46 protein-coding genes are annotated in these 56706 nt (G+C 72.0%); 11 read left to right on the top strand and 35 right to left on the bottom strand.

The annotated features are described in order from the left end of the window. Positions 1-240: 240 nt before the first annotated feature. The 7 genes from AB0D01_RS34590 to AB0D01_RS34560 all read right to left on the bottom strand — a co-directional run bounded on the left by AB0D01_RS34590 (position 241) and on the right by AB0D01_RS34560 (position 10715). Entirely contained in the window at positions 241-828 is a 588-nt protein-coding gene (locus tag AB0D01_RS34590; RefSeq protein WP_363062403.1) for a TetR/AcrR family transcriptional regulator, read from the bottom strand. Between the two features lie 155 nt (positions 829-983). Then, positions 984-2573: a phosphoglycerate dehydrogenase gene (serA, locus tag AB0D01_RS34585; protein ID WP_363062401.1), complete on the bottom strand. Its 1590-nt coding sequence runs from the start codon at positions 2571-2573 to the stop codon at positions 984-986. Between the two features lie 284 nt (positions 2574-2857). Further along, positions 2858-3859, bottom strand: coding sequence for a ketol-acid reductoisomerase (gene ilvC / locus AB0D01_RS34580; RefSeq protein ID WP_363062399.1), 1002 nt, complete (start codon positions 3857-3859; stop codon positions 2858-2860). 91 nt (positions 3860-3950) lie between these two features. After that, positions 3951-4475 (bottom strand): acetolactate synthase small subunit, encoded by a 525-nt coding sequence (ilvN, locus tag AB0D01_RS34575; RefSeq protein ID WP_363062397.1) that lies wholly within the window; start codon positions 4473-4475, stop codon positions 3951-3953. A 32-nt stretch (positions 4476-4507) separates the two neighbouring features. Beyond that, positions 4508-6394, bottom strand: coding sequence for an acetolactate synthase large subunit (locus AB0D01_RS34570; RefSeq protein ID WP_363062395.1), 1887 nt, complete (start codon positions 6392-6394; stop codon positions 4508-4510). A gap of 227 nt (positions 6395-6621) precedes the next feature. Continuing rightward, entirely contained in the window at positions 6622-9495 is a 2874-nt protein-coding gene (locus tag AB0D01_RS34565; protein WP_363062393.1) for an EAL domain-containing protein, read from the bottom strand. A 272-nt stretch (positions 9496-9767) separates the two neighbouring features. Further along, positions 9768-10715: a 2-hydroxyacid dehydrogenase gene (locus tag AB0D01_RS34560; RefSeq protein WP_363062391.1), complete on the bottom strand. Its 948-nt coding sequence runs from the start codon at positions 10713-10715 to the stop codon at positions 9768-9770. 83 nt (positions 10716-10798) lie between these two features. Between AB0D01_RS34560 and AB0D01_RS34555 the strand changes: the two genes are divergently transcribed. The 3 genes from AB0D01_RS34555 to AB0D01_RS34545 all read left to right on the top strand — a co-directional run bounded on the left by AB0D01_RS34555 (position 10799) and on the right by AB0D01_RS34545 (position 13436). After that, complete coding sequence (locus tag AB0D01_RS34555) at positions 10799-11806, top strand: aldo/keto reductase (RefSeq protein ID WP_363062389.1); 1008 nt, start codon at positions 10799-10801, stop codon at positions 11804-11806. 237 nt (positions 11807-12043) lie between these two features. Next, positions 12044-13195 (top strand): PQQ-dependent sugar dehydrogenase, encoded by a 1152-nt coding sequence (locus tag AB0D01_RS34550; RefSeq protein WP_363062407.1) that lies wholly within the window; start codon positions 12044-12046, stop codon positions 13193-13195. Positions 13196-13250: 55 nt separating this feature from the next. Beyond that, entirely contained in the window at positions 13251-13436 is a 186-nt protein-coding gene (locus AB0D01_RS34545) for a DUF6191 domain-containing protein (RefSeq protein ID WP_363062387.1), read from the top strand. On the opposite strand, the gene AB0D01_RS34540 is transcribed toward AB0D01_RS34545, so the two are convergent. The 5 genes from AB0D01_RS34540 to AB0D01_RS34520 all read right to left on the bottom strand — a co-directional run bounded on the left by AB0D01_RS34540 (position 13433) and on the right by AB0D01_RS34520 (position 20532). After that, positions 13433-16534: an AAA family ATPase gene (locus AB0D01_RS34540; protein WP_363062385.1), complete on the bottom strand. Its 3102-nt coding sequence runs from the start codon at positions 16532-16534 to the stop codon at positions 13433-13435. The two genes, AB0D01_RS34545 and AB0D01_RS34540, sit on opposite strands and share 4 nt — an antisense overlap. 80 nt (positions 16535-16614) lie before the next feature. Then, positions 16615-16782, bottom strand: a complete 168-nt coding sequence (locus AB0D01_RS34535; protein WP_363062383.1) for a hypothetical protein — start codon at positions 16780-16782, stop codon at positions 16615-16617. A 167-nt stretch (positions 16783-16949) separates the two neighbouring features. After that, positions 16950-17612, bottom strand: coding sequence for a hypothetical protein (locus AB0D01_RS34530; protein ID WP_363062381.1), 663 nt, complete (start codon positions 17610-17612; stop codon positions 16950-16952). A gap of 103 nt (positions 17613-17715) precedes the next feature. Further along, positions 17716-19947, bottom strand: coding sequence for an MMPL family transporter (locus tag AB0D01_RS34525; protein ID WP_363062379.1), 2232 nt, complete (start codon positions 19945-19947; stop codon positions 17716-17718). A gap of 207 nt (positions 19948-20154) precedes the next feature. Continuing rightward, the gene (locus tag AB0D01_RS34520) at positions 20155-20532 is read right to left on the bottom strand and encodes a signal peptidase I (protein WP_363062377.1); all 378 of its coding nucleotides are present in this window, start codon (positions 20530-20532) and stop codon (positions 20155-20157) included. A gap of 61 nt (positions 20533-20593) precedes the next feature. Here AB0D01_RS34520 and AB0D01_RS34515 point away from each other — a divergent pair, with 61 nt between their 5' ends. Further along, positions 20594-21406, top strand: a complete 813-nt coding sequence (locus AB0D01_RS34515) for a GNAT family N-acetyltransferase (protein WP_363062405.1) — start codon at positions 20594-20596, stop codon at positions 21404-21406. 63 nt (positions 21407-21469) lie between these two features. Further along, on the top strand, positions 21470-21970 hold the full coding sequence (locus AB0D01_RS34510) for a DinB family protein (protein WP_363062375.1): 501 nt from the start codon (positions 21470-21472) through the stop codon (positions 21968-21970). Between the two features lie 84 nt (positions 21971-22054). Here the strand turns inward: AB0D01_RS34510 and AB0D01_RS34505 are convergent, their stop codons facing one another. After that, entirely contained in the window at positions 22055-22789 is a 735-nt protein-coding gene (locus tag AB0D01_RS34505) for a siderophore-interacting protein (protein ID WP_363062373.1), read from the bottom strand. Between the two features lie 65 nt (positions 22790-22854). Here AB0D01_RS34505 and AB0D01_RS34500 point away from each other — a divergent pair, with 65 nt between their 5' ends. Together AB0D01_RS34500 and AB0D01_RS34495 are read left to right on the top strand one after the other, a co-directional pair. Next, positions 22855-24972 carry a penicillin acylase family protein gene (locus AB0D01_RS34500; RefSeq protein ID WP_363062370.1) on the top strand — a complete coding sequence of 706 codons (2118 nt, stop codon included), beginning with the start codon at positions 22855-22857 and terminating at the stop codon, positions 24970-24972. Next, positions 24969-25565, top strand: coding sequence for a GNAT family N-acetyltransferase (locus AB0D01_RS34495; RefSeq protein WP_363062368.1), 597 nt, complete (start codon positions 24969-24971; stop codon positions 25563-25565). The genes AB0D01_RS34500 and AB0D01_RS34495 overlap by 4 nt, the downstream gene beginning before the upstream one ends. A 67-nt stretch (positions 25566-25632) precedes the next feature. Here AB0D01_RS34495 and AB0D01_RS34490 read toward each other — a convergent pair whose 3' ends face one another. From AB0D01_RS34490 to AB0D01_RS34440, 11 genes are all read right to left on the bottom strand, one after another. Next, positions 25633-26154, bottom strand: coding sequence for a hypothetical protein (locus AB0D01_RS34490; protein ID WP_363062367.1), 522 nt, complete (start codon positions 26152-26154; stop codon positions 25633-25635). A gap of 106 nt (positions 26155-26260) precedes the next feature. Then, on the bottom strand, positions 26261-27775 hold the full coding sequence (gene gatB / locus AB0D01_RS34485; RefSeq protein ID WP_363062365.1) for an Asp-tRNA(Asn)/Glu-tRNA(Gln) amidotransferase subunit GatB: 1515 nt from the start codon (positions 27773-27775) through the stop codon (positions 26261-26263). A 16-nt stretch (positions 27776-27791) separates the two neighbouring features. Further along, on the bottom strand, positions 27792-28037 hold the full coding sequence (locus AB0D01_RS34480) for a hypothetical protein (protein WP_363062363.1): 246 nt from the start codon (positions 28035-28037) through the stop codon (positions 27792-27794). Further along, entirely contained in the window at positions 28034-29530 is a 1497-nt protein-coding gene (gene gatA, locus AB0D01_RS34475) for an Asp-tRNA(Asn)/Glu-tRNA(Gln) amidotransferase subunit GatA (protein ID WP_363062361.1), read from the bottom strand. The genes AB0D01_RS34480 and gatA overlap by 4 nt, the downstream gene beginning before the upstream one ends. 5 nt (positions 29531-29535) lie before the next feature. After that, positions 29536-29832 (bottom strand): Asp-tRNA(Asn)/Glu-tRNA(Gln) amidotransferase subunit GatC, encoded by a 297-nt coding sequence (gene gatC, locus AB0D01_RS34470; RefSeq protein ID WP_267012058.1) that lies wholly within the window; start codon positions 29830-29832, stop codon positions 29536-29538. Between the two features lie 260 nt (positions 29833-30092). Further along, a complete protein-coding gene (locus AB0D01_RS34465; RefSeq protein ID WP_363062358.1) occupies positions 30093-32294 on the bottom strand; it encodes a bifunctional diguanylate cyclase/phosphodiesterase in 2202 nt (733 codons plus the stop codon). 388 nt (positions 32295-32682) lie between these two features. Further along, positions 32683-34884, bottom strand: a complete 2202-nt coding sequence (ligA, locus tag AB0D01_RS34460; protein ID WP_363062356.1) for an NAD-dependent DNA ligase LigA — start codon at positions 34882-34884, stop codon at positions 32683-32685. Between the two features lie 32 nt (positions 34885-34916). Then, positions 34917-35900, bottom strand: a complete 984-nt coding sequence (locus AB0D01_RS34455; RefSeq protein ID WP_363062354.1) for a methionine synthase — start codon at positions 35898-35900, stop codon at positions 34917-34919. Next, positions 35897-36586 carry an SDR family oxidoreductase gene (locus tag AB0D01_RS34450; RefSeq protein WP_363062352.1) on the bottom strand — a complete coding sequence of 230 codons (690 nt, stop codon included), beginning with the start codon at positions 36584-36586 and terminating at the stop codon, positions 35897-35899. The genes AB0D01_RS34455 and AB0D01_RS34450 overlap by 4 nt, the downstream gene beginning before the upstream one ends. 102 nt (positions 36587-36688) lie before the next feature. Beyond that, entirely contained in the window at positions 36689-37033 is a 345-nt protein-coding gene (locus AB0D01_RS34445; protein ID WP_363062350.1) for a DUF1330 domain-containing protein, read from the bottom strand. Positions 37034-37123: 90 nt separating this feature from the next. Further along, complete coding sequence (locus AB0D01_RS34440; RefSeq protein ID WP_363062348.1) at positions 37124-38185, bottom strand: helix-turn-helix domain-containing protein; 1062 nt, start codon at positions 38183-38185, stop codon at positions 37124-37126. Between the two features lie 125 nt (positions 38186-38310). Between AB0D01_RS34440 and AB0D01_RS34435 the strand changes: the two genes are divergently transcribed. Then, positions 38311-39234, top strand: a complete 924-nt coding sequence (locus tag AB0D01_RS34435) for an NADP-dependent oxidoreductase (RefSeq protein ID WP_363062346.1) — start codon at positions 38311-38313, stop codon at positions 39232-39234. 18 nt (positions 39235-39252) lie between these two features. Here AB0D01_RS34435 and AB0D01_RS34430 read toward each other — a convergent pair whose 3' ends face one another. The 3 genes from AB0D01_RS34430 to AB0D01_RS34420 form a co-directional block, all read right to left on the bottom strand. Then, on the bottom strand, positions 39253-39987 hold the full coding sequence (locus tag AB0D01_RS34430; protein WP_363062344.1) for a YgjP-like metallopeptidase domain-containing protein: 735 nt from the start codon (positions 39985-39987) through the stop codon (positions 39253-39255). A 53-nt stretch (positions 39988-40040) separates the two neighbouring features. Beyond that, positions 40041-43607, bottom strand: a complete 3567-nt coding sequence (locus AB0D01_RS34425; RefSeq protein WP_363062342.1) for a type I restriction endonuclease — start codon at positions 43605-43607, stop codon at positions 40041-40043. A gap of 109 nt (positions 43608-43716) precedes the next feature. Further along, positions 43717-44235, bottom strand: coding sequence for an ATP-binding protein (locus tag AB0D01_RS34420; RefSeq protein WP_363062340.1), 519 nt, complete (start codon positions 44233-44235; stop codon positions 43717-43719). A 275-nt stretch (positions 44236-44510) separates the two neighbouring features. On the opposite strand from AB0D01_RS34420, the gene AB0D01_RS34415 reads away from it, so the two are divergent. Together AB0D01_RS34415 and AB0D01_RS34410 are read left to right on the top strand one after the other, a co-directional pair. Then, positions 44511-45362, top strand: coding sequence for a helix-turn-helix transcriptional regulator (locus AB0D01_RS34415; RefSeq protein WP_363062338.1), 852 nt, complete (start codon positions 44511-44513; stop codon positions 45360-45362). A gap of 11 nt (positions 45363-45373) precedes the next feature. After that, complete coding sequence (locus tag AB0D01_RS34410; protein ID WP_363062336.1) at positions 45374-45568, top strand: DUF397 domain-containing protein; 195 nt, start codon at positions 45374-45376, stop codon at positions 45566-45568. A 13-nt stretch (positions 45569-45581) separates the two neighbouring features. Here AB0D01_RS34410 and AB0D01_RS34405 read toward each other — a convergent pair whose 3' ends face one another. The 5 genes from AB0D01_RS34405 to mnmA form a co-directional block, all read right to left on the bottom strand. Further along, positions 45582-46772 carry a hypothetical protein gene (locus AB0D01_RS34405; protein WP_363062334.1) on the bottom strand — a complete coding sequence of 397 codons (1191 nt, stop codon included), beginning with the start codon at positions 46770-46772 and terminating at the stop codon, positions 45582-45584. Next, positions 46762-49359, bottom strand: coding sequence for a class I SAM-dependent DNA methyltransferase (locus AB0D01_RS34400; RefSeq protein WP_363062332.1), 2598 nt, complete (start codon positions 49357-49359; stop codon positions 46762-46764). Before AB0D01_RS34400 ends, AB0D01_RS34405 begins: the two co-directional genes overlap by 11 nt. Before the next feature lie 84 nt (positions 49360-49443). Next, the gene (locus AB0D01_RS34395) at positions 49444-50283 is read right to left on the bottom strand and encodes an RloB family protein (protein ID WP_363062330.1); all 840 of its coding nucleotides are present in this window, start codon (positions 50281-50283) and stop codon (positions 49444-49446) included. After that, positions 50280-51611: an ATP-binding protein gene (locus tag AB0D01_RS34390; protein ID WP_363062328.1), complete on the bottom strand. Its 1332-nt coding sequence runs from the start codon at positions 51609-51611 to the stop codon at positions 50280-50282. Before AB0D01_RS34390 ends, AB0D01_RS34395 begins: the two co-directional genes overlap by 4 nt. Before the next feature lie 149 nt (positions 51612-51760). Further along, a complete protein-coding gene (gene mnmA / locus AB0D01_RS34385) occupies positions 51761-52897 on the bottom strand; it encodes a tRNA 2-thiouridine(34) synthase MnmA (protein ID WP_363062326.1) in 1137 nt (378 codons plus the stop codon). Between the two features lie 68 nt (positions 52898-52965). Between mnmA and AB0D01_RS34380 the strand changes: the two genes are divergently transcribed. Continuing rightward, positions 52966-53634 (top strand): N-acetylmuramoyl-L-alanine amidase, encoded by a 669-nt coding sequence (locus tag AB0D01_RS34380; protein WP_363062324.1) that lies wholly within the window; start codon positions 52966-52968, stop codon positions 53632-53634. Here AB0D01_RS34380 and AB0D01_RS34375 read toward each other — a convergent pair. From AB0D01_RS34375 to AB0D01_RS34365, 3 genes are all read right to left on the bottom strand, one after another. Further along, positions 53627-54790, bottom strand: coding sequence for a cysteine desulfurase family protein (locus AB0D01_RS34375; protein WP_363062322.1), 1164 nt, complete (start codon positions 54788-54790; stop codon positions 53627-53629). The genes AB0D01_RS34380 and AB0D01_RS34375 overlap by 8 nt on opposite strands. Positions 54791-54918: 128 nt before the next feature. Continuing rightward, the gene (locus AB0D01_RS34370; RefSeq protein WP_363062320.1) at positions 54919-55770 is read right to left on the bottom strand and encodes a thioesterase family protein; all 852 of its coding nucleotides are present in this window, start codon (positions 55768-55770) and stop codon (positions 54919-54921) included. A 79-nt stretch (positions 55771-55849) separates the two neighbouring features. Continuing rightward, positions 55850-56506 (bottom strand): trimeric intracellular cation channel family protein, encoded by a 657-nt coding sequence (locus AB0D01_RS34365; protein WP_363062318.1) that lies wholly within the window; start codon positions 56504-56506, stop codon positions 55850-55852. Positions 56507-56706: the final 200 nt, after the last annotated feature.

Here is a 56706-nt window from a genome sequence, read left to right as displayed (position 1 = left end):
GGGAGATCAGCAACGCCACCGACCTTGCGCTGGTCGGCGGGTACCGCGTCCTTGCCGAGTGCCGCCCGGGCCCGGGCGGCGCGCCCCGACCCTCCGTACGTGCGTGTCCGCCTCGCCGCCACGACGCCCCCTCGACCCGGTCCGGTTCGCTTCGGTCGCCGCTGGGACGGGGGCCGCGCGGCGGCGGTTCCCGTTCCGCTCGCGCGGGGCGCGCGGGGACCCGTACGCCCGTCGGAGCGGCTACGCCTCCGGCGTCGGCGCGCCGCCGAGCTCCCCCGCGATCCGCCGCATGCCCTCGGTGAACTCCTCGGCGGTGGCGGCGCTCTCGGGGTCGAAGAGCCACTGGATCATCAGGCCGTTGAGGAGTGCCTGGTAGACGGCGCCGACCGTCCGCTCCTCGCGCTCGGTGATCTGCTCCTCCGGGGTCCCGGTCACCATGGAGACGAGGCCCCGGCGGCCCTCGGACTGCGAGGCGGCGAGCATGGCCCGCAGCTCGGGGCGGGTGTCCCGGCCCAGCGCCACCTCCAGGCTGGCCGACCAGACGGGGCTGGACGCCTCGTGCCGGGCGAGGACGCCCTCCCAGACGGAACGGAACCGCTCCAGGGTGCCCGGCTCCCCCGCCAGGCCGGCCTGGAAGCCGTCGCCCCACTCCTCCATCAGCGCGATGAACGCCTGCGTGAGCAGGGCGTCCTTGGAGCCGTAGTGGTAGCCGATCGAGGCGAGGTTCGTACCGGACGCGCTGACGATGTCGCGCGCGGTGGTCCGCACGAACCCCTTCTCGGCCAGGCACTTCTTGGCGCCTTCGAGCAGGTCTTCACGATGTCCCATGCCGCCACGGTAGCAAGACAACCGTCTCAGACAGAAGTTCCATACGTTCGTCACAGACAAGCGTTCATGCCCCTGTGGGGCGGCGGGCACGCGAAAGGGCCCGGGGTCCACGCCCCGGGCCCTTCCCACGTCGCGCGGCGCTCGCGGCGCCGCGATCAGCCCAGGTTGACCGTACGGGCCGAAGCGGCGCCGATCTCGGCCGAGATGGCCGCGAGGACGTCGACCGGAACCTCCGCGTCGACGGTGAGGACGACGAGCGCCTCGCCACCCTCCTCGGCGCGGGCGACCTGCATGCCGGCGATGTTGAGGCCGGCCTCGCCGAGCAGGTGGCCGACCTTGCCGACCACGCCCGGACGGTCGGTGTAGCGGAGCACGATCATGTGGTCGGCCAGGGCCAGGTCCACGTCGTACTCGCCGACGCCCACGATCTTCTGAAGGTGCTTCGGGCCCGCCAGGGTGCCGGAGACCGACACCTCCTGACCGTCCGACAGGGTGCCGCGCACGGTCACCACGTTGCGGTGGTCCGGGGACTCCGAGCTGGTGGTCAGCCGCACCTCGACGCCGCGCTCCTGCGCGAACAGGGGGGCGTTGACGTAGGAGACCGTCTCGTCGACGACGTCCTCGAAGACGCCCTTGAGGGCGGAGAGTTCGAGCACCTTCACGTCGTGCTGGGTGATCTCGCCGCAGACCTCGACGTCGAGACGGACCGCGACCTCGCCCGCGAGGGCGGTGAAGATGCGGCCGAGCTTCTCGGCGAGGGGCAGACCGGGACGGACGTCCTCGGCGATGACGCCGCCCTGGACGTTGACCGCGTCCGGCACGAGCTCACCGGCGAGGGCCAGGCGCACCGACTTGGCGACGGCGATGCCGGCCTTCTCCTGTGCCTCGTCCGTGGAGGCGCCGAGGTGCGGGGTGCACACGACCTGGTCGAGCTCGAAGAGCGGGGAGTCCGTGCAGGGCTCCTTCGCGTACACGTCGAGGCCGGCGCCGGCGACGCGGCCCTCCTTGATCGCCGAGTACAGCGCGGCCTCGTCCACGATCCCGCCGCGGGCGGCGTTGACGATGCGGACGGACGGCTTGACCTTGTGCAGGGCCTCGTCACCGATGAGACCGAGGGTCTCGGGGGTCTTGGGCAGGTGCACGGTGATGAAGTCCGCGACCTCCAGCAGCTCGTCCAGCGTGAGCATCTTGACGCCCATCTGGGCGGCGCGCGCGGGCTGCACGTAGGGGTCGTACGCGACGATCTTCATGCCGAAGGCCGACATGCGCTGGGCGACCAGGACGCCGATGCGGCCGAGGCCGACGACGCCGAGGGTCTTCTCGCTCAGCTCGACGCCCGTGTACTTGTTCCGCTTCCACTCGCCGTTCTTCAGGGCGGTGTTGGCCTGCGGGATGTTGCGGGCGGTGGCGACGAGCAGGCCGCAGGCGAGCTCGGCGGCGGTGACGATGTTGGAGGTCGGGGCGTTCACGACCATCACGCCGGCCTTGGTGGCGGCGGACACGTCGACGTTGTCGAGGCCGACACCGGCGCGCGCGACGACCTTGAGCTTCTTGGCGGCGGCGATCGCCTCGGCGTCCACCTTGGTGGCGGAGCGGACGAGGATGGCGTCCACGTCGACGATCGCGGGCAGCAGCTCCGCGCGGTCGGCTCCGTTGACGTGCCGGATCTCGAAGTCCGGACCGAGTGCGTCCACCGTGGCGGGCGACAGCTCTTCGGCGATGAGTACGACAGGTTTCGAGCTCACGTGGGTCCTCACAAGTCCAGTGCGGACGGCCGTCCCGACGGCCGCAGGCGGTGGAGGGGGTAGCCGCGTGGAAGACGCACGACACTGTGGGCCTGACGCGTTGTGTTGAGCAGTGTAGTGGCGGATCCGGAACGGAATTCCGCCTGTACGGAAGGATCACCCGTCCGTGATTGGCCGGGGTGGACAATCCGCACTACGGGACGTCTACATTCCGGCCGACTCGGGCCCGGGCGACCGCCCGGTGGGGCTGCGGCGCGCACGCCGCGGCCCCACCGTCCGCGCGATCAGCTCTCGTCGTTGTCGACCCAGCTCATCAGCTTGCGCAGCTTCTTGCCGGTGGTCTCCAGCAGGTGCTCGGAGTCGGCCTTCTTGTACTCGTTGTACTTCGGCAGACCGGCCTTGTACTCGGCCATCCAGGTGTTGGCGAACTCGCCGCTCTGGATCTCGGCCAGGACCTTCTTCATCTCGGCCTTGGTGGCGTCGGTGATGACGCGGGGGCCGGTGATGTAGTCGCCCCACTCGGCGGTCTCGGAGACCGACCAGCGCATCTTCTCCAGGCCACCCTCGTACATGAGGTCGACGATGAGCTTCAGCTCGTGCAGGCACTCGAAGTAGGCGATCTCCGGCTGGTAGCCGGCCTCGGTCAGGGTCTCGAAACCGGCCTTGACCAAGGCGGAGGCGCCACCGCAGAGGACGGCCTGCTCACCGAACAGGTCGGTCTCGGTCTCCTCGGTGAAGGTGGTCTTGATGACGCCGGCGCGGGTGCCGCCGATGCCGGCCGCGTAGGACAGCGCGAGGTCGAAGGCGCTGCCGGTGGAGTCCTGCTCGACGGCGGCGATGCAGGGCACGCCGCGGCCTTCCTCGTACTGGCGGCGGACCAGGTGGCCCGGGCCCTTCGGGGCGACGAGGGCGACGTCCACGTTGGCCGGGGGCTTGATGAAGCCGTAGCGGACGTTGAAGCCGTGGCCGAAGAAGAGCGCGTCGCCCTCCTTGAGGTGGTCCTTGATGGACTCCTCGTAGATCTCGGCCTGGAGCGGGTCCGGGGTCAGGATCATGATGACGTTCGCCCACTCGGCGGCCTCCGAGACGGAGACGACCTTCAGACCCTGCTCCTCGGCCTTGGCCTTGGACTTCGAGCCCTCCTTCAGACCGACGACGACGTCGACGCCCGAGTCACGGAGCGACAGCGCGTGGGCGTGGCCCTGGCTGCCGTAGCCGATGACCGCGACCTTGCGGCCCTGGATGATGGACAGGTCGGCGTCGTTCTCGTAGAACAGCTCGGCCACTGGGATATCTCCTTGGTGCGCTGGTGTTGCTCCCACCGTACGGCGGGGAACGGAAGATGGGTTTCCCGGTCTCGCTATGCGAACCGGCGTGTCAGGCGCTGCGGTCGAGCGAGCGCAGGCTGCGGTCCGTGATGGACCGTCCGCCACGCCCTATGGCGATCGTGCCGGACTGCACGAGCTCCTTGATGCCGAACGGCTCCAGCATCTTGAGCATGGCGCCGAGCTTGTCGCTGCCGCCGGTGGCCTCGATGGTGACGGCCTCCGGGGAGACGTCGACCGTCTTGGCGCGGAAGAGCTGGACGATCTCGACGATCTGGGAGCGCGTCTCGTTGTCGGCGCGGACCTTCACGAGGACGAGCTCGCGCTCGATGGCGTTGTGCGGCTCCAGCTCGACGATCTTGAGGACGTTGACCAGCTTGTTGAGCTGCTTGGTCACCTGCTCCAGCGGGAGGTCCTCGACGTTCACGACGATGGTGATGCGGGAGATGTCGGGGTGCTCGGTGACGCCGACCGCGAGGGAGTCGATGTTGAACCCGCGGCGGGAGAACAGCGCGGCGATCCGGGCGAGGATGCCGGGCGTGTTCTCGACCAGGACGGAGAGCGTGTGCTTGGACATGTGAGTCGTTCTCTCTCTTCGGCTCTCTCGGCTCAGTCGTCTTCGTTGTCGCCGAAGTCGGGGCGGACGCCCCGGGCTGCCATGACCTCGTCGTTGGAGGTGCCGGCGGCGACCATCGGCCACACCATGGCGTCCTCGTGGACGATGAAGTCGACCACGACGGTGCGGTCGTTGATCGCGTTGGCCTCTGCGATGACCTTGTCCAGGTCCGCCGGGTCCTCGCAGCGCAGCGCGACGCAGCCCATGGCCTCGGACAGCTTGACGAAGTCCGGGACGCGGGTGCCCTGGCGGGGGGCGCTGGACTCGCCGAGCTGGGAGCCCACCGTGTCGTGACCGGTCTCGTCGGCGTGCAGCACGGTGTTGGAGTAGCGCTGGTTGTAGAACAGGGTCTGCCACTGGCGGACCATGCCCAGGGCGCCGTTGTTGATGATCGCGACCTTGATCGGGATGTTGTTGAGCGCGCAGGTGGCCAGTTCCTGATTGGTCATCTGGAAGCAGCCGTCGCCGTCGATCGCCCAGACGGGGCGGTCCGGCATGCCGACCTTGGCGCCCATCGCGGCGGGGACCGCGTAGCCCATGGTTCCGGCGCCGCCGGAGTTCAGCCAGGTGCGGGGCTCCTCGTACTTGACGAAGTGGGAGGCCCACATCTGGTGCTGGCCGACGCCGGCCGTGAAGATCGTGCCCTGCGGCGCGAGCTCGCCGATGCGCTCGATGACCTGCTGCGGGGAGAGCGAACCGTCCTCGGGCAGGTCGTAGCCCAGGGGGTAGGTCTCGCGCCAGCGGTTGAGGTCGTTCCACCAGGCGCTGTAGTCGCCGGCGTTGCCGTCGTTGTGCTCCGCCTGGATGGCCTGGATCAGGTCGGCGATGACCTCGCGGGCGTCACCGACGATCGGGACGTCGACCTCGCGGTTCTTGCCGATCTCCGCCGGGTCGATGTCCGCGTGGATGACCTTGGCGAAGGGGGCGAAGCTGTCGAGCTTGCCGGTGACGCGGTCGTCGAAGCGGGTGCCGAGGGCGATCAGCAGGTCCGACTTCTGGAGCGCGGTGACGCCGGTGACGCTGCCGTGCATGCCCGGCATGCCGACGTGCAGCGGGTGGCTGTCGGGGAAGGAACCCAGGGCCATCAGGGTGGTACAGACGGGGACGCCGGTCAGCTCGGCGAGGACCTTCAGCTCGGCCGTGGCGCCGGACTTCATGACGCCGCCGCCGACGTACAGGACCGGGCGCTTGGCCGCGGCGATGAGCTTGGCGGCCTCGCGGATCTGCTTGGCGTGCGGCTTGGTGACCGGCCGGTAGCCCGGCAGGTCCATGGCCGGCGGCCAGGAGAACGTCGTCTTCGACTGGAGGGCGTCCTTGGCGATGTCGACGAGGACCGGGCCGGGGCGGCCGCTGGCCGCGATGTGGAAGGCCTCGGCGATGGTCTTCGCGATGTCCTCGGCCTTGGTGACCAGGAAGTTGTGCTTGGTGATCGGCATGGTGATGCCGACGATGTCCGCCTCCTGGAAGGCGTCCGTGCCGATCGCCTTGGAGGAGACCTGGCCGGTGATGGCGACCAGCGGGACGGAGTCCATGTGCGCGTCGGCGATCGGCGTGACCAGGTTGGTGGCACCCGGGCCGGAGGTGGCCATGCAGACGCCGACCTTGCCGGTCGCCTGGGCGTAGCCGGTGGCGGCGTGTCCGGCTCCCTGCTCGTGGCGGACGAGGATGTGACGGACCTTCTTGCTGTCCATCATCGGGTCGTACGCGGGGAGGATGCAGCCGCCGGGGATGCCGAAGACGGTGTCGCACCCCACCTCTTCGAGAGAGCGGATGAGGGACTGCGCACCCGTGACGTGCTCAACTGCGGTGGGCTGCTGCCCACCCGTACGGGGCCGCGGCTGCGGATGGTGGGCCCCGGAGGCCTGCTCGGTCATCGGCATTCTCTTCTCGAAGCTGAGGGTTTTACGAGGAGCGGGGGTGTCCCGGTTCAGGGCCCGGGGCGTGTGCCAGTGCAACAAAAAACCCCTCGTGCCAGGTGGCAAGCGAGGGGAGCGCGTCGGTGGTGTCGAGCGGGGACGTGTGGGTCCCAGCTTCAGCCGACGCGCTTTCCAAGTACGAGAATTCGGGTGCGCATGGCACTGACCCTCCCTCCGGCGGGAGGTGGATGTCAAGCGGGTGGGACGGGCGTCTCATTATTTGAGCCCCTACGGAGGACCATCGAGCCGCCGGACGCGCCTCCCGCCAAGGCGGGCAGGGCGGAACCGCCCGGTACTGGGAACGTACCGCGCACGAGCGTGCGCCGCAGCCTGTATTCGTCGAGGGGGCCGGAAAACGCCATTCCCTGGCCGTGCGTGCAGCCCATGGCGCGCAGGGCGAGGACCTGCTCGGGCAGATCCACCCCCTCGGCGACGGACTGCATGCCCAAATCATTTGCGATGCGCAACAATCCTGCGGTGATCTTGCGGAGTCTGGCCGACTCGACCAGGCCCTCCACCAGCCCCCGGTCCAGCTTGAGCAGGTCGACGGGGAGCCGCCGGAGGGCGCTGATGGCCGCGTAGCCGCTGCCGAAGCCGTCGAGGGCGATCCGCACGCCGAGGCGGTGCAGGGCCGTCAGGCGGCGCTCCAGGTCGTCGAAGGGCACTCTGGGGTCGGAGGCGGAGATCTCCAGCACCAGGCTCCCGGAGGGCAGTCCCAGGCCGTTCAGGAGCGCCTCCACGGACCCGCTCGGCAGGGAGCGGTCCAACAGTCTCTGGGCGGTCATCCGCACGGCCACCGGTACCTCGTGTCCGGCGCGCAGGCGCTCGGCGGCCTGCTCCAGGGCCTCTTCGAGGAGCCAACGGCCCGGTTCGGCGGCGCGCGCGGCGTCCTGCCGGGACGGGCCGCCCTCGCCGTGCTCGGCCACCCGCAGGAACTCGGCGGGGGTGAAGAGGATGCCCTGGGCGGAGCGCCAGCGGGGCTGCGCGGCGACCGCCGTGACCTCCCCGCCCTCCAGGGACACCACGGGCTGGTGGAGCAGGACGAACTCGCCCTCCTGGAGCGCGGTGCGCGGCCGGCCCCCGGGCTCGGCCTTGCGGGCCGTCGCCGCGGCCTGCATCCGGGGGTCGTACAGCTCGACGCGGTCCTTGCCGCCGGCCTTGGCCCGGTACATGGCGAGATCGGCGTTGCGCATCAGGTCCGAGGGGGTGATGCCGGAGTCGGCGAAGGCGACGCCGATGCTGGCGGCCACGCGGACGTCGCCGCCGGCGATGCGGTAGGGCCGGGAGAGCGTGGTGCGCAGCCGCTCGGCGATCTCGTGCACCTGGTACTCGCGGGCGCTGCGGTCCCGGCTGCCGTCGCCCGTGATCAGGGCCGCGAACTCGTCGCCGCCGAGCCGGGCGGCGGTGTCGCCCGCGCGGACGGCCTCCTGGAGGCGTCGGGCGGCCTCGACGAGCAGCTCGTCGCCGGCCTGGTGGCCGATGGTGTCGTTGACCGCCTTGAAGCCGTCGAGGTCGATGAAGAGCACGGCGGTGCTGTGGTCGCCCGCCCGGCGGCCGGTCAGGGCCTGGCGGACCCGGCGGGTGAACAGGGCCCGGTTGGGCAGGTCCGTGAGGGGGTCGTGTTCGGCGCTGTGCTGGAGCTGGGCCTGGAGGCGCACTCGCTCGGTGACGTCGCGGCTGTTGAGGATGAGGCCGCCCTGGTGGCGGTTGACGGTGGACTCCACGTTGAGCCACTCGCCGCCGCCGGACTGGAAGCGGCATTCGATCCGGGTGGTGGGCTCCTCGGCGGGTGGCGCGGCGAGGAACCTGCGCACTTCGTGGACCACGCGGCCGAGGTCGTCCGGATGGATGAGGGCGGCCAGTTCGGTGCCCACCAGTTCCTCGGCGTCGCGACCGTAGACCCCGGCGGCGGCGGGGCTGACGTAGCGCAGGGTGCCGGTGGGGGCCGCGATCATGATCACGTCGCTGGAGCCCTGGACCAGGGAGCGGAAGTGGTTCTCCTTCTGGGCCAGTTCCTGGGTCAGCGCGATGTTGTCGAGCAGCATGATGCCCTGCCGGATGACCAGGGCGAGCACGACCGTGCACCCGGTGAAGACGACCATCCGGTCGACCTTCCTGCCGTCCACGACGTTGTAGAGGATCCCGAGGGTGCAGACGGCGGCGGCGAGGTACGGGGTGAGGGCGGGCAGCGAGCCGGTGATGGGGCGGCTGTGCGGCCGTTCGACGCGCGGGGGCGCGGCTCTGCCGTCGGGGTCGGCGCGCAGGGCGCCCCAGGGGGCGTAGGCGAGCAGGAGCGAGCCGGCGAACCAGCCGGCGTCGAGGATCTCCCCCGAGCGGTAGGTGGTGTTGAGCAGCGGGGAGGTGAAGAGGGCGTCGCTCAGGACGGTCAGGGCGAGGGCGGCGATGGCGGTGTTGACGGCCGAGCGGTTGTTCGCCGAGCGGCGGAAGTGCAGCACGAGCACCATCGAGACGAGCGCGATGTCGAGGAGCGGGTAGGCGAGCGAGAGGGCCGTGCGCGGGACGCTGCCGGTGGCGCCCGACTGGGCGGTGCGGGCGGCGTTGGCGAGGGCCAGGCTCCACGAGAGGGTGAGCAGGGAGCCGCCGATGAGCCAGGAGTCGAGCCCGAGGCAGACCCAACCCGCCCGCGTGACGGGCCGTTTGGCGAGGACGAGCAGGCCAACGATGGCGGGCGGGGCGAAGCAGAGGAAGGTGAAGTCGGCGAGCGAGGGCTCCGGGACGTCCTGGTCGAGGACGACCTCGTACCATCCCCAGATCGCGTTGCCGAGGGCCCCCATGAGCGAGGAGAACGCGAACATCAGCCAGGCGGGACGTTCGCGCCGGTCGATCGTGCGGGCGTAGTGGTAGCAGGAGACGGCGGCCAGCAATCCGGCCGCGCTGAGTCCGAAGTCGCCCATCACCTCGGCGAGTTCCTCGGAACCCCAGCCGAGGGCCGCCCCGACGGCGTACCCGCCGCTCACCACCGCGAGGAGGAGCTGCGCCGCCAGACCCCTGCCGCCGCCGGAGGACGGCGACCGGGTCAGGAGCGCCGCCCCCGGGGCACTCACCGGTCCCCCTCGCCGGCTCGTTCCGGCGCACTCCACCGTCGCCTGCGGCGGCTTCGCCGCTTCGGGTCCTTCGTCCATTGGCCGTGCATCGCCCGTCGCCCCCCAAAGTGTCCGATCACCCCAGCGCCAGACGTACGTGGCGCAGCCCCTTCTTCCGGACGATACACCACTTTCGTCACTCAGCGACATAGCATCTCTACGCTCCGTCACCACGGAAGGGGGCGGGGCGACTGTTCGCGTACGCGCCGTCGCACAGTGTGCGCGCCCCCGTGTCAGCCGGTGACGAGCACCGTGTTCTCCACCGGCTCCCCTGCGGCGAAACGGGTGAGTTGGCGGGCCACCAGGCGCTTGGCCCGCGGGGCGAACGCCGAGCTGCTGCCGCCCACATGGGGCGTGACGAGGACGTTCGGAGCGTGCCAGAGGGGATGGCCGGCGGGCAGCGGTTCGGGGTCGGTGACGTCCAGCGCGGCGTGCAGCCGGCCCGAGTCCAGTTCCGTCAGCAGGGCGGGCGTGTCGACGACGGGGCCGCGGGCGACGTTCACGAGGAGGGCGCCGTCCTTCATCCGGCCGAGGAAGTCCGCCCCGACGAGCCCCCGGGTGTCCTCGGTGAGCGGGGTGCACAGGACGACCACGTCGGCCTCCGGGAGGAGCCCGGGCAGGTCGGCGAGGGCGTGCACGGGGCCGTGGGGGGCGGTGCGCGCGGAGCGGGCGACGCGGGTGATCCGCCCGCACTCGAAGGGGACGAGCCTGTCCTCGACGGCCGCGCCGATCGATCCGTAGCCGACGATCAGGACGGAGCGGTCGGCGAGGGCCTCGTAGAAGCCGCCGTGCCACTCCTCGCGGTCCTGGCCGCGGACCATGCGCGGGATGCCGCGCAGGGAGGCGAGGGTCAGGGTGAGGGCGAGTTCGGCGGTGCTGGCCTCGTGGACGCCCCGGGCGTTGCACAGGCGGACGCCGGGGGCCAGGTCGGCGAGGCCGCCGAGGACGTGGTCGATGCCCGCGGTGAGGGTCTGGACGATGCGCAGGGCCGGCATCTTCGGGAGCGGGCGGACGGTCACCGCGGGGGACTTCATGTACGGCGTGACGTAGAAGACGCAGTCGGCCGGATCGGCCGGGAAGGCGTCCTCGCCGTCCCACTGCCGGTAGCGGAAGGAGTCGGGGAGGCCGTCGATCTCCGCGGCGGGGAAGGGGAGCCACACGTCCCCGGTCGTTGCAGTCATGATCACGAGGCTATGCGAAGGGATGCCGGGGGAACCGGATCAAGCCGTTAGTTTGAGGGCCGGAGCGGAAGGGGGACGCAGGGGTGGAGCGCAGGTCTATCGGGTCGGGACCGCTGACGGTGGGTGCCATAGGGCTCGGCTGCATGCCGATGAGCTGGGCCTACGCACCGTCCCGCCGCCGGGGCGAGGAGTCGCTGCGCACCCTGCACCGGGCGCTGGACCTGGGGTCGAACCTGCTGGACACGGCCGATCTGTACGGACCCTTCACCAACGAGCTGATGGTGGGGCGGGTGCTGCGGGAGCGGCGCTCCGAGGCCTTCGTCTGCGCCAAGGTGGGGCTGCGGGCCGGGGAGCAGCACGTGGTGGCCGACGGGCGTCCGGGGTACGTGCGGCGGGCCTGTGACGCCTCGCTGCGGCGGCTGCGGACCGATGTGATCGACCTGTACCAGTTGCACCGGGTCGATCCGGACGTGCCGGTGGAGGAGACCTGGGGGGCGATGGCGGAGCTGGTGGGCGCGGGGAAGGTGCGGGCGCTCGGGTTCTGCACGCTGGGCGCGGGGGCCGGGCCGGGGGCGGGGCGGCGGGGTGACCGGGCGTACCGGTCGACGTTGCGGCAGCTGGAGCGGGTCCAGCAGGTGTTCCCGGTGACGGCGGTGCAGGCGGAGCTGTCGGTGTGGTCCCCGCAGGCGGCGTGGCAGCTGCTGCCGTGGTGCGCGGCGCGGGGGGTGGGGGTGCTGGCGGCGATGCCGCTCGGCAGCGGCTTCCTGACCGGGACCCTGACTCCGGGGCAGGGGTTCGAGGACGCCGACGTACGGGCGCGCCACCCCCGGTTCACGGCGGACGCGATGGCCTCCCACCAGGTGCTGCCGGCGGGGCTGCGCCGGGTGGCGCGGCGGCACGGGCCGCGGGTCACGGCGGCGCAGGTGGCGCTGGCGTGGGTGCTGGCGCAGGGTCCGCACGTGGTGCCGGTGCCGGGGGCGGAGCGGGCGTGCTGGGCGGAGGAGAACGCCCGGGCGGCGGAGGTGCGGCTGTCGGCGGCGGAGCTGGCCGAGATAGCGGAGTTGCGGTCGGCGGTGGGAGCCTGGGACTGAGCCCGACAACCACTCGATCGAGTGTACGAGCGGTGGAACTCGGTGAGGGTCCCGGACTGTTGATCCGGGTGAAGGCGGGCATCGGAGGATCGACGGATCGGACGGGGGAAGAGGGCGATGGGGTACGAACGGCAGTACGGGTTCCGCGGGGCCGGGGAGCGGCCGGCCGGCGGGCAGGCGGCGGAGCGCGGTCGCGGGCGCGGGCGGTACGGGTCCCGGGTGCGCGGCGGGCCGGCGGTGCTCGCGCTCGTGGGGTGCTGGGCCCTGTTGGCGACGGGGTGCTCGGCCGGGGCCGGGGCCGGCTCGGGGGCGTCCCCGCCGGGTTCGTCACCCCCGGGCGCGGCCTCCCCGACGGCTTCGGGGACGGCGGGTGCCGGGGCGTCGGCGGCTCCCGCGAAGGGGTCGGTCACGGTGGCCGGGGAGCCGGCCAAGGGGCTGAAGTCCCCGTGGGGTGTCGCCGTCCTGCCGGGCGGGGACCTGCTGGTCGCCTCCCGGGACGAGGGAAGCGTCAGTCGGGTCGCGGCGGGCTCCGGCGCGGTGACGCGGATCGGCGACGTGCCCGGGGTGGCGCCGGGCGGTGAGGGCGGTCTGCTCGGCCTGGCCCTCTCGCCGAACTTCGCCTCGGACCGCCTGGTGTACGCGTACTTCACGACCGAGTCCGACAACCGCGTCGCCCGGCTGCGCTACGACGAGCAGCGGGCCGCCGGACAGCAACTGGGCGCCCCCGACACGGTGTTGCGGGGCATCCCGAAGGGGCTGATCCACAACGGCGGCCGGATCGCCTTCGGCCCCGACCGGATGCTCTACGTCGGGACGGGCGAGACCGGTGACACCGCTCTGGCCCAGGACCCGAAGTCCCTGGGCGGGAAGATCCTGCGGATGACCCCCGACGGCCGGCCGGTGCACGGCAATCCCGAGGCGGACTCCGTCGTCTACTCGACGGGGCACCGCAATGTGCAGGGTCTGGCCTGGGACAAGGACAAGCGGCTCTGGGCGGCCGAGTTCGGGCAGAACACCTGGGACGAGCTGAACCTGATCGAGCCCGGCGGGAACTACGGCTGGCCGGAGGTGGAGGGCAAGGCCGGCAGAGCCGGGTTCCGTGATCCGGTCGCGGTCTGGAGACCGGACGAGGCCTCGCCCAGCGGGATCGCCTGGGCGCAGGGGTCGATCTGGGTGGCCGGGCTGAAGGGTGAGCGGCTGTGGCGGGTCCCGCTGAACGGGGCGGTGCCCGCAGCGGAGCCGGAGGCCTTCCTGGAGGGGAAGTACGGGCGGCTGCGCACGGTGGTCCCGCTCGGTGGTGACCGGATGTTGCTGGTCACGAGCGAGACGGACGGGCGCGGCTCCGCGCAGGCGGACGACGACAGGATCCTGACCCTGACCGTGCGGTGACGGCGATCGGTGACGGGCGACGCCCCGCGAGGGGACGAGAGGCAGGGTGGACGCGGTGTTCAACATGATCGACGAGCTGTTCAACCCGGGAAGCAAGCACACCGCCGAGGAGAAGAAGCGGCTGGAGCTGTCCCGGACCGACGTCAACGACGGCGATCCGGGACGCGGGCCGATAGACCTGGACTCCGGCAGGGTCCTCATACGCCCCGCCGAGGCCCCCGAGGACGACTCCGCCGGCTAACCCCTGCGGGCCGTCCGAGGCGCGGCGGGGCCGGGGGTACCCGCGGGTGCGAGGGCCGCGGCGGCCTGGGGCGGGAGGGGGACGAACAGGCGCAGGCGGTGGGCGAGGGCGGCGGCCTCGCCCCGTCCGGCCACGCCCAGCTTGGCCAGGATGTTCGAGACGTGCACGCTGGCGGTCTTCGGGGAGATGAAGAGTTCCTCCGCGATCTGGCGGTTGGTGCTGCCGGCCGCGACCAGGCAGAGGACCTCCCGCTCGCGACCGGTCAGGCCCAGGGATTCGGCGGGGTCGCTCTCCGCCGCCGGGGCGTCCGCGCGATCGGCCTCCGGGACCAGGGGGATCCGGGCGCGTTGGGCGAGCAGGGCGAGGTCCTCGCGCAGCCGGCGGGCGCCGAGTCGGTCCGCGGTGGCGTGGGCGTCGCGGAGCAGGCGGGCCGCCGCGTCCCGGTCGCCACCGGCGGCGAGCAGGGCCTCGGCCAGCCGGTGGCGGGCCCGGGCCAGCAGGTAGGGGCGGTCCAGGGGGCGCACGGCGGCCTCGACCGAGGTCCAGTCGGCGATGGTGTCGCGGGCCTCGGCGCGCAGCAGCTCGGCCCGTAGGTACTCGGCGTGGGCCGCCCACACCGGGAGCGGCGCCGACAGGCCGCGGGCCGCGGCACGGAGCACCTCCAGGGCGGCGTCGCGTCCCGCGTCGGCGGCCGGCAGGCCTCGGGCGTCCGCCTCGGCGGAGGCCGCGGCGAGCAGGAGGGGCCAGGCGTAACGGTGTTGGCCGAGGGCGAAGCCGTAGGCGACGGCGTCGGCGGTCTCGGTGCGGACGTCCGCGATGCGGCCCTCTCCCTCGGCGACGCCGATGGCGAGTCGGAACAGCGGCAGGCGGTGCTGGGGCTGGCTGTCGTGGTTGCCGAAGTGGTCGTGGGCGGCGGCGAGTTGCTGAGCGGCCTCGGCGAGTTCGCCGCGGGCCAGGGCCAGGTAGGCCAGGCGTGCGGCGGCGGCTCCCCGGGGCGCCGCGCTCTGGCCGACGCGCAGGGTGCGGCGGGCCGCTTCGGCGGCTTCGTCCCAGCGGCCGAGGCTGTAGAGGCTCTCGGCCATGTTGCCCCGGATCCAGGCCTCGGTGTCCAGCAGCCGGGCCTCACAGACGAGATCGGCCCCGTGTCCGGCCGCTTCGACGGCCTCGTGGGACCGGCCCGTTCCTTCGAGTTGAGAGCTGAGGTTGATGTGTGCGCGTCCCGCGATCACGACGAGTCCGAGTTCGGTGGCCCGTTCGCTCACGGCACGGAGTTCGGCGAAGCCGGCTTCCGGGGTCCCGGCGTCGGACATGAGGCAGGCGACGGTGATCCTGGCGTTGAGTTCGGTCTCCTCGGCGCCGACCATCCGCGCGTAGGCGACGGCGCGTTGGGCGGCGGCCATGTTGTCGGGGCCGGGTTCGTGGAGCATCCCCCAGCCGGCGGCGCGGACGAGGACGTCGGCGTGCACCTGGGACGGGGGCAGCCCCTTGACCAGTTCCTGCGCGGTGGCGATCTCCTGCCAGCCGTCGCCGCGCCCGAGGCCGGCGACGAGCCGGGAGCGCTCGATCCAGAACCAGGCCGCGCGCAGCGGGTCCCCGCCGTCGTCGTCGAGCAGGCGCAGGGCGAGTTTGGTGAGCTTGAGGGCGCGTTCGCGTTCGCCGCCGAAGCGGGCGGCGACGGTGGCCTCGGCGAGCAGGTCGAGGCGGTGCAGCGGGGTGGTCGTGGGATCGCAGCCGCAGGGCGGGTAGGCCTCGGTGTAGTCCGCCGGGCGCAGGCCCTCGCGCACGCCGTCGGGGACCGCGTCCCACAGTTCCATGGCCCGTTCCAGCAGGCTCAGCTGTTCGGAGTAGGCGTGCCGGCGCCGGGCGGTCACGGACGCGGCGAGGACGGCGGGCAGGGCCTTGGCGGGGTCGTTGGCGGCGTACCAGTAGTTGGCCAGTCGGATGACCCGTTCCTCGGCGCGGACGAGGGTCCCGTCCTCCTCCATGGCCTCGGCGTAGCGGCGGTTGACGCGGGCGCGTTCGCCGGGCAGGAGGTCGTCGCTGACGGCCTCGCGGACGAGGGAGTGGCGGAAGCGGTAGCCGTCGCCGTCCGCGGTGGCGAGGAGGATGTTGGCGCCGACGGCGGCGCGCAGCGCCTCGATGAGTTCGTCCTCGCCGAGCCGGCCGACGGCGCGCAGCAGTGGGTACTCGACGGTGGAGCCGCCCTCGGCGACGATGCGCACGACGCGCTGGGCGGCGTCGGGGAGGACCTCGACGCGGACGAGGAGCAGGTCGCGCAGGGATTCGGTGAGGCCGGTGCGGCAGCCGTTCTCGCGGGAGGCGACGAGTTCCTCGACGAAGAAGGCGTTGCCGTCGGAGCGGTCGAAGACGGAGTCGACGAAGGACTCCTCGGGCTGCGAGGCGAGGATACCGACGAGTTGGCGGCGGACCTCGGCGCGGTTGAAGCGGGGCAGTTCGATGCGCCGGACGGTGCGCAGGCGGTCGAGTTCGGCGAGCAGGGGGCGCAGCGGGTGGCGTCGGTGGACGTCGTCGGCGCGGTAGGTGGCCACGACGACCAGGCGCCCGCCGGCGAGGGTGCGGAAGAGGTAGGCGAGCAGGTGCCGGGTGGAGGTGTCCGCCCAGTGGAGGTCTTCGAGGACGAGGACGACGGTGCGGTCGGCGGCGAGCCGTTCCAGCATCCGGGCCGTCAGCTCGAAGAGGCGGGCGGTGCTCTCCTCGTCGTGCGGACCGCGCGGGGTCTCGCCGAGTTCGGGGAGGATCCGGGCGAGTTCGCCCTCCTGCCCGGCGGCGGCAGCGGCGAGTTCGTCGGGGAGCCGGCGGAGCAGGCTGCGCAGGGCCGTGGAGAAGGGGGCGAAGGGAAGTCCCTCCGCCCCGATCTCCACACAGCCTCCGACGACCACGACGGCGCCGCGGCGGTCGGCCTCGCCGAGGAACTCCTCGGTGAGGCGGGTCTTGCCGACCCCTGCCTCTCCCCCGATGAGCAGGGCCTGCGGTTCCCCGGCCTCGGCGCGGGTCAGTGCGTCGACGAGTACGGCCAGTTCGTCGGCTCGGCCGACGAACACCGGGCTGACAGATCTGGTTTCCACGTCGCCGAGCATCGCACAGGGGTGCGCCCCGGCGGCACTCGTTATCGCTGCGCTCCTCATCACGCGTCAGTCGCCGGGCGCGACGGGGCGGGTCACGCGGCCCGGGCGAAGCGGCCGCGGTTCCCTCTCACCGCGCTTTCGGGTTCCTGTCCGCGAGGGGTGGCGCGGCGGGCCTTGCGGGCCTCGCGGATCATCCGGTACCGGTCGGCCTCGCGGATGAGGTCGGCGCGGCGGGCGGTGGCCATCTCGTACTCGAACATCTCGTACTCCCTGGTGGTGTTTCTCGGGCACCTCGTTCGGTGTGATCCAAGATTCGCTTCCCAGAGGGGTCCGCCACATCGGGCGCATGCCGCATGTCCGCGGGCCGGGGGTCCTTAGGCGGGGCCCGCGGTCCCCGCCCGAGGACCGGATCGGTCTAAGGCGGTGCCTACTCGGCGGCCGTCGGGAGGGGGACGAGGAGGTCGAAGTACATGAGGCCGAAGACCAGGACGCCGAGGAGGCCGAGCGCCACGCCGGCCCAGGAGACGGCGCGGACCCAGGTGGGCAGGGTCCGGCCGGGGGCGCCGAAGGCGGGGCGGGCCAGGACGAAGACGGCGATGAGGAGGGCGACGGTGGAGACGACTCCGTTGACCAGGGCGGTCATGTGCCAGGCGTCGCCGTACAGGGCGGCGATCTTCTCCTTGGCGGTGGTGGCGCTGACGGACTCGATCTGGCCGATGAGCGTCTGGCGTTCGGCGATCACCCGGGACACCCAGGTACCGCTCAGGGCGACGAGGCCCAGGCCGGCGGAGACGACGGCGGCGGCGCCGGATCCCACGCCCGAACCCGACGCGGCGGCGTCGAGGTCCTCGTCGGCGTCCCCGTCGGCGTCCTCTTCGAGGTCGTCGGCGGAGACGGCGTCGGCGTCGGCTTTCGCCGCGCCCGCTCCCTCGGCCGGGGCGGCCGGGGCGGCCGGGGCGCTCTCGTCGGTCGCGGCGGACCCTTCGGTCACGGCGGTCTCGGCGGTCTCGGCGGCGGGTGCGGCGGCCGACGCGTCCTCGACGCCGTCCGCCTCGGGGGCGGTCGGGGCGAGGGTCTTCTTGGTGTCCATGCGGGGCACCGTAGGCGGCGTTTCTGAGAGGTTCCTGAGAGCCCGCGCGGCGGGCGCGCGGTGGTGGCTCACCGGTCCGGGCCGGCGCCCGCGAAGCGGCGGGTCACCGCGGCAGCGGGGCCGGTTCCGGCTGGTCGGCGGCGGGTCGGGGCGCCGGGAGGGTGGGGCGGGTGCGGCACTCGGGGGGCTCGATGCTGATGCGGGGCAGTCTGCGGTCCAGCCAGCGGGGTATCCACCAGTTCGCGCCGCCGAGCAGGTGCATGAGGGCGGGCACGAGCAGGGTCCGCAGGACGAAGGCGTCGAGGGCCACGGCGACGGCGAGCGCGATCCCGAACATCGCGATGAGCCGGTCTCCGCTGAGGACGAAGGCCAGGAAGACGGAGATCATGATGACCGCCGCCGAGTTGATCACGCGGCTGGTCTCGGCGAGGCCGACGCGTACGGCCCGCTTGTTGTCGCCCGTCTCCAACCACTCCTCGTACATCCGACTGACCAGGAAGACCTGGTAGTCCATGGAGAGCCCGAAGAGGACCGAGACCATGATGACCGGGAGGAAGGGTTCGATCGGGCCGGCGCTGCCCAGCCCCAGGGGCTCGCTCCCCCAGCCCCACTGGAAGACGGCGACGATCACTCCGAAGGAGGAGGCGACGGCGGCGACGTTCATGGCGGCGGCCTTGACGGGGATGCCTATGGAGCGGAAGGCCAACAGCAGCAGGACGCAGCCCAGGGCGATGACCACGCCGACGAACAGGGGCAGCTTCCCGACGATCACCTCGGCGAAGTCGTCGTAGCCGGCCGTCACCCCGCCGACGTGGACCTGCTCGGGGCCGCCCCGGGTGGCGGCCGGGATGACCTCCTCGCGCAGCCGGTCGACGAGTTCGCTGGTGGCCCGGGACTGCGGCGAGGACTCGGGGACGACGGTCAGGACGGCGGTGTCCCCGCCCCCGTTGAGGACGGCGGGACCGGCCGAGGCGACGCCGTCGGTGGTGCGCAGCGTTGCGGCGAGCCGGTCGAGGGCGGCGCGGTCGCCGGCGCCGTCGAGGCGGGCCACGACGGTGAGGGGGCCGTTCATGCCGGGGCCGAAGCCGTCGGCGAGGAGGTCGTAGGCCTTGCGGGTGGTGGAACCGGCCGGGTTGTTGCCCTGGTCGGAGGTGCCGAGGTGGAGGAAGAAGGTGGGCAGGGCGAGGACGACCATGACCGCGGTGGCGAGGAGGCCGAGCAGCTTGGGGCGTCGTTCGACGAAGGCCGACCAGCGTGCGGCGAACCCGGTCGGCGTCTCGGGGCGGGGTCCCTCGGCGGCGAGCCGGCGGCGCTCGCGGCGCGAGAGGGCGCGCGTGCCGATGTAGGCGAGGAGGGCCGGGAGGAGGGTGACCGAGGCGGCCACGGTGAGGACGACGGTGAGGGAGGCGGCTATCGCGACGCCGTTCAGGAAGTTCAGGCGCAGCACGAGCATGCCGAGCAGGGCGATGCAGACCGTGGCGCCGGCGAAGACGACGGCCCGCCCGGTGGTGGCGACGGCGTTCTCGGCGGCCTCCTCGACCGTCAGGCCCCGGGCCAGGCCCTTGCGGTGCCGGGTGACGATGAAGAGGGCGTAGTCGATGCCGACGCCCAGGCCGACGAGGGTGCCGAGCATGGGGGCGAAGTCGGCGACGGGCATGGCGTGCCCGAGGAGGGTGATGCCGAAGTAGGCGCTGCCGACGCTGACGAGCGCGGTCGCGATGGGCAGCAGGCTCGCGGCGAGCGAGCCGAAGGCGAGGAAGAGGACGAGCGCGGCGATGGCGACGCCGATGACCTCGGCGAGGTGGGCGCTGGGCGCCTCCGTCAGGCCGATGGCGCGTCCGCCGAGTTCGACCTGGAGGTCGTCGGTCAGGGTGGCGGGGTTGCGTGCCGCGTCGACCACGGCCTTGGCCCGGTCCTTGGGGACCGCGTCGGCCGGGCGGTCGAAGGTGACGACGGCGTAGGCGGTGCGGCCGTCGCGGCTGATCTGCGCGGCGGCCGCGGGGCCGGGCTCGTAGGGGCTCCTGACGGATCCCACGCCGGGGAGGGCGGCGACCTCTTCCAGCGCGCGGGTCATGCGTCGTTCCACGTCGGGCGTGCGGGCGCTCTGGTGGTCCGGGGTCCGCCACACGATGGTGTCGGTGTCGCCGCCCTGGCCGTGGAAGCCTTCGCGCAGCAGGGCGTGGGCCTTGGCCGACTCGGTGCCGGGGACCTCGTAGTCGTTGGAGAAGGCGTTGCCGGCGGCCGTGGCCGCCGCGGCCGTGCCGAAGAGGGCGAGCAGCCAGATCAGGACGGTGACGAGTCGATGCCGCATGCACCACCGTGCGATTGCTGCCAACGGACGTGCTCCCTGGTGGTTCGGATCTTCACCGGGGATGGCCCGACGCAAAGAACGCTTGAACGCTTGACGCTTGACGCTTGCTCGTGAACTCGTGGTCCCGGGTGGGGGTGTGGCCCGGGAGGTCATGGAGCGGCCCGGGCCGGTCTACACCTCAATGACACGATCTCAGCGTTTCGTGATCGTTGGCGGCTTTCGTGGGGATCGTCACACGGGCTCGTCGGCCCGGTAGCCGGGGAGCGAGGGCCAGCGGACGGTGAGGACCACCGTGTCCTCCTCGGCGTGCCAGGAGTGGTCGACGCCCCGCCCCCAGACCACGTAGTCGCCCTGTTCGGCGAGGATCACGGTGCGGTCGCGGAACTCCAGCCGGAAGCGCCCGCTGATGAGCACCTGGAGCGCGGTGCGGTCCTCTCCGGTCACCCACCGCTCGCGTTCCTCGCCCTTCGGGTGGACGCCCCACTTGATCTCCACGTCCTCGCTGTGCCGGGGGTCGCCGGGCTCCTTGAAGTGGCCGAGCAGCCAGCCCCGGTCGGCGGCGGCGTCGGGGGTGGCCCTGCCGGTGTGGATGATCGGTTCGTCGCTCACGGCACGAGGCTAATCCAGTTGTGGGGGGCCTCGGCGGGCTGGTGAGCTGCGGGCCATGACGATGGATCTTGACGAACTCCTGAAGGTGCGCGACCGCTACGACGCCGAGATGCGCCGGGACGCGGTGCCCGACGCGCCGAACGCCCGCGTGGAGCGGGTCGGTCGGGTGGTACGGCAGACCGTGCCCGGTCTCGGCTGGAACGGCGTGCTCTGGTCGGACCTCGACGCCGGGACGGCGGACGCGGAGATCGCCGCGCAGGTGGCGTACTTCGGCGCGCGCGAGGACGACGGGGACGGCGCGGAGTTCGAGTGGAAGCTCTACTCCCACGACCGCCCCGCGGACCTCGGGGACCGGCTGCGCGCGGCGGGCTTCGTACCGGAGGCGCCCGAGACGCTGCTGGTCGCGCGGACGGAGGACCTCGCCGCCCTGTCGGTGGAGCCGCCGGAGGGGATCACCCTGCGGGTGGTCCGCGACGAGGCCGGGGTGGACCTGATGATGGACGTGCACCACCGCGCCTTCGGCACCGAGCGGCCCCGGATCAGGGAGCAGATGCTCACCCTGCTGCGCGACGAGCCGGGGACCATCGAGGCCGTGGTGGCGATGGCCGGTGACGAGCCGGTGAGCGCGGCCCGGATGGAGATGCGGCCGGGCAGCGCCTTCGCCGGACTGTGGGGCGGCGGCACCGACCCCCGGTGGCGCGGTCGCGGCATCTACCGCCTGCTGGTCGCCCACCGCGCCCGGGTGGCGGCCGAGCGCGGGATCCCCTACCTCCAGGTCGACGCCTCGGACGACAGCCGTCCGATCCTGGAGCGCCTCGGCTTCGGGGTGCTGGGCGTGACGGTCCCCTACGTCCGGCGGCGTCCGGGCGCCTGAGCCGGCGTCGGGTGGCCGCATAACCGCTTCCGCCGGCGCGGACGAAACGGCAGGATCGGGGGCATGGAACGCACCGTACCGCCCATGACCGGGACCGAGCGCGAGACCCTGAGCGCCTACCTCGACTACCACCGCGCCACCCTCGCCTGGAAGTGCGAGGGCCTCACCGACGAGCAGCTGCGCCGTCGGGCCACCCCGCCGTCCACCCTCTCCCTGCTCGGCCTGCTCCGGCACATGGCGGAGGTGGAGCGGCACTGGTTCCGCCGGACGGTCGGCGGGGCGGACGTGCCGCACCTGTGGTCCGACCGGCACGACTTCCAGGCCGCCTACGAGGTCGACGCCGCCACGGGAGCGGAGGCCTTCGCCGCGTGGCGGGCGGAGGTGGAGCACTCCCGCTCCGTCGAGAAGGCGGCGCCGTCGCTGGAGGTGGCGACGTTCGTCCCGAAGTGGGAGAAGGAGGCGTCGCTGCGGATGTTGATGCTGCACATGATCCACGAGTACGCCCGCCACAACGGCCACGCCGACCTGCTGCGCGAGGCCGTCGACGGGTCCACCGGCGCCTGAGCCGGCGGCTCGCCCGCCCTACCACGCGCCCGCCTGGCCTCACGCCCGCCCGACCGTCCGACCACCCACCGGCCCGCCCGAACGTCAGGCGGCCCGCCAGTACCCCAGGCTGTTGACCCGCTCCTTCGGCAGCCCGAGGTCCTTGCGCAGGTACGCCGTCAGGCCGCGGGTGGTCGCCGTGTCGCAGGCCAGCCACACGTAGGCGGTCTCGGGGTCGCTCCCGAGCATCTCGGGGAGTTCGGCCCTGACCCGCTCGGCGAGCGCCGTGCCGGCCCGGGGCACCCGGCGGATCTCGTGGCGCTCCGCGTCGACGCGTACGGGCAGTTCCTCGTCGGAGGCGTGCTGGGTCTCGAACCAGATGGTGGCCGGGGTCTGCGGGTAGGCGTCCAGCAGGGAGTTGATGGCGGGCAGGGAGGCCGGATCCCCGATGACCAGCAGGCGCCGCGGCTGCGGTCGCGGCGCCTGGAAGCCGGTGCCCTGGACGGTGGCCTCGACGGTGTCGCCGGGCTTGGCCCCGCGCGCCCACCGGCTGGCGAGGCCGTCGTGCAGGGCGAACTCGAAGGCGAAGGTCCCCGTGGCCGGATCGGGGTCCACCAGCGTGTAGGCCCGCTGGTGCGGTCGGGGGCCGCCCGGGAACCAGACCCGGACCCACATGGTGGGGTGCAGCGATTCCCCGGCCGCCGCGAGGAGTCCGCCGTCGCTGAAGCGGACCCTGCGGAAGTGTTCGGTGACCTCCTCGACTCCGGTCACCGTGAACGTGAAGTCCTTGCCCCGCATGAGCTTGAGGACGACGCCCTCCCACCCCTTGCCGACCGCCATGTCCGCCCCTCCGCCAATCCGTCTTATAGTAAGGCCAGCCTAACCTAATGCGCTTGGGGAAGAGTGTGAGCAGTGTGACTAACGAGGCCTACGAGGTCTACCGCGACAGCTGGGGCATCCCGCATCTCCGTGCGTCCGACCCCCTGGCCCTCGCCCACGCCCAGGGCCGGGTCACCGCCGTGGACCGGGCCTGGCAGTTGGAGGTCGAACGGCACCGCGCCCAGGGCTCCAGCGCGGCCTTCCTCGGCGCCGAGGCCGTCACCTGGGACCGCTTCGCCCGCCGGGCCCGCCTGGACGACACCGCCCGCCGCTGCCACGAGGCGCTGCTCGCCGACGACCCCGACACCGCGGCCTGGGTCGCCGCCTACGTCGACGGCGTCAACTCCGGCCTGGCCGAAGGCGCCGCCCGCGACGAACGCTTCGCGCGCAGCGGCCACGTCCCCACCCCGTGGGAGCCCTGGGTACCGCTGTCCATCTGGGTCGCCACCCACATCCTCTTCGCGGGCTTCCCCACCAAGCTGTGGCGCGAGCGCGTCGCCCGCGCCCTCGGCGACCGGGCCGCGACCCTCTTCGCGACCGACGGCCCCGGCACCGCCGGCAGCAACGGCTGGCTGGTCCCCGGGGACCGGACCGCGAGCGGCTCGGCGATCATCGCGGGCGACCCGCACCGCTTCATCGAGGACCCGGGCGTCTACCAGCAGATCCGCCTGTCCTGCCCCGAGTACGACGTGCTCGGCATCGCCGTCCCCGGCGTCCCCGGCCTCGCCCACTTCGGCCACACCGGCAGCGCCGCCTGGGCCATCACCAACGCGATGTCCGACTACCAGGACCTCTACGTGGAGCGGCTGCGGCCCGCCGCCGACGGCGACGGCCTCGAAGCCCTGGGCCCGGACGGCGTCTGGGAGCCCGTCACCCGCCACACCGAGACCATCACCGTCGCCGGCGGCCCCGACGAGAGGGTCGAGGTCCTGGAGACGGCCCGCGGCCCGATCGTCATCGGCGCGGAAGCGCCCACCCCGGGCACCTCCGGCGCCGACGGGGCGGAGGAGGTCCTCTCCCTGCGCTACCCGCCCCGGGTCCGCCGCGACCTCGGCTTCGCCACCCTCCCCGCCCTGCTGCGCGCCCGCACCGTCGCCGACATCGACCGCGCGCTCGACGGCTGGGCCGAGCCCGTCAACGTCGTCCACGCCGCCGACACCGAGGGCGGGCTCCTGCACCGCGTCGCGGGCGTGGTCCCGCTGCGCGACCCGGCCGGCCGGCTGCGCCCGGTGCCCGCCTGGGACTCCCGGTACGCGTGGCGGGGTTGGGCGACGACCCCCGCCGAGCCCGTGCAGGGCTTCGCCGTGATGGCGAACGCGCGCGGCATCGCTTCCCCGCTGGGCGTGGAGTTCGCGCCGCCGCACCGCGCCGACCGGATCCGCGAGCTGCTCAGCGGCTCGGCGGACTGGACCCCGAAGGCGATGGCGGACGTACACGCCGACACGTACCTGGCCTCGGCCGCACCGCTCCTGGCCCTGCTGCCCGCCCTCGACGGCCTCTCCCCCGCCGCCGACGCCCTGCGCGCCCGGCTCCTGGCCTGGGACCGGCACATGGACGCCGACAGCACGGACGCCACCGTCTTCGCGGCGTTCCGGACGGCGACGGTACGCCGCTTCGCCGCCGATCCCGTCTTCGCGGGCCTGGCGGACGCCCCGGGCGGCCCGGAGGTCTTCCACCCCTGGCAGTACCTCGTACCCAAGATCGGCTACGCCCTCGAAGGCCTGCTCGGCACCGACCTGTTGCCCGATCTGGACCGCACGGGCCACGTCCGCGCGGCCCTGGAGGAGACGGCCGGCGCCGGCGCCCCCGAGGCCGCCTGGTCCTCGGTGCACCGCCTCGCGCCCTGGCAGGCGCTGCCCGCGCCGGACGCGGAGGACGACTGGCCGGGGCTGGGGGGCGACCACGACTGCGTGAACGCCACCTCCTCCGTCCCCGGCTTCACCGACCGGTTCGCCCGCGCCTCGGCCGCCCGCTACGTGTGGGACCTCTCCGACCGCGAGGCCGGACTGTGGGCCGTCCCCCTGGGCGCCGACGGCGTCCACGGCTCGCCGCACCACCGCGACCAGCTCCCCCACTGGGCCCGCTGCGAACTCATCCCGATCGTCACCGACTGGGACCTGCTCACGAAGGAAACCTCCGGATGACCACTTCGACCCGCCGGCCCGTGTACGAACACCTCGTCGAGGGTTTCGGCACGGTCACCATCGCCCCCGTCGACCCCGCCGCCGACGCGGCCCTGATCCACGGATGGGTCAGCGAGGAGCGGGCCCGCTTCTGGGGCATGGCCGGGGCCGACCGCGCGCTGGTCCAGGAGATCTACGAGGACGTCGACCGGCGCACGACGCACCACGCGTTCATCGTCAGCCGCGACGGTGAGCCGGTCGGTCTGTTCCAGACGTACGACTGCGCCGAGGACCGGGTCTCCGAGTGCTACGAGGTCCAGCCCGGCGACATCGGGGTGCACCTGCTGATCGGGCCCTCCCGGGGCGCGGTCGAGCACGGCTTCAGCGCGGCCCTGATGACGGCCTTCATGGGGTTCGTCTGGTCCGACGGCCGCACCCGCCGCGTGGTCGCGGAGCCGGACGCCCGCAACGAGAAGGCCATCGCCCGGCTGGTGCGCACCGGCTTCGTGCTCGGTCCGGAGGTCGAACTCCCCGAGATCGACCTGCCGGAGGTCTACCTGCCGGCCAAGCCCGCCCGCCTCGCCTTCCTCGAAGCCCCGGCCGTCGCCCGCTGAGGAACCGCCGGCAGCCGCCGCGGGACCGCCGGGGAACCCCTCGGCGGTCCCGCGGCGCCCGACGGAATCAGCCGTCCGACACCCCGAGGTCCGCGCGCATGGCCGAACGCATCTCCCGGAGCAGGGCCCACAGCTCGCGCTGGGCCTCGGAGACCGTGGCAGGCGTCTCGCCCGCCTCGGGTGCGCCCCGCTCCAGGCGCTTGACCTGGCCGTAGACCTCGCTCAGGGCGCGGTTGACGGCGGAGGCGGGGCCGAGGACGGCGTCCGGGGCGATCATCTGCGCCTCGGAGAAGCGGTCGCGCTGGGCGTCCTTCGCCTGGTCGAGCGCCTCCCGGTCCGCGTCCTCGATCGCGCGCTCGCGCAGGACGTGCAGATGGCGGTTGAGGGCCGTGGTGAACTGCCGGGCGTCCCGGTTGAGGTCCGCGTAGCAGGTGCGCCGCAGCGTCAGGTACGCGCGGGTCTCCTCGTGGCCGCGTACGAGTTCTATCTCCCGACGTTTCGCGCGCTCGCCACCGCGTTGCGTGAGCAGGGCGCCGCCCAGGGTGCCCGCCACGCCCGCGATCGCGATGATCATCGCCCCGATCTCCATCCGAGTCTCCCCCTGTGCTTCGTCCGCCCCGACCGCCCAGTGTGCGGGACACGACGCAGGCCCCGCACCAACGGGTGCGGGGCCTGCGGTCGTTCGGGGGGAGGGATCAGCCCTCGGAGACGCCCAGGCGCTCCAGGATGAGCTCCTTCACGCGGGCCGCGTCGGCCTGGCCCCGGGTGGTCTTCATGACCGCGCCGACCAGGGCGCCGACGGCCGCGATCTTGCCGCCGCGGATCTTGTCGGCGATGGCCGCGTTGCCGGCGATGGCCTCGTCCACGGCCGCGCCGAGCGCGCCCTCGTCCGAGACGACCTTCAGGCCGCGCTTGTCGACGACCTCGTCCGGGGTGCCCTCGCCGGCGAGGACGCCCTCGATGACCTGGCGGGCCAGCTTGTCGTTGAGCGAGCCCTCCGCGACCAGGGCCGCGACGCGCGCGACCTGCGCCGGGGTGATCGGCAGCTCGTCGACGGAGACGCCCTGCTCGTTGGCGTTGCGGGCCAGTTCGCCCATCCACCACTTGCGGGCGGCGGCCGAGTCGGCGCCCTCCTCGATCGTGGCGACGATGGAGTCCACCGCGCCCGCGTTGAGGATCGACTGCATGTCGTGCTCGTTGACGCCCCACTCCTCGCGGAGACGGTTGCGGCGCACGCGCGGCATCTCGGGCAGGCCGGCGCGCAGCTCCTCGACCCAGTCGCGGGCCGGGGCGACGGGCACCAGGTCGGGCTCCGGGAAGTACCGGTAGTCCTCGGCGTTGTCCTTGATGCGGCCGGCCGTGGTGGAGCCGTCCTCCTCGTGGAAGTGCCGGGTCTCCTGCACGATCGAACCGCCGGACGAGAGCACCGCCGCGTGGCGCTGGATCTCGAAGCGGGCCGCGCGCTCCACGGAGCGCAGGGAGTTGACGTTCTTCGTCTCCGAGCGGGTACCGAACTCGGACTCGGGCGTCGGGCGCAGCGACAGGTTCACGTCGCAGCGCATCTGGCCCTTGTCCATGCGGGCCTCGGAGACGCCGAGCGCCTTGATGACCTCGCGCAGCTCGGCGACGTACGCCTTGGCGACCTCGGGGGCCCGCTCGCCCGCGCCCTCGATCGGCTTGGTGACGATCTCGATGAGCGGGATGCCGGCGCGGTTGTAGTCCAGCAGGGAGTGGGACGCGCCGTGGATGCGGCCGGTGGCGCCGCCGACGTGCAGCGACTTGCCGGTGTCCTCCTCCATGTGGGCGCGCTCGATCTCCACGCGGAAGATCTCGCCGTCCTCCAGCTGTACGTCGAGCCAGCCGTTGAAGGCGATGGGCTCGTCGTACTGGGAGGTCTGGAAGTTCTTCGGCATGTCCGGATAGAAGTAGTTCTTCCGGGCGAAGCGGCACCACTCGGCGATCTCGCAGTTCAGCGCGAGACCGATCTTGATGGCCGACTCGACGCCGATCGCGTTGACGACGGGCAGCGAGCCGGGCAGGCCGAGGCAGGTCGGGCAGGTCTGCGAGTTGGGCTCGGCGCCCAGCTCGGTGGAACAGCCGCAGAACATCTTGGTCTTGGTGCCGAGCTCGACATGGACCTCAAGGCCCATGACGGGGTCGTACGACGCGAGGGCGTCTTCGTACGACAGCAGTTCGGTGAAGGTGGTCACGGTGAAACTTTCCCTCTCAGCCCAGCAGGACGTCGTCGTTGCCCAGGCGCTTCAGCTCGCGGTACAGGATCGCGAGGCCGGTCACGATGGCGGCGGCGGACACGACGGCGTCGACCAGCTGCAGCGTGTCCTGCTCGGTGCGGGCCTTGCGGGCCTGCTTGATCACGCTGATGGCACCGAAGGCGGTGGTGCCGATCGACAGGTACGTACCGGACTTGGACTTCTTGAAGCCCTTGGCCTTGGACAGTGCGCTACCACTCACAGCGACGGTGCCTCCTCAAGCAGCGGGTGACCCCAGCGTGCGACGAAGGCGGCCTCGACGGCCGCGCCCACCTTGTACAGGCGGTCGTCCTTCATCGCCGGGGCGATGATCTGCAGTCCGACCGGGAGACCGTCCTCCGGGGCCAGGCCGCAGGGGAGCGACATGGCGGAGTTGCCGGCCAGGTTGGTCGGGATGGTGCACAGGTCCGCGAGGTACATCGCCAGCGGGTCGTCGGTGCGCTCACCGATGGCGAAGGCGGTGGTCGGGGTCGTCGGGGAGACGATCACGTCGACCTGCTCGAAGGACTTCTCGAAGTCCTTCGTGATGAGCGTGCGGACCTTCTGGGCGGAGCCGTAGTACGCGTCGTAGTAGCCGGAGCTGAGCGCGTACGTGCCGAGGATGACGCGGCGCTTGACCTCGTCGCCGAAGCCGGCCTCGCGGGTCAGCGCGGTGACGTCCTCGGCCGACCGGGTGCCGTCGTCGCCGACGCGCAGGCCGTAGCGCATGGCGTCGAAGCGGGCCAGGTTCGAGGAGCACTCGGACGGCGCGATCAGGTAGTACGCGGCCATCGCGAGGTCGAAGGACGGGCAGTCCAGCTCGACGATCTCGGCGCCGAGCTCCTTGAGGAGCTCCACCGACTCGTTGAAGCGCTGGACGACGCCGGCCTGGTAGCCCTCGCCGGCGAACTGCTTGACGACACCGACGCGCATGCCGGCGACGGAGCCGTTGCGGGCCGCCTCGACGACCGGCGGGACCGGGGCGTCGATGGAGGTGGAGTCGAGCGGGTCGTGGCCGGCGATGACCTCGTGCAGGAGGGCCGCGTCCAGGACCGTACGGGCGCACGGGCCGCCCTGGTCCAGGGAGGACGAGAACGCCACCATGCCGTAGCGGGAGACGCCGCCGTACGTGGGCTTCACGCCGACGGTGCCGGTGACGGCGGCGGGCTGGCGGATGGAACCGCCGGTGTCCGTGCCGATCGCGAGCGGCGCCTGGAAGGCGGCCAGCGCGGCCGCGGAGCCGCCGCCGGAGCCGCCGGGGATCCGGGTGAGGTCCCAGGGATTGCCGGTGGGGCCGTAGGCGCTGTTCTCGGTGGAGGACCCCATGGCGAACTCGTCCATGTTGGTCTTGCCGAGGATGACGACGTCGGCTTCCTTCAGCTTGCGCGTCAGGGTGGCGTCGTAGGGCGGGATCCAGCCTTCGAGGATCTTCGAACCGACGGTGGTCGGAACCCCGACGGTGGTGAAGATGTCCTTCAGCGCGAGCGGGACGCCGGCCAGCGGGCCGAGCTTCTCGCCGGCGGCCCTCTTGGCGTCGACGGCGCGGGCCTGCGCGAGGGCGCCCTCGCGGTCGACGTGCAGGAAGGCGTGGACCTTCTCGTCGGTCGCGTCGATGCGGGCCAGGTGGGCCTCGGTGACCTCGACGGCCGTGAGCTCGCCGGAGGCGATCTTCTCGGCGGTCTGGGCGGCCGTGAGCTTGATGATCTGGTCGGTCATGGTGGTTAGTCCTCCCCCAGGATCTGCGGCACCTTGAAACGCTGCTGCTCCTGGGCGGGAGCGCCGGAAAGCGCCTGCTCGGGGGTGAGCGACGGACGGACCTCGTCCGCGCGCATGACGTTCGTCAGCGGCAGCGGGTGGGAGGTCGGCGGGACGTCTTGGTCGGCGACCTCGGAAACGCGGGCGACCGCGCCGATGATGTCGTCGAGCTGTCCTGCGAAGTGATCCAGCTCAGTGCTGGACAGCTCAAGGCGCGCCAGCCGAGCGAGGTGGACGACCTCCTCGCGCGTGATGCCAGGCATGCAGCGATCCTCTGGGGTTGGTGAATCGGGCTTTGGCCCAATCCTAGAGGGCGCCATCACCTGTCGACGCAGCGCTTTGTTCCATCCCCGCGTGAGAGGGGATCACGGTTGGCCCGCGAACCGGTCCGGCTCGTCGCTGGGGGCATCCCGGGCACGTCCCTGGAAAGTGTCGTCTCGGGCGGGGAAATCCCGTTGAGTATAGCGTCCGCTACGGAAGGTGCCCGGCGCCGACGGGGCCGCGTCCGCGGGCCCCGCCGGGGTCAGGGCAGGGGCGTCGGGGTGTCCGCCGCGGCCGCCGCGGCCAGTTCGGCGTTGATGTCGGCCGGGCGGCGCCAGCCGCGTTCGCCGCGGGCCAGGAGCCAGGCGGTGGCCTCCTGGGGCGGCATCGCGGCCGCGACCAGCCAGCCCTGGACCGCGTCGCAGCCCAGGTCCCGCAGGCGCTCCCACGTCTCGTCGTCCTCGACGCCCTCCGCGACGACCAGCAGGCCGAGGGAGTGCGCGAGGTCCACCGTGCAGCGGACGATCTCGGCGTCCTGCGCGTCGACGGCCAGTCGGGCCACGAAGGACCGGTCGATCTTCAGCTCGCTGACCGGCAGGCGGCGCAGGTGTACGAGGGAGGAGTAGCCGGTGCCGAAGTCGTCGAGCGACATCTTCACCCCGTGCCCGGTCAGCCCGGCCATGGTGTCGGCCGCCCGCTGGGGGTCCTCCAGCAGCACGTGTTCCGTTATCTCCAGCTGGAGGCCGCTCGCCGGTACCCCGTGCCGGGCCAGTCGGGCCGCGACGGCGCCGGCGAAGCCGGGGGTGTGGACGTCGCGGGGCGATACGTTGACGGCGACCGGGACCTTCAGTCCTTGGGCCCGCCAGCGGGCGACCTGCGCGAGGGCGGTCTCCAGGACGTACTCCGTCAGGTGCGGCATCAGCCCGGAGGTCTCGGCGATGGCGATGAACTCGTCGGGGGGTACGCGGCCGCGTTCGGGGTGGACCCAGCGCACGAGCGCCTCCAGCCCGGCCACCTGTCCGTCGAAGCGGACCTTGGGCTGGTAGTGGAGTTCCACCTCGCCCGCGTCCAGCGCCCGGCGCAGGTCGCCGAGGAGGCCGAGGCGGTCGGGGGTGTTGCTGTCGCGCTTGGACTCGTAGACCTCGACGCCCGTGCGGTCCCGCTTCGCCTGGTACATGGCGACGTCGGCCCGCCGCAGCAGTCCCTCGGCGTCGAGGGCGTGGTCGGGGAAGACGGCGAGGCCGGCGCTGGCCTCCAGGACGAGGGTGAGGCCGTCGAGGTCGAGGGGGGAGCTGAGTTCGGCGACCAGGTTGCGGGCGACGCGCTGGGCGCTGGTGGTGGAGTCGGCGAGGGGCAGCAGGACGGCGAACTCGTCGCCGCCGAGCCGGGCCGCCTCGGCGTCCGGCGGGAGGGCCTGGCGCAGCCGTTCGGCGATCTGGAGCAGCAGCCGGTCCCCCGCCAGGTGGCCGAGGGTGTCGTTGACGGAGCGGAAGCGGTCCAGGTCGATCAGCACGAGCGCGGAGCGGGTGCCCAAACGTTCAGCCTCGTCCAGCGCGGACCAGGCGCGCTCCAGCAGCCACTGCCGGTTCGGCAGTCCGGTCAGCGGGTCGCGCAGCTGTTCCTCGGCCCGTGCGCGAGCGATCCACAGGGTGGAGTCGAGTGCGATGAGCGGTACGGCGAACAGCGGCAGCAGTACGGGCATGCCCGCGGCGACCACGCAGATCAGCGGGGCGATGCCGAGCAGGGCGGCGGCCACGAGCGCCTGGCGGAGCAGGGCCGTGCGGGCCACCGTGGGCAGTCCCGCGCCGCGCGGGTTCTGCGAGAACCAGAGCAGGAGGCGGGTGACGGCGAGGTAGGCCAGGGCCACGAGCGCGATCTCGGGGGCGGCCGCGAGGTCCCAGTCGACGGGCAGCCACGGCCGCGCCACGGTCGGTACGTCGCCGAAGGCGGCCAGGACGAGGGCGCCCGAGGCGATGCCGAGGAGGTCGACGGAGCCGTGCAGCAGGCCCTGTCGCCAGCGGTGCCGGCGGGCGGCCCCGACGAGGGTGACGACGGCCAGCGAGACGAGTCCGGCGGGGATCCACCCGTAGAGCAGGAGCACGCCGAGGGTGAGCGCCGCGCCGGATCCGGTGCCGCCCCACCAGCGGTCGCGCCCGAGGGCGACGAGGTGGCCGACGATGACGCCGGTGAGGAGGGCCAGCGCCCAGCCGACGGTGCCGCCGGGGAACAGGGCCTGACGTTCGATCAGCGCCATGACGACGCCGCCGACGAGCACCGCGGCGGACAGTCCCACGACGATCAGCGGCAGCACGGTGCGCCGCCCCTGTCCGCCGCCGCCCGCTCTCGTGTCCAGCGGGTGCGTCCGCGGCGTCCTGGCACCCAGGACACCGATCCGGCCCGTCCGCATGGACGGGATGTCCCCGCCGAATTCAGGTGACGGGTCGGCGCTTTCGGTGGGTTTCATGCCCGTCCCTCTCACAGCCGGCGATGCCGATGTCACGCGATGGCCCCGATGTCATGCCATCACGGCCGGAGCGCATCAGGCAGCCGTGCACGACAGGCGCACCCCACAACAGTAGGACGCGAGAGGCTCCCAGGGGCAGCGGTCGGCGGTGGTTGCCCGAATGCGACCCAGCCATCCTCATCAGTACGGTATCCGCCGAACGGGTGAGTTTGGACCAGGACCCCCCGGTCACCCTTCCGATGATCCGACAGGTCACCGGCCCTCGAACAGCCTTGTACCGGCCGTTTGCCACCGGGCACCGCGCCGGGCGTGCGCCCGCCCGTACGGCCGCACGCCACGCATCAGTTCGCCTCCGCGGATCCCCGCGCGACGGTTCCCGTGTGGGTTACTACTCCCCTTCGGCCCCGCCGTCCAGGGGGAGCGCGGCCTCGCGCGCGGCGTCCGGCCCCCGTTCCAGCAGCACGGCGAAGCCGGCGTCGTCGAGGACGGGGAGCTTCAGCTGCACGGCCTTGTCGTACTTGGAGCCCGGGTTGTCGCCGACCACCACGAAGGAGGTCTTCTTCGACACGGAGCCGGTCACCTTGGCGCCGCGGCTCTGGAGGGCCTCCTTGGCGCCGTCCCGGGTGTGGCTCGCCAGGGTGCCCGTGACCACGACGGTCAGGCCCTCCAGGGGGCGCGGGCCCTCCTCCTCGCCGGCCCCCTCCTCCTCCATGCGGACGCCGGCCTCGCGCCACTTGCGCAGGATCTCGCGGTGCCAGTCGACGGCGAACCATTCCTTCACGGAGGCGGCGATGATGGCGCCGACCCCGTCGGTGGCGGTCAGCTCCTCCTCCGTGGCCTGCTCGATGCGCTCGATCGAACGGAACTCGCGGGCCAGGGCCTCGGCGGCGACGGGGCCGACGTGACGGATCGACAGGCCGTTGATGACGCGGGCGAGGGGGCGGTCCTTGGCGGCGGCGATGTTCTCCAGCATCGCCAGGGCGTTCTTCTTCGGCTCGCCCTTCTGGTTGGCGAAGACGGTGACGATCTTCTCCTCGCCGGTCTTCGGGTCCCGCTTGGGCAGTCCGCTGTCCGGGTCGAGGACGTACGCCTTGATGGGCAGCAGCTGTTCGACGGTCAGCCCGAAGAGGTCGCCCTCGTCGAGCAGCGGCGCCCGCGCCGGCTCCAGCGGACCCGTGAGCGCGGCCGCCGCCACCATGCCGAAGTTCTCGATGTCCAGGCACTGCCGGCCGACCAGGTAGAAGACCCGCTCGCGCAGCTGGGCGGGACAGGTCCGGGCGTTGGGGCACCGGACGTCGATGTCCCCCTCCTTCATGGGCCGCAGCCCGGTCCCGCAGGCGGGGCACTCGGCCGGCATCTCGAACTCGCGCTCGGTGCCGTCGCGCAGGTCGACGACCGGGCCGAGGATCTCGGGGATCACGTCACCGGCCTTGCGCAGGACCACGGTGTCCCCGATGAGCACGCCCTTGGCCTTGACGACCTCCTGGTTGTGCAGGGTCGCGAACTCGACCTCGGAGCCGGCCACCGTCACCGGCTCCACCTGGGCGTACGGGGTCACGCGCCCGGTGCGCCCGACGCCGACCTTGATGTCGATCAACTTGGTGTTGACCTCTTCGGGGGCGTACTTCCAGGCGATGGCCCAGCGCGGGGCGCGGGCCGTGGAGCCCAGCCGGCCCTGGAGGGCGATCTCGTCGAGCTTGACGACGACGCCGTCGATCTCGTGCTCCACCGAGTGCCGGTCGCGGCCGAAGCGGGTGATGAACGCGCGGACCTCGTCGAGCGTGGAGACCACCGCGTTGTGCCGCGCCGTGGGAAGGCCCCACTCGCGCAGCAGCTCGTAGGCCTGTGACTGGCGCTCGATGTCGAAGCCCTCGCGGGCACCGATGCCGTGCACGACCATGTGCAGCGGCCGGCTCGCGGTGACCTTGGGGTCCTTCTGCCGCAGCGAACCGGCCGCCGCGTTGCGCGGGTTGGCGAAGGGCTTGCCCTCGGCCTCGACGAGGCGGGCGTTGAGCTCCTCGAACTTCTCCATCGGGAAGTAGACCTCGCCGCGGATCTCGACGAGGGCCGGGATCCGGTCGCCGGCCAGGCGGTCGGGGATCTCGGCGATGGTGCGCACGTTGGGCGTGATGTCCTCGCCGGTGCGGCCGTCGCCGCGGGTGGCGGCCCGGGTCAGGCGGCCGTTCTCGTAGGTGAGGTTGACCGCGAGGCCGTCGACCTTCAGCTCGCACAGGTAGTGGTAGTCGGAGGTGTTGACGTCCCGGGCCACGCGCTCGGCCCAGGCCGCCAGTTCCTCGTCGTCGAAGGCGTTGTCGAGGGAGAGCATCCGCTCCCGGTGCTCGACGGACGCGAAGTCCGTCTCGTACGCCCCGGCGACCTTCTGGGTGGGCGAGTCGGGGGTGCGCAGCTCGGGGAACTGCTCCTCCAGGGCCTCCAGGGAGCGCAGCAGCCGGTCGAACTCGGCGTCGCTCACGACCGGCTGGTCGTTCACGTAGTACCGGAAGCGGTGCTCCTCCACCTGCTCGGCCAGCAGCGCGTGCTGCTCGCGCGCCGCCGTCGGTACCGCCGTGTCCCGCTGTTCGGCTGCCATGCCCGTGTCCTCCCGTGGCCCCGTCTCGACCGTCACTCAGGGTTGTCGGCGAGCGACCTCGCCGCCCTGACGCAGTGCGCCTGCACCGCGCGCGCGTAGGCGGGCGAAGCGCCCGCCAGACCGCACGACGGGGTGACCACGACGGACTCGGCGAGAGTCCCCGGGGACAGGCCCAGCCTGCGCCAGAGCTTCCTGACACCCATGACGCTACCGCCCGGGTCCGACAACGCGGTGTCGGTGCCGGGCACCACTCCGGCGAAGAGTTTCACGCCGCCCTCGACGGCCTCGCCGATGGCGTCGTCCTCGCGCTCGGTGAGCAACGAGAAATCGAACGAGACCCCCGTGGCGCCGGCCCGGCGCAGCAGCCCGAAGGGGACCTCGGGGGCGCAGGAGTGGACGATGACGTCGCCGTCGTGGACGGAGAACAGCTCGCGCAGGGCGCTCTCGACGACCTGGCGGTCGACGGCGCGGTAGGTGCGGTACCCGCTGGCGGAGCGGACCCGGCCGAGCAGGACGGCGGTGAGCGCGGGCTCGTCGTACTGGAGGACGATCTCGGCGCCGGGGATCCGCTTGCGGACGTCGGCCAGGTGCTCGCGCACGCCCTCGGCGAGGGAGGCGGACAGGTCGCGGCAGGCGCCGGCGTCCTGGAGCACGGCCTCGCCCCCGTGCAGTTCGAGGGTGGAGGCGAGGGTCCACGGCCCGACGGCCTGGACCTTCAGCCGGCCCTCGTAGCCCTGGGTGAACTCCTCCAGGGCGTCGAGGTCCTCGCCGAGCCAGGAGCGGGCGCGGCGGGTGTCGCGTCCGGGGCGGTCGCTGACGCGCCAGCCGCTGGGTTCGACGTGCGCGTACAGGTCGACGAGCAGGCCCAGGGAGCGGCCGATCATGTCGGCGCCGGGGCCGCGCGCGGGCAGTTCGGGCAGGTACGGGAACTCCTCGAAGGAGCCCGTCGCGGTCTTGGCGGCCTCGCGGGCGTCGCCGCCGGGCAGGGAGCCGACTCCGGTGGCGCCCGCGGTCATCGACCGGGCCTGACGGTCAGGTCGTTGACCTCGGCGTCGCGCGGCAGGTCGACGGCCATCACGATGGTGGTCGCGACGGACTCGGCGTCGATCCAGCGCTCGGGGTCGTACTCCTTGCCCTCCTGCGAGTGCACCTTGGCCTGCATGGGGCTGGCGGTGCGGCCCGGGTAGATCGAGGTGACGCGGATGCCGTGGGGCTTCTCCTCGGCGCGCAGCGAGTCGGCGAGGGCCTTGAGGCCGTGCTTGGAGGCGGCGTAGGCGCCCCACTCGGCGTGGGCGGTCAGGCCGGCGCCGGAGTTGACGAAGACGACGGTGGCCTTGGACGCGCGCAGGGTCGGCAGCAGGAGCCGGGTCACCTCGGCGGGGGCGATCAGGTTGACGTTGAGCTGCTGGTGCCAGGTCCTGGGGCGCAGCTCGCCGACGGGGCCGAGGTCGACGATCCCGGCGATGTGCAGCAGGGAGTCGATCCGCTCGGGCATCGGCTGCTTGGAGAAGGCCCACGACAGCCGGTCGGGGTCCGCCAGGTCGCCTACGAGGGTCCGCGCGCCGGGGTGGCGCTCGGCGAGCTGCCGGGCGCGGCCGGCGTCGCGGGCGAGCAGGACGAGGTCGTCGCCCCGGGCGTGCAGGCGGGCGGCGACGGCGGCGCCGATGCCGGATCCGGCGCCGGTGATCAGGTGAGTAGCCATGGTGCCCATGCTCGCACCCCGCCGGGGGTGCGGGTTTCCCCCGGCGGGATCCGGTCTGCGGGCCGGCCGGCGGGCCGGTCCGCCGAGGGCGTCAGAGGTCGATCAGAGGCCGGTTTCGGTGCGCAGGCGGGCGGCGGTCGCGGCGGCGTCGTAGTCGGCGGGGACGCCCTCGACGATGAGGGTCTCGCCGGGTATGTGCTTCGTGCGCAGCGGGAGGATGGCCTGGTAGGCGGGCGAGTCGTACCAGCCGCGGGCCGCGTCGACGTCGGGGAAGGCGATGAGGACGATCGTGCCGGGGAAGGGGCCTTCCAGGACCTCGACCTCCTTGCCGTGGACGAGGAAGCGACCGCCGAAGGGGTCCAGGGTCTCCTGGATCCGCTCGATGTAGTTGAGGACGTCCTCGTGGAGGTCGGTGGGGCGCAGGTGGGCGAAGGCGTACGCGGTCATGGTGTCTCCCCTGTCATGGCCTGCCCGGTGCTCCCGGGCCGTCCCCATGATCGTGCCCGGTGGGCGCGGCGGGGTCGATTACCTCCGGGGTCATGCGGGGCCGGCGGTGGGGGCGGATGCCGGGGCGGCCTCGTGGCCGTGCGGCCGGAAGGTGCGGCGGTAGCCGATCGGGGAGACGCCGAAGGCGGTGCGCATGTGCTGGCGCAGGGAGTTGGCGGAGCCGAAGCCGGCCCGGTGGGCGACCAGGTCGACGGGCAGGTCGCTGGACTCCAGCAACTGGCGGGCGAGGTCCAGGCGCTGGGCGGTGAGCCATTGGACGGGGGTCGTGCCGACCTCGTCGCGGAAGCGCCGGGTGAAGGTGCGCAGGCTCATCCGGGCGTGGCCGGCCAGCTCGGCGAGGGTGAGCGGTTCCCCGAGGCGTTCCAGGGCCCAGGCGCGGGTGGCGGTGGTGGTGGCGACCGTGGGGGTGGGGACGGGCCGGTCGATGTACTGGGCCTGTCCCCCGTCGCGCCAGGGCGGTACGACGCACATGCGGGCGGCGCGGTTGGCGACGGTGGTGCCGTGGTCGCGGCGGATCAGGTGCAGGCAGAGGTCGACTCCGGCGGCGACGCCGGCGGAGGTCAGGACGTCGCCGTCGTCGACGAAGAGGACGTCCTCGTCGACCGCGACGCGGGGGTAGGCCCGACGGAATTCGGGGGCCAGGTTCCAGTGGGTGGTGGCGGGGCGGCCGTCGAGGAGCCCGGCGGCGGCGAGCACGTAGGAGCCGGTGCAGATGGAGACGAGGCGGGTGCCGGGGCGAATGCGGGCGACGGCCGCGGTGACGGCGGGGGGCAGCGGACCGCCGTGGGCCAACTCGGGCATGGCGTGGGTGGGCGGGACGATCACCGTGTCGGCGGCGGCGAGGGCCTCGGCGCCGGCGGCGGGCTGCACGGTGAACCCGGCGTCGCTGAGCACCGGGCCGCCGTCGGCGGTGCACACGGTGACCTCGTAGAGGGGCCGGCCCTCCTCGTCGAGGGCGCTGCCGAGGACCCGGGAGGGGATGCCGAGCTCGAACGGGGGGACGCCGGGCAGGGCGAGGACGGCGACGCGGTGGAGGGCGGGCTCCACCGGATTTCCAGGTTCTGTTTCCACTGCCTTCGTCACCGCGCTCATGGCCAGATCCTGTCACATAGTGGCCATCCGGCCAACACCACGGAGGTCCCCGGTGCCCGAGTCTGGGTCCACTGCCGGGGAGAACCCGGTATCGAACGGTTGGGAATGGAATGAGGCGGAACAGCATGCGCGCGATGGTCGTGACCGAATTCGGTGACTCCGAGAAGATGGTCGAGCGCGAGGTGGACCGGCCCGAGCCGGGCCTGAACGAGGTCCTGGTCCGGGTGTGCGCGGCCGGGGTCAACCCGGTGGACTGGAAGACCCGCCGGAGCGGCGGCCTGATCGAGTGGGGCGCGGTCCCCGTCGTCGGCTGGGACGTCTCCGGCACCGTCGAGGCCGTCGGCGGCGGCGTGACGATCTTCCGTCCGGGCGACGAGGTCTACGGGATGCCCCTCTTCCCCCGCCAGGCCGGCGGCTACGCCGAGTACGTGGTCGCCCCCGCCCGGCACCTGGCCCCCAAGCCCGCCGCGCTGAGCCACGTGGAGGCGGCGGCCCTGCCGCTGGCCGCGCTCACCGCCTGGCAGGCGCTGGTGGACACCGCCGACGTGCGCCCGGGCGAGCGGGTCCTCGTGCACGCGGCGGCCGGCGGCGTCGGGCACCTGGCGGTGCAGATCGCCAAGGCCCGGGGCGCGTACGTGATCGGGACGGCGAGCGCGGGCAAGCACGAGCTGCTGCGCTCGCTGGGCGCGGACGAGGTGGTGGACTACCGCGAGGTCGCGTTCGAGGACGCCGTCTCCGCCGTGGACGTGGTCCTGGACGGACTCGGCGGGGACACCGCCGAGCGCTCCCTGAAGGTGCTGCGCCCCGGCGGCCGGCTGGTCACCCTGCCCGGCCCGGACGCCCTGCCGGCCGAACCCGGCGACGTCCGCGCGGACTGGGTGCTGGTGGAACCCGACCACCTGGGGCTGCGCGAGATCGCCGCGCTGGTGGAGGCGGGATCGCTGAAGCCGCTGATCGACACCGTGCTGCCGCTGGAGCGGGCCGCCGAGGCCCACGGGATCGGCGAACTCGGCCGCACCACCGGCAAGATCGTCCTGACGGTGGCCTGACAACCGCACACGGAACGTCTATCGGATGGCCCCACGCCAAAGGAACGGTTCTTCCTTCTCGAACCAGGTCTCACGCTGTTCGAAATCGGAGAGCGCGAGACTCATCTGGCGCCGGAACTCCCGTCCGTGTCCGGAGTCCTTGAGGTGGCACAGCTCGTGTACAAGGACGAATTCCACAAGGCTGGCCGGTAGCTGCATCACGGCCCAGTGCACACGGATGACACCGCCGGGTGTGCAGGCACCCCACCTGTGGCCCAAGTCCTGCACGGCCACCTCGGCCGGCTGGACCCCCAGACGCAGCGCCACGGCCGGCGCACGGGACGCCAGCCAGCCCCGCCCACGGTCCTCGTACCAGCGCGCAAGTGCTTCAGCCCCTGCGCCGGGGGTGGCGGGCGCGGGAAGTTCGAGCCACCCGGCGATCAGGCGGACGCGCGCGCCCGGGCCATCCGGTACCGGTCTGAGCCGGTACCGGCGCCCGAGGTAGGCAAAGCTGCTGCCGCCAACCAGTTCCTTTACCGGCTCGGCGGGCCGGGCCCGGCGGCGGTGTACCTCCGCCGCAAGGCGCGGCAGCCTGCTGCGTACGGCGGAGGCGACCGCCACCGGGTCCGCATCCGTCGGTACGGCGAACACCACCTCGCCCTCCGCCGTGACCTCGATGCCGAGGGTCCGGCGCCGGGGCCGGACCTCGACACGCCAGTGCCAGCCCTCGGGGAAGGGCAGGCCGGCGATCGCCTGACGAATGGAGGTGCTCACCCGCCATTCCTACCACCCAGCCAGGACAGTGCCCGGGCGCCGGCGTCTGTGCCCTACTGCTCGTAGCGGAGGAAGTCCTCGCGCCGGTGGATCGCGAGCTCCACGAGGGCCCCCGCGATCGTGCCGGTCTCGTCCCAGTCGACGTGCAGCTTTTCCTCCAGGTGGATCCGCAGTTCCTTGCGCACACGGTGCTGTGCGTCGGCCAGGGTGGCGAAGTTCGGGGAGCTCACCAGAGTGGCGATCTTCCAGGTGACGTCACGCGCCGCCTGGTAGAGGTCGATGCCGTCCGGCACGGCGGAGGCGCCGGCCGAGGCCAGTTCTCCGCTGAGCACGGCGTAGACGGGCCTCTCGGTCCACCGCTGCAGCGCCTCCCCAGCCCCCTGGGCCGCGCCCTCCTCGAAGGCGATGATCTCCTCCGCGAGCTGCGCCAGGGCCAATGCAGCGGCGGCCTCGTCGAAGTCGGCGTCCATCTGCCGGATGACCGCTTCAAGGCGCTGGCTGAACTGCTCGTACCGGGACCGATAACCCTCCAGGTGCGCCGTGATCTGGGTCCGGATACGGCTGGTGAGGTACGAGACCCGGGCCCTGGGGTCGGGGTTGGCGTTGACCCGTGCCATGAAGTCGGGGGCGCCGAGTTGGACCGGCGGGATGCGCTCCGCGATCGCCGGTGCCCGCAGGTGCTCCGCGATCAGGGCGCGCACCTTCGCCCCGTAGCGGCGCGGGCTGAACTGCTCTCGACCGTCGAGGTAGCGCTCCCGGGCCAGGTACTGGACCTCGCTGAGCAGCCGGGCGAACGCCTCGTACACAAGCGCCGTGGGGCGGGGCAGGACGGCGTTGAGGGCGTTGAAGAAGTCCCGTGCGAGCTCATCGAACTCGCCCCGCATGAGTGGGTCCCGGAGTACGGCGAGCAGGTCCTCGCGCTGCGACTCGTCACCGAGGGCCCTGACGCCGTGGGCCGTGAGGAAGTCACCGAGGCGCTTGCGCAGGTCGGCGAGCAGGGCGTCGGCCGCCGCGTCCACCTGGAGCCACATCCTTCCCTCGGTCGGCTGAGCGGCCTTGCTGTCCGGGTCGAGGTGGTCGAACGACACATCCTGGTATCCGAGCACCTGCTTCAGGTGCGCGTCCTCGTACTCGGCCATCGAGCGGGCCAGCTCGGGGCCCACGCCGACGTAGTCGACGACCAGTCCCCACTCCTTCTTGCGGTAGGGCCGATTGGTACGTGCGATGGCCTGGAGCAGACCGGCTCCGAACAGCGAGCGGTCCAGGTACATCACCTGTTCCACCGGGGCGTCGAAGCCGGTGAGCAGCATGGAGGTGACGACGAGAAAGCCCAGGGGAGGCTCGCTGACCTCGGCCTCCGGCCGGACGGTGTCGCCGGCGGGAGCTCCGGATCCGGCACCGTGCCAGGGGTCGTTGACGGAGCCGGGCAACTCGGCATCACCGGTGTCGGGCCCAGCGTGCGTCTGGGCAGCCCACGAGGGATCGTCGACAGCGGCGAAGGGGTCGGGCACCGGCACACCGCGCCGGAAGCGGGAGATGTGCTCCTCATGGTGCTTCTTGCGGGTCCACACGTCCCACTCGGCGGGGTCCTTGCCCTTCTCCGACTTCGGCGACGAGATCACCACCGCCGCGTGCACGGAGGCCAACACATCCCGGTGGGGCAGCAGTCTGAGGAGATCAGCCTGCCGGTCGGAAGCGGGGGCCGGGTCATGGGCGTCGCTGCCGAGGGCGTCCAGCTCAGCGACGAGACGGCGCAGTGCCTTCTCCAGCGCCTCGCGGTATGCAACGGCGGCCTTCCGGGAGACGGCGACGACCTGTGCCCCGAAGCCGTCCGGCATGGCCCGGGTCGCCCAGTCCCACACCATGTGCTCAGCCTTCTTGGCGATCACCGACGGTGATTCGAGCACCTGCTTCCTGCGGCCGAACTTCCGCAGGACCTTGGCGCGCTTCTCCGGGTCGGCGGGCACCTTCTGGTCGAATCCCGCGTCCAGGGCGGCCTTCTCGACCAGCTCCAGGCTCACTTGCTGGGCCGTGTAGCGGACGGGCATGACCGCGCCGTCGATCTCGCCGTCACGAAGGGTGTACGTATCGGCGAGCGATCCGAAGATCTCCTCGGTGGTCTTGCGCGCACCGCTGAGAATCGGCGTGCCGGTGAAGCCGATCATGGTGGCATTGGGGAGCATGGCCCGCAGCCGGGCGTTCTGCCAGGCGCTCTGCCCGCGGTGCGCCTCGTCGATGAGGACGACGATGTCGGAGCTCGCGTTCACCACCCGGTTGTGGACGAGGTCCTTCTCGCCGGGAGTCCGGGCGAGGACCTCTTCCTTCCCGTCGTACGTGTCGTCGTCGTCCCGGCGGGCCTTCTGGAGCATGACGAGGACGACGTCGGGCAGGTCGAGGCCCAGGTGGCTGCGGGCGTACTTGACCGTACGCGCGCGGTAGATCTTCTCGTCGGCGGCGGCCATGCTGGCCCGGATCTGCCGCTCCAGGTCCGTGCGGTCGGTGACGACGACGACCTTGTGGCCTTTCAGGTCGGCGTCGCTGCGCAGGTGGCGGACCAGAAAGGCCATGGTGAGCGACTTGCCCGAGCCCTGGGTGTGCCAGGTGACACCGCCCCGCTGGTCCACCTCGTGGCCCGCCGCGACCATCTCACGCCGGTCCCGCAGGCGCTTGGCGATCCTGTGCACGGCCCGGAACTGCTGGTACCGGCCGATGACCTTGACGGTGCGCGGCCCCCTGCCCGCCTCGGTGGTGAAGTCCCGGACGAGGGTCAGCAGGTGGGCCGGCCGGAGCACACCGCCGACGAGCCTCTCCTGAGCATGGAGGTCCGCACGGCTGTCCGGTACGGCGGCCTCGGTGCGCACCTGCTCCGGTCGCGCCGGACAGACCGTACGCCAGGGAGCGAAGTCCTCGGCGTCGGCGGTGACGGTGCCCACCTCGGCGTGGTCGCGGTCGGTGGCGACCAGCACTTGGGCGAACCGCACGAACTCGGCGACGGGGGCCTTCGCCTCGGCGCCCGCGTACCCGATCACGTCCTCGACGGCCCAGTCGATGGCGAACCGCTTGCCTCCCGGACTCGCCAGCGGCGCCTTGCACTCGATGACCACCCAGGGCAGGCCGTTGACGAAGAGGACGATGTCCGGGATCGCGCCGGGGGCTCCGGATCGCACCACCTTGAACTGGGAGACGGCGAGCAGGTCGTTCCCCGTCCCGGCGTCCCCGAGAGGCGCGAACTCCCCCTCCCAGTCGACGAGCCGGACATGCTCGGGCTTGCCCTTGGTCCAGCCGGGCAGGCTGCGCGCGTTGACGCCCTTGCGCAGCGTCTCGGTGACGCTCAGGTTCCCGGCCACGCCTCGGCCGACGCCCGTCCCGAGGAGTGACGCGAACAGGTGGTCGAGTTGCGTGTCGTTGAGCCAGGGCTTGCCGTCCGGACCGGGGTTGATGCGGGCGACGGCGGTGCGGAAGCGGTCGGCGTAGACGGCCTCGGAGAACGAGGAGCGGCCGGACGGGGCGGGGCTGGTGACGGGCTCCCCGGGCGGAGCCCCCTGCAGGTGCTGCCACCCCATGGCGATCAGCTGCTCGATGAGCGGCTTCTCGACCTTGTCGTACTCCGGCTGCGCCATACCGTGCTCTCCCCGCCCGTAGCCGCACATCGCCCCTGCCCCTGAGTCGAACAGGGGTAGGGGCCACTGTACCTACGGGCGCGGACGGGAACGGGGCCGTGCCGTGCGCTCAGGCGGCGAGGGCGGCGGAAGCCACCGGCGGCGTACCGGGGCCCTCGTACGCTCTGAGTTCGAACCACACCGTCTTGCCCCCGACGCCGAACAGCCGCTCATCGAGGCAGCAGCCGCCCCACTGGTCCGCGATGAGTTCGAGTATCGCCATCCCACGCCCGGATCCGGCATCTCCGGGCGGTGGCGGTCCGGAGGGCATCGGGAAGACGGGGCTGGTGTCGGAGACGCTCACCCGGAGCACGGGCCACGTCCAGCGCAGCCGCACCGAGGCGGGGCCTTTGGTGTGGCGGACGGAGTTGGTGGCGAGCTCCGAGGCCAACGGCTCCGCGCGGTCCGCGAGTTCGGCGAGCCCGTGGGCGCCGAGCACAGCCCGGAGGGTGGTACGGGCGACCCCGGGGGCGCGGGGGTCGCGGGGGAAGTGAAGTTCGTACTCCCAGGGTTCGGCGTAGGGGATCGGTGGCGGCCCTGAACTGCTCCCGCCCTGACTGCTGTCTGCTTGCTCGGCTTCGGGTTTCACGCGGGCACCTCCGTGTGCGGCGTGAGCTGGTTTGTGTCGGCCACGTGGCCCGCGCCCCTCGTTCGCCGTCCGGTGGCTCTGCCGAGTGCCTGCTGGCGGGGGCCGCTTCGGTGCGCTTCCGGTTGGTCGGTGGCTGGGCGGGGCGTTGTGACTGTCCCACGCTAGCGCCGGATTTATAACGGGTGCTACCCAAATCGCTCTAACGGGTTGACCAGAGCGATTCGGTGGACGCATCGAGTTCCTGTCGGCACACTGTGCGCGAGCGGAGAGGGCACATGGCACCCAGGCAAACACCAACCATCCGTCAGCGCCGGTTCGGTGCGGAGCTGCGTCGGCTCCGCGAAGCGGCCGGCTTGTCCGCGCCGGCAGCCGCGACCCTGCTCGGCACCGACCGCACTGCGATCTCGAACATCGAGGCCGGGCGGTTCGGCATCAGCGAGGAACGATTGCGGCGCCTGGCGAGCATCTACGAGTGTGGTGACACCACCCTCGTCGACGTCCTGGCGGGCATGACAGGTGGACGCAAGGCCGGCTGGTGGGACGAGTACCGAGGGAAGATCCCTCCCGGCTTCCTCGACGTGTCGGAACTGGAGAACGATGCCGTGCGACTGCGCACGGTCCAGACCGCGCACCTACCGGGCTTGTTCCAGACCGAAGACCATGCCCGCGCGATCTTCGACCTCCTCGTGCCGTCGTTGCCGCGGCTGGAGGTCGAACTGCGGGTCGCGCATCGGATGGCCCGTCAGGCAGCCGTCACCGGGGGAGCCTCAAAGCCCTACGTCGGCATCATCCATGAGGCCGCATTGCGGATGCAGCTCGGCGGCCGGACCGTAGCCCGGGGCCAACTGCACAAGCTGCTCGACGCGACTGAGCGGGCTAACGTGACCCTGCTCGTCATCCCCTTCTCTGCGGGAGGATTCCCGATGGCCGGCGATTCCGTGCTGCATGCGGAAGCGGCACACGTGCAGTTGGACACCATCCACATGGACTCTCCGGCTGGCGCCATCTTCGTCGACTCGCCCACCCAACTCGGCAACTTCCGTCGGCGTATGGACCTGGTGGAGAAGGTTGCGCTACCTGAGAACGGGTCGGCCGACCTCATTCGGTCGATCGCCCGAGAACTGTGAGGCGCCGCGCTATGGCTGAGGTGTGGGTGAAGTCGTCCTACTCGGAGGACGGCGGCAACAACTGCGTGGAGATAGCCGTGATCCCGGACGGCATAGCCATCCGGGACAGCGTCCGCCCGGAGCACGTCATCAGACTCCACGCATCAGCATTCGTCGCGCTCCTGCTCAGCGTGCAGAGAGAAACGACTGACGCCATCCCCCGCTGACCAGGCCCGGCGCTCAGGCAGCGCGCACCCGCCCGGACAACAGATCCTCGGTAACGCCCTGCTGCACGACCCGGAGTTTCTCGATCCGTTCTTCTTGCCTGGCGATACGCAAGTCCAGCGCAGCCACGGCGCGCACGGCGCGTCGCTGTGCTTCGAGTGACGGCACAGGTACGTCGAGCGACTCGACCAACTCGCTGCTGATCTTCACCATGCTCTCGCTGGTACCCCGCGCGCCTGCCTGAACAGCCCGACGAAGCGTTGGAGTCCGTAGAGCAAGCTCCAGGTACTCCGGCAGGCAGATCTCAGGGTCTGGGGTCAAGCGCATCATGAGGTCCGGGTAGATGCATGGTTGACCAACATCTTTGTACAAGCCGACCAACCCGACGAGTTCACGGGTGTTGGCCCGACTCATCAACAGGTCCCCATCGGAGATCACGAACCGCTGGGCTTGGTCGCTCTTAGGAATGTGCTTCAACTGGCGCGGACGGAACCCGTCTGGCGTTAGACAACCGAGCCCCAGGGTGAGCAGACCGGTCCATTCTGGAACCTCGACAGGCGAATAGCCGTTCTTCGGCCGACGCACGAGGAGCGACTTCATTTGCATCCTCGGCCCAGCCACCAGGCGATCGACAATGCCCCGTCGGACGGTCCCGAGCTTGGCCCCAGCCTCCGCAAGGGAGGTGATGCGGCGCTCGATCGCGTCGTGGGCGGTCACGATTCGCCGCTGCTCAGCAAGGGAGACATCAGGCACGGTGAGCGCCCGGACCTCAGATTTCGGCAGCTGGAACTGTCCGCTGGAACCACGCATCGCCGCTACGATCTGACGCCGAACCGGCAGCGATCCCAGGGCCAGCGCCAAGAACTCAGGCGTTGCGCGATCCCGGCACGGAACCAATCGGTACATGAGGTCTGAGAGCACAAGGCGCTGGCGGATCTGCTTGATGCAGCCGGTAGCCCCTACCAAATGTTGGGCACCGTTGACGCGAATCATGAGGACATCCCGAGCCTTGAGCTCAAGCTTGGTCACCTCCGCCGCATGGGCCGTCATGCGCTTCGCATCAGTGGCGGAATATGAGTCAGACGTGATCGCCGAGAGGCGAAGAACGCCCCACTCGTCATCGGCGGGTGGCGTGCTCTGCGCTCCACCCGCCACACCCACCTGAATTTCCAGCAGCAGTTCGCCGAGTGGAATCTCACCGCGCATAGCCCAGCTCCTTCAGCCAGTCGGTGAACTCCCCTGCCGCGCCCGCGCCTTCCGTCTCCAGGTCCTCCAGGGACACCGCGTACTTCTCCGCCCAGCGCTGGAACGAAGCCACCAGTTCGCGGCGCCCTGCGCCGACCGCCGCGTCCAGGCGGGAGGACAGGGCTCCGTCGAGGACGGTCAGGACAACCCGCTGGGCTCCGCCATCCTCCGCCTTGGCCAGCTCGGCGGCGGCCTTCAGGTCCGGCAGGAAGCGGGCGTCCAGGGCGGAGCGGCGCTTGGAGGCGGCCGTGCGCTCCTTGCGGCGACGCGTGACGGCTTCCTCAAGGCGGGCCAGTTCCTCGGGGGTCGCCGGGGTCCGTTCCTCCGAGTCGTCCACCTCGTCCGTGTCGTCCTCCGCCTGCGGATCCGCGTCCGCCGGCTTGGCCGTGGCCAGTTCCTCCAGCGCCGTCTTGTACGCGGCGTCAGCCGCCGCGTAATCCGCATCCGCACGGGCGACTTCGTCCAGGAACTCCGGGATCAGCACACGGACCACCGGCTCGTCCATCGCACGGCGGCGGTCGGCTGCCGACACGGAGGTCTTCGGACGGCCACGGCCCGAGGCCTTCGGCTCATCGACCTCGGGGGTCACGGGGGCGACCATCGTGTCCACCGAGTCCACCCAGCCGTCGAGCACCCGCTCGAACCCGCCCGCGGCAAGGGCCTTGAGGTCGTACCGTGCGAACGTCCACCAGTCGGCCATGATGCCGGCCGTCGTGTACTCGTCCAGGACGCCCGCGCCACCGATGGCCTTGGTGAAGCCGGACACCAGCCGTTTACGCAGCTGCATCAGCTGACGGTCCTCGGCGAGGGCCACGAAGTGCGCGGACTGGTCGGTCCACCACCTCTCGTACGTCTCGCGAAGGGCCGCTTCCTTCGCCGCCGCCAGCCCCGGGATGCGGGCAGCCGTGGCCTCGTGCCCCTCGGCGAGGAAGTCGACGTATTCCGGGTCGTCCGCGCGCTCCGCGAAGAGGGCTGTCGAGTCGACGCCGTAGGCCGCGAAGAGCTGCGCCTTGGACTCGATCTCGGCCAGCGGCACACCACCGTACAGATGTGCGCGAACATCCTGCGGTTCGGCCGGCGGGGAGTTGTCCACCCAGCGGCGGATGTTCAGGTTGGCGTCGGCCTTCAGCAGGTCCGCGACGTCCACGGCCAGCGAGTAGCCCGGGACCTGGCGCCACTCCCGGTAGACGGTGGCGATCTTCTCGACGTACTCGGGGCCGAGCTCGTTCTGGTTGCGGGCGGCACGGAAGTCCCGGTCCGCGTTGATGAAGAGGACCTTGTTCTCCCGGTCGCCGCGCTTGCGGTGCGGCGGGCGCAGGACCAGAATGCAGGCCGGGATACCGGTGCCGTAGAAGAGGTTCGGGCCGAGGCCGATCACCGCCTCGATGCAGTCGTCCTCCAGCAGCTTCACACGGATGTCGCGTTCCTTGCCGCTGCGGAACAGCACACCGTGCGGCATGACGGTCGCCGCTACACCCCGCGCCTCCAGTACGGAGATCATGTGCTGGACGAACATCAGGTCGGCCTTCTTGCCGTTCTCCGGAGTCTCGCCCCACTTCATCCGCCAGCCGTGCCTCTCGTCGGCCTCGGCGACCAGCTCGGCGTCGTAGTTGAGGGAGAACGGCGGGTTCGACAGCACCTTGGTGAAGGAGCGCAGCCGCCTGGCCGGGGTGAGGTGCAGGGGCTCGGTGAGGGTGTCGCCGTGCTTGAGATCAAATTCATGGATGCCGTGGAGCACCATGTTCATGCTGGCCATGGACCAGGAGGGGCCGTTCTTGTCCTGGCCGTTGATCGCGAGGGAGTCCGGGGATCCGCCGTGCTCCTCCACGTACTCGTGTGCGGCGATGAGCATGCCGCCGGAGCCGGCGCAGGGGTCGTACACGCTGTCCCCGGGCTCCGGGTGGACCAGCCGGACCATCAGCCGGACGACCTCTCGCGGGGTGTAGAACTCGCCACCACGCTGACCGGCAGAGTCCGCGAAGCGGGCGAGGAGGTATTCGTAGGCCGCGCCCAGCATGTCGGGGAACTCGAAGTCCTCGTTGCGCAGGCGGTACAGGCTGAAGTGGCGGATGAGCGAGCGCAGCTCGGCATCGGTGAAGCGGGGCTTGGTGCCGACGACCTCGTTGAAGGAGATGTGCGAGGCCACGCCCGCCAGTCGCTCGTGGCTGTCCTGGAGGGCCACCAGTGCCTGGTCCAGGCTCTCACCGACCCGCTCGACCAGCATCGACAGGCCCGGAAGCGGGTGGTCCGGATCTTCCGGGTTGTGGTGGGGCCCCTTCCACCAGCGGGCGCGGGGGGGCACGTAGAAGACCCGCGGATACTTGTCCGGGTCGTTCGCCCGGGCCAGGGCCTTGGCTCGGTCGCCGGCCTTCTCCAGCTCATCCTCGTAGACCCGCTCCCACTCGGGCTGGAACTCGTCGGAGGACCGCTTCAGGAAGAGCATCCCGAAGATGAAGTCGCGGTACTCAGAGGCGTCCATCCGGCCGCGCAGGATGTCGGCGGCGGAGAAGAGATGCCGCTCCAGCTGGGGCAGTGTGATACGGGCCACGCACCGGTCCTTCGTACGCCGTGGGAGTTTCGGGAGAACTCCGGCAGCCTAGTCCGGGAGGGGTGCGCGGCGGAAACCGACGAGCTAGCGGCGTCGCCCCGAGTCCTTCTTCGGCTCCGTGCCGATGCCCAGGCTGCTCAGCAGGCGCCACATGTCGGTGGACGGGTCGCGCTTGAGCGGATCGCATCCGGCGGCGTGCCCGGACCGGAGGTTCCACTGCTCGTACGTTTCCTTGCGCGGGCCCGGGATCTTCCCCAGGTCTGCGTTCTTGGACGAGCAGGCACCATGAGGGCACTGATCGACGAGCTTGCGTGCGTTCGTGATCGCGTCCCCCTCCTTGCCGACGAGTGACGCACCCCGAGTGCCGTCGATCCCCTTGCCCCGTCCACCCGACTTCGTGTCGTACGTGGCGAAGCCCTTCGCGTCCGGGTGTTTGCGCAGGCGGTCCTTCACCACGCCGCTGCGCCCTTCCTCCCTGCTGGTGAACGGCTGGAAGTGCAGGAGCAGCCACAGCTCGATGGACGGGTGGGACAGAGCCACCTGGACGCCTTCCCTGGCGGCCTTGCTCATCGCCTCACGGATGGCAGTGTCGCGGCTGTCCTCCGTGTCCCGGTCGAAGAGCGCCCATTTCTCGTCCGCGGCACCGGGCGCCCGGGCGATCACGTGGTCGACCACCTGGTCGGGGCGCAGCCCCTTGCGTACGGCCGAGAAGTTCAGGAAGAACTTGTTGCCGGGGCGCTCGCCGTAGGTGGTGTTCAGAAGCTTGATGTATTCATCCTCGGTCTTCTCCCCCTCGGCCGCGATGTACACGACACGGCGCGATTCGTCGCCGTAGGAGGACAGGTCTCGCCGGGCGGGTCGGGGCGACTCGTGCCTGCCCCGGCGACGGTTGACACGCCGGCCCTCGGCGGATGATCTGCTCACGCTGTGGTCGTCGCCTTCGGTTCCCGGTCCGATTCCGTCTGCTGCGCGAGCCGCCGCTCCAGTGCCGCGAGCTGGCGGGCGACCTCGCCGCTGGCCAGGCGGGGCACACCACCGTAGTGGCCGTGAAGGTAGCGGCGTTCCAGATTCTCGTCGTTGCGGGCCTTGCGGGCCGCGAGCAGCGGGTAGAGCGCGGACTCGCCCGTCGCCTCCTTGACGGTGATCCACACCTGGTCGCGGTCGAGGGGCCGTTCCACGACGGACGGTCCCAGAAGGGTTGCCTCGTGCGTGGTGAAGACCAGCTGCGCCGGCCCCGGGTTGGCCTCTTCGTCCTGGAAGAGGCGGATCACCTCGGCTGCCAGCAGCGGATGGAGGCTGGAATCCAACTCGTCCGCGAGGAGGACGCCCCCACCCTTCCTGCCCAGCATGTGCAGGAGCGGGCCGAGGAAGGCGAACCAGGCGTGCGTGCCCTGCGACTCCTGCTTCCAGAAGTCCAGCGGCCTCGGCTGGTCGCCCGACCCGCGGTGCAGCAACTGGATCTCCCCGGTGTCGGGGTCCGTCTCCACCCCGCTCACTCCGAGGTCGGCCGAGGCCAGCAAGGTCGCGACGCGCTCCCGCAGCGCCTCCCCTCCCTCGCCGGTAAGCCGCTCACGCGTCCACGCCGTCCGCTCCTTGACGTCCTTGCCGGATGTGACGAGCCAGAGGTTGTCCCGGAACCAGCGGTGGATGGCGGAGAGCTGAGGGTGGTTGAGGGCCGCGCCCACGGTCAGGAAGAGCGCGTTGGAGCGCGTCGTCGTGACGAGGAGATCCTTGAGGTCCTTCCGACCTGTCAGTCCGGTGCCGGGGAAGCGGAACGGACCGCCGTCGGCTTCCGTCCGTTCGGCGTCCCGCTCGAACCACACCTGCCTCCGCCCCGAGGGGTAGGCATGGAGCCACTCGCTTTCGACCCGGTCGTCAGACAGTTCGAAGCCGTAGGTGTAGCGAACTTTTTCGGCGCGCCCGAGAAGCAGATCCACCTCGAAGAGGCTCGTATCGTCACGTGCCTCGTCAGCGAGTTCGAACGGCTGACGGGGGACGCCAGCCTCCCGGTCCCAGGCGGCCAGGGAGTCGATCACGGCGTCCCTCATGAACCGCATCGCCGCCAGCATGTTCGACTTGCCTGAGGCGTTGGCGCCGAATACTCCCACCGCCGGCAGGACCGCCAGCGGCTTCCCTTCGGAGCGGACGCCCGTCTCGCGCGCCGTCTTCTCGTTGAATTCCGTCGCTACGAGCGACAGCTCCTGCTCCTCGCGAATGGAGCGGTGATTGGCCACCCGGAAGCTGAGCAGCATGACCGACCTCCAGTGGGGCGGGCTAGCGGTTGGCCGCCTCAGGCTCTTTTGAACGGGTAATCCGTAAAAGGGAGCCTAAGACCTCCCAGGCGAAAGCGCCAGCGCCCGTCATCGGGAGTTGACTGCCGACGGACGGGCGGACTGGCTACTTAGGCGGAGGCGGCGGCGGTGGCCCGCGTGGTGGTGGCGATGGTGGCGGAGCCGACCACGCGGGTGCCGTCGTAGAGGACGATCGCCTGGCCGGGGGCCACGCCGCGGACCGGTTCCGCGAAGCGGACGCGCAGCTCCCCCTCCACGACCTCGGCGTGCACCTCGGTCTCGCCGCCGTGGGCGCGCAGCTGCGCGGTGTAGGTGCCGGGGGCGGCGGGGGTGGAGCCGCACCAGCGGGGGCGGATCGCGGTCAGGGCGCTGACGTCGAGGGCCTCGGCGGGGCCGACGGTGACGGTGTTGTTCACCGGGGAGATGTCGAGGACGTAGCGGGGCTTGCCGTCGGGCGCGGGGTGGCCGATGCGCAGGCCCTTGCGCTGGCCGATGGTGAAGCCGAAGGCGCCGTCGTGGCTGCCGACCTTCTCGCCCGTCTCGTCGACGATGTCGCCCTCGGCCTTGCCGAGGCGGTTCGCGAGGAAGCCCTGGGTGTCGCCGTCGGCGATGAAGCAGATGTCGTGGCTGTCGGGCTTCTTCGCGACGGCGAGGCCGCGCTCCTCGGCCTCGGCGCGGATCTCCTCCTTGGTGGTGAGGGTGTCACCGAGGGGGAAGAGGGCGTGGGCCAGCTGCTTCTCGTCGAGGACGCCGAGCACGTACGACTGGTCCTTGGCCATGTCGGAGGCGCGGTGCAGCTCGCGGGTGCCGTCCTCGTTCAGGACGACGGTGGCGTAGTGGCCGGTGCAGACGGCGTCGAAGCCGAGGGCGAGGGCCTTGTCGAGCAGCGCCGCGAACTTGATCTTCTCGTTGCAGCGCAGGCACGGGTTCGGGGTGCGGCCGGCCTCGTACTCGGAGATGAAGTCCTCGACGACGTCCTCGCGGAAGCGTTCGGCGAGGTCCCAGACGTAGAACGGGATGCCGATGACGTCGGCGGCGCGGCGGGCGTCGCGGGAGTCCTCGATGGTGCAACAGCCGCGGGCCCCGGTCCGGAAGGACTGCGGGTTCGCGGAGAGCGCCAGGTGGACGCCGGTGACGTCGTGCCCGGCTTCGACGGCGCGGGCGGCGGCGACGGCGGAGTCGACTCCGCCCGACATGGCGGCCAGGACGCGGAGGGGGCGGGCGGTGCGCGGCAGGTTCTCAGTCATAGCACCAACCAGGGTACGGGGAACCGTGCGGGGTCACGGCGCGTTATCGGCTCTGGGGGGTGGATCACATGACGGAGCGGACGGACGGGGCCGGGAAGCGGCCCGGCAGGACCCGCAGAGCGGTGCTCTTCGGCGGGCTCGGCGTGCTCGGGATCGCGGCGGTGGCGGGGCGCGAGGAGATCGGACGGGCCTGGTGGCTGTTGCCGGGGGTGTCCAAGCCCCGCAAGGAGGGCGAGCTCGACCACGCGGGCGCGGGGTGGACGGCGGCCTCGCCGGCGAACTGGCGGCTGGCCGACCGTCCGGACGACTACCGGGTGGACCGGATCGTGGTGCACGTCACGCAGGGCGGCTTCCAGTCCTCGGTGGAGGCCTTCCAGAACCCCTTCCACAAGGCGTCGGCGCACTACATCGTGCGTCAGGACGGCCATGTGGAGCAGATGGTGCGCGAGCTGGACGTGGCCTTCCACTCGGGCAACCGCTCGATGAACGAGCGCAGCGTGGGCATCGAGCACGTGGGCTTCGTCGACCGGCCCAAGGACTTCACGGACGCGATGTACGCGGCGTCGGCCCGGCTCGCCGCCGACGTCTGCCGCCGGTACGGCATACCCGTGGACCGGCGGCACTTCGTGGGGCACTCCGAGGTCCCGGGCGCCGACCACACCGACCCGGGGCCCCTGTGGGACTGGGACCGCTATCTGGGCCTGGTGCGCGCGGAGCTGGCGGCCCGGCCTAGCTGAGTCCGGCCGTGCGGGCGCGTTCCACGGCCGGGCCGATGGCGGCGGCGACCGCGGCGACGTCCTCCTTGGTGGAGGTGTGGCCGAGGGAGAAGCGCAGGGTGCCGCGGGCGAGTCGGGGGTCGGTGCCGGTGGCGAGCAGGACGTGGCTGGGCTGGGCCACGCCGGCGGTGCAGGCGGAGCCGGTGGAGCACTCGATGCCCTGGGCGTCGAGGAGGAGCAGCAGGGAGTCGCCCTCGCAGCCGGGGAAGCTGAAGTGGGCGTTGGCCGGGAGGCGGTCCTCGGGGTCGCCGCCGAGGACGGCGTCGGGGACGGCGGCGAGGACGGCGGCGACGAGTTCGTCGCGCAGGGCGCCGATCTGCGCCGCGAAGCGCTCGCGCCGCGCGGCGGCGAGTTCGGCGGCGACCGCGAAGGCGGCGATGGCCGGTACGTCGAGGGTGCCGGAGCGGACGTGTCGTTCCTGGCCCCCGCCGTGCAGGACGGGGACGGGGCTCTGGTCGCGGCCCAGCAGCAGGGCGCCGATGCCGTAGGGGCCGCCGACCTTGTGGCCGCTGACGGTCATGGCGGCGAGGCCGCTTTCGCCGAAGCGGACGTCGAGCTGTCCGAAGGCCTGGACGGCGTCGGAGTGCAGCGGGATCCCGTGTTCGCGGGCGATCCCGGCGAGTTCGCGCACCGGCATGACGGTGCCGATCTCGTTGTTCGCCCACATGACGGTGGCGAGGGCCACCTCGTCGGGGGCGCGCTCGACGGCTTCCCGGAAGGCCTCGGGGTGCACGCGGCCGTACCGGTCGACGGGCAGGTACTCGACCCGGGCGCCCTCGTGCTCGGCGAGCCAGTGCACGGCGTCGAGGACGGCGTGGTGCTCGACGGGGCTGGCGAGGATGCGGTCGCGGGCGGGGTCGGCGTCGCGGCGGGACCAGTAGAGGCCCTTGACGGCGAGGTTGTCGGCCTCGGTGCCGCCCGCGGTGAAGACCACCTCGCTCGGGCGCGCGCCGAGCGCCTCGGCGAGGGATTCGCGGGCCTCCTCGACGGTGCGGCGGGCCCGACGGCCGGCCGCGTGGAGGGAGGAGGCGTTGCCGGTGGCGGCGAACTGCGCGGTCATCGCCGCGGCGGCTTCCGGCAGCATCGGGGTGGTCGCGGCGTGGTCGAGGTAGGCCATGATCCCCCGATTCTACGAGTCCCCGCGTGCCGGGATTCCCCCCGCCGGCCGGTCCCCGCCGTCGGCGACGGCGCGCGGCCCCGCCGGGAATCTCCGGCGGGGCGGCGGCGGGCGGTCGGCGGTGTCCGTCAGCGCGGGGCGCGGGCCAGCTGGCGGGACTGGGCCACGAGGCGGTCGGCGCTGTCCCAGACCTCGGCGTCCTCCTCCAGGAACCCGCCGGCGAGGTTGCGGGTCACGATGGACACGCGCAGCGGGCCGGGGGCCGGGCGGCAGCGGATGTGGGTGGTGAGTTCGACGGTCGGGGCCCAGCCGACGAGACCGAGGTCGAAGGCGGTCGGGGGCAGCGCGTCCACGGCGAGGAGCAGCGACAGCGGGTCGGCGTCGCGGCCGTCGGCGAGTTCGAACCAGGCCCGCATCTCGCCCTTGCCGGAGGGGGCTCCGACGGCCCAGCCGGCGGTCGCCGGGTCCAGTCGCAGGCGCAGGCGGTCCACGATGGCGGAGCTGCCGGGGATGGGGGCCGGGCCGGCCTCGGCGCCGAGGCAGTCGGCGTAGGGGGGCATGACGGGCGGGGTGGCGACGGTGTGGACGGCGTCGGGCAGCGCGGAGAGGTCGCCGTAGGAGGCGAGGACGCGGATGCGCTCGACCTCGGCGCCGTTCTCGTCGAACTGGAACAGGGAGGCCTGGCCGGTGGAGAGGGTGCGGCCCACCCGCACGACCTGGGTCCGGATCACGGCGGGACCGGGCACGGAGGAGGTCAGGTAGTGCGCGGAGACGGAGAAGGGGTCCGGGTGCGGCAGGGCCGCGGACAGGGCGCGGCCGACCAGGGCCAGCAGGTAGCCGCCGTTGACGGCGGCGATGATCGTCCAGCCGGCGGAGAGCTCCGCGTCGTACGCACCGGGTTCGCCCGCGCGGGGCGTGATGGTGGTGTCGCGGTCGAATTCACTGTCGCCGATGGATGCCTGGGCCGCTGCGTGCGTCATGGGAACGACGGTACACCGCTAACTTACTAAGCGGTAGCTTTTGCTTGCGGGAAGGGCCGGGCGCTCCCCCGGCGGCCCCCTACGGCTCTTCGGCCACCGCCGAACGGCGGTTCCAGGCCAGCGGCGCCCGCCAGTGGTAGCGCATCGCGAGCAGCCGCAGCACGAAGGTGGTGACGATGGCGAGGGCGGTGGTCACCGCGTTGAGGGCGTGCAGACCGATGAAGACGGCCACCATCGAGGCGCCCACGACGGCGGGCACGGCGTACATCTCGCGGTCGCGCAGCAGCGACGGCACCTCGTTGGCCAGGACGTCGCGCAGGACACCGCCCCCGACGGCCGTGGCCAGACCCAGGGCGGCCGAGGCGGTCAGGCCGAGGCCGTACTCGTAGGCCTTGGTCGTGCCGGTCACGCAGAAGAGGCCGAGGCCGGCGGCGTCGAAGACGTTGATGGCCCGGTTGATCCGCTGGACCTCGGGGTGCAGGAAGAAGACGAGCGCGGCGGCGATCAGGGGCGTGACGAAGAAGCTCAGCTCCCCGAACGCCGCGGGCGGCACGGCGCCGATGCACAGGTCGCGCAGCAGACCGCCGCCGAGAGCGGTGACGAGGGCGAGCACGGCGATGCCGAAGACGTCGAAGTTCTTGCGGACGGCGAGCAGCGCGCCCGCGGTGGCGAAGACAAAAATGCCCGCGAGGTCCAGGGCGTGCTGGATGCCGGGCGGGAAGAGATCGTGGAGCACCCGGCCATTGTCACCCGAGGTCGAGGGCCCGCCGGACGCCCGCGCGGGCGGGGCCGGGTTCCGAGCGCGCCCGGGGCGGGCCCGGGGCGGGCCCGGAAAGCGCCTCGGCGTGGGGGGCCCCGGCGGGGGCCGCCCCCGCGGCGGCCCGTTTTTGTGGGGGGTGGGGGGGCGCGGGGGCCCCCGGCGGGTGGGCGCCCGCC

It is taken from the genome of Streptomyces sp. NPDC048606 (assembly GCF_040650855.1).
In the GTDB taxonomy this organism is placed as follows: domain Bacteria; phylum Actinomycetota; class Actinomycetes; order Streptomycetales; family Streptomycetaceae; genus Streptomyces.
Note: the sequence above shows the minus strand (reverse complement) of the source record. Positions and strands in the feature narration are given on the sequence as shown.

What these genes read in the sequence shown, in the direction of transcription:
- AB0D01_RS34390 (WP_363062328.1), bottom strand. Translation starts at nt 51,611, where the DNA reads ATGCTGCTCAGCTTCCGGGTGGCCAATCACCGCTCCATTCGCGAGGAG.
- AB0D01_RS34455 (WP_363062354.1), bottom strand. Translation starts at nt 35,900, where the DNA reads ATGACCGCGGGCGCCACCGGAGTCGGCTCCCTGCCCGGCGGCGACGCC.
- AB0D01_RS34410 (WP_363062336.1), top strand. Translation starts at nt 45,374, where the DNA reads ATGGCTGAGGTGTGGGTGAAGTCGTCCTACTCGGAGGACGGCGGCAAC.
- ilvN (WP_363062397.1), bottom strand. Translation starts at nt 4,475, where the DNA reads ATGTCCAAGCACACGCTCTCCGTCCTGGTCGAGAACACGCCCGGCATC.
- AB0D01_RS34495 (WP_363062368.1), top strand. Translation starts at nt 24,969, where the DNA reads ATGACCACTTCGACCCGCCGGCCCGTGTACGAACACCTCGTCGAGGGT.
- AB0D01_RS34445 (WP_363062350.1), bottom strand. Translation starts at nt 37,033, where the DNA reads ATGACCGCGTACGCCTTCGCCCACCTGCGCCCCACCGACCTCCACGAG.
- AB0D01_RS34535 (WP_363062383.1), bottom strand. Translation starts at nt 16,782, where the DNA reads ATGTTCGAGTACGAGATGGCCACCGCCCGCCGCGCCGACCTCATCCGC.
- AB0D01_RS34375 (WP_363062322.1), bottom strand. Translation starts at nt 54,790, where the DNA reads ATGGCCTACCTCGACCACGCCGCGACCACCCCGATGCTGCCGGAAGCC.
- AB0D01_RS34540 (WP_363062385.1), bottom strand. Translation starts at nt 16,534, where the DNA reads ATGCTCGGCGACGTGGAAACCAGATCTGTCAGCCCGGTGTTCGTCGGC.
- gatA (WP_363062361.1), bottom strand. Translation starts at nt 29,530, where the DNA reads ATGACCGACCAGATCATCAAGCTCACGGCCGCCCAGACCGCCGAGAAG.
- AB0D01_RS34380 (WP_363062324.1), top strand. Translation starts at nt 52,966, where the DNA reads ATGACGGAGCGGACGGACGGGGCCGGGAAGCGGCCCGGCAGGACCCGC.
- AB0D01_RS34405 (WP_363062334.1), bottom strand. Translation starts at nt 46,772, where the DNA reads ATGCGCGGTGAGATTCCACTCGGCGAACTGCTGCTGGAAATTCAGGTG.
- AB0D01_RS34530 (WP_363062381.1), bottom strand. Translation starts at nt 17,612, where the DNA reads ATGGACACCAAGAAGACCCTCGCCCCGACCGCCCCCGAGGCGGACGGC.
- AB0D01_RS34510 (WP_363062375.1), top strand. Translation starts at nt 21,470, where the DNA reads ATGGAACGCACCGTACCGCCCATGACCGGGACCGAGCGCGAGACCCTG.
- AB0D01_RS34435 (WP_363062346.1), top strand. Translation starts at nt 38,311, where the DNA reads ATGCGCGCGATGGTCGTGACCGAATTCGGTGACTCCGAGAAGATGGTC.
- gatC (WP_267012058.1), bottom strand. Translation starts at nt 29,832, where the DNA reads ATGCCTGGCATCACGCGCGAGGAGGTCGTCCACCTCGCTCGGCTGGCG.
- AB0D01_RS34560 (WP_363062391.1), bottom strand. Translation starts at nt 10,715, where the DNA reads ATGACTGCAACGACCGGGGACGTGTGGCTCCCCTTCCCCGCCGCGGAG.
- AB0D01_RS34370 (WP_363062320.1), bottom strand. Translation starts at nt 55,770, where the DNA reads ATGACGCACGCAGCGGCCCAGGCATCCATCGGCGACAGTGAATTCGAC.
- ligA (WP_363062356.1), bottom strand. Translation starts at nt 34,884, where the DNA reads ATGGCAGCCGAACAGCGGGACACGGCGGTACCGACGGCGGCGCGCGAG.
- AB0D01_RS34450 (WP_363062352.1), bottom strand. Translation starts at nt 36,586, where the DNA reads ATGGCTACTCACCTGATCACCGGCGCCGGATCCGGCATCGGCGCCGCC.
- mnmA (WP_363062326.1), bottom strand. Translation starts at nt 52,897, where the DNA reads ATGACTGAGAACCTGCCGCGCACCGCCCGCCCCCTCCGCGTCCTGGCC.
- AB0D01_RS34440 (WP_363062348.1), bottom strand. Translation starts at nt 38,185, where the DNA reads ATGAGCGCGGTGACGAAGGCAGTGGAAACAGAACCTGGAAATCCGGTG.
- AB0D01_RS34465 (WP_363062358.1), bottom strand. Translation starts at nt 32,294, where the DNA reads ATGAAACCCACCGAAAGCGCCGACCCGTCACCTGAATTCGGCGGGGAC.
- AB0D01_RS34505 (WP_363062373.1), bottom strand. Translation starts at nt 22,789, where the DNA reads ATGGCGGTCGGCAAGGGGTGGGAGGGCGTCGTCCTCAAGCTCATGCGG.
- AB0D01_RS34590 (WP_363062403.1), bottom strand. Translation starts at nt 828, where the DNA reads ATGGGACATCGTGAAGACCTGCTCGAAGGCGCCAAGAAGTGCCTGGCC.
- AB0D01_RS34570 (WP_363062395.1), bottom strand. Translation starts at nt 6,394, where the DNA reads ATGCCGATGACCGAGCAGGCCTCCGGGGCCCACCATCCGCAGCCGCGG.
- AB0D01_RS34515 (WP_363062405.1), top strand. Translation starts at nt 20,594, where the DNA reads ATGGATCTTGACGAACTCCTGAAGGTGCGCGACCGCTACGACGCCGAG.
- AB0D01_RS34425 (WP_363062342.1), bottom strand. Translation starts at nt 43,607, where the DNA reads ATGGCGCAGCCGGAGTACGACAAGGTCGAGAAGCCGCTCATCGAGCAG.
- AB0D01_RS34490 (WP_363062367.1), bottom strand. Translation starts at nt 26,154, where the DNA reads ATGGAGATCGGGGCGATGATCATCGCGATCGCGGGCGTGGCGGGCACC.
- AB0D01_RS34415 (WP_363062338.1), top strand. Translation starts at nt 44,511, where the DNA reads ATGGCACCCAGGCAAACACCAACCATCCGTCAGCGCCGGTTCGGTGCG.